52 protein-coding genes, 2 tRNA genes and 1 other RNA gene (1 of these 55 running past the window's edge) are annotated in these 57347 nt (G+C 64.2%); 15 read left to right on the top strand and 40 right to left on the bottom strand.

Annotated elements, in window-relative coordinates; genetic code table 11:
- On the bottom strand, positions 1-768 hold the 5' portion of the coding sequence (pcaQ, locus tag QZ471_RS08890) for a pca operon transcription factor PcaQ (RefSeq protein WP_295462804.1). Its footprint begins 156 nt before the window's first position; the window shows 768 of its 924 coding nt (coding positions 1-768); its start codon is at positions 766-768; its stop codon lies beyond the left edge, outside the window.
- Between the two features lie 117 nt (positions 769-885).
- On the opposite strand from pcaQ, the gene QZ471_RS08885 reads away from it, so the two are divergent.
- From QZ471_RS08885 to QZ471_RS08865, 5 genes are all read left to right on the top strand, one after another.
- Positions 886-1578, top strand: coding sequence for a TetR family transcriptional regulator (locus tag QZ471_RS08885; protein ID WP_295462802.1), 693 nt, complete (start codon positions 886-888; stop codon positions 1576-1578).
- A 99-nt stretch (positions 1579-1677) separates the two neighbouring features.
- Complete coding sequence (ureE, locus tag QZ471_RS08880; RefSeq protein ID WP_295462798.1) at positions 1678-2178, top strand: urease accessory protein UreE; 501 nt, start codon at positions 1678-1680, stop codon at positions 2176-2178.
- Complete coding sequence (locus QZ471_RS08875; RefSeq protein WP_295462796.1) at positions 2175-2846, top strand: urease accessory UreF family protein; 672 nt, start codon at positions 2175-2177, stop codon at positions 2844-2846. The genes ureE and QZ471_RS08875 overlap by 4 nt, the downstream gene beginning before the upstream one ends.
- Positions 2847-2857: 11 nt before the next feature.
- The gene (ureG, locus tag QZ471_RS08870; protein ID WP_295462794.1) at positions 2858-3472 is read left to right on the top strand and encodes an urease accessory protein UreG; all 615 of its coding nucleotides are present in this window, start codon (positions 2858-2860) and stop codon (positions 3470-3472) included.
- A gap of 28 nt (positions 3473-3500) precedes the next feature.
- Entirely contained in the window at positions 3501-4073 is a 573-nt protein-coding gene (locus QZ471_RS08865; protein ID WP_295462792.1) for a HupE/UreJ family protein, read from the top strand.
- A gap of 4 nt (positions 4074-4077) precedes the next feature.
- Here the strand turns inward: QZ471_RS08865 and QZ471_RS08860 are convergent, their stop codons facing one another.
- Together QZ471_RS08860 and QZ471_RS08855 are read right to left on the bottom strand one after the other, a co-directional pair.
- Positions 4078-5334 carry a metallophosphoesterase gene (locus tag QZ471_RS08860; RefSeq protein ID WP_295462790.1) on the bottom strand — a complete coding sequence of 419 codons (1257 nt, stop codon included), beginning with the start codon at positions 5332-5334 and terminating at the stop codon, positions 4078-4080.
- 10 nt (positions 5335-5344) lie between these two features.
- Positions 5345-6973, bottom strand: coding sequence for a glycosyltransferase family 39 protein (locus tag QZ471_RS08855; RefSeq protein ID WP_295462788.1), 1629 nt, complete (start codon positions 6971-6973; stop codon positions 5345-5347).
- A 240-nt stretch (positions 6974-7213) separates the two neighbouring features.
- Between QZ471_RS08855 and QZ471_RS08850 the strand changes: the two genes are divergently transcribed.
- The 3 genes from QZ471_RS08850 to QZ471_RS08840 all read left to right on the top strand — a co-directional run bounded on the left by QZ471_RS08850 (position 7214) and on the right by QZ471_RS08840 (position 9078).
- Positions 7214-7756, top strand: coding sequence for a DUF3455 domain-containing protein (locus QZ471_RS08850; protein WP_288476480.1), 543 nt, complete (start codon positions 7214-7216; stop codon positions 7754-7756).
- 84 nt (positions 7757-7840) lie between these two features.
- On the top strand, positions 7841-8371 hold the full coding sequence (locus QZ471_RS08845; RefSeq protein WP_288476464.1) for a sigma-70 family RNA polymerase sigma factor: 531 nt from the start codon (positions 7841-7843) through the stop codon (positions 8369-8371).
- On the top strand, positions 8368-9078 hold the full coding sequence (locus QZ471_RS08840) for an anti-sigma factor (RefSeq protein WP_295462785.1): 711 nt from the start codon (positions 8368-8370) through the stop codon (positions 9076-9078). Before QZ471_RS08845 ends, QZ471_RS08840 begins: the two co-directional genes overlap by 4 nt.
- A gap of 9 nt (positions 9079-9087) precedes the next feature.
- On the opposite strand, the gene QZ471_RS08835 is transcribed toward QZ471_RS08840, so the two are convergent.
- From QZ471_RS08835 to QZ471_RS08795, 9 genes are all read right to left on the bottom strand, one after another.
- Positions 9088-9846, bottom strand: coding sequence for an SDR family oxidoreductase (locus tag QZ471_RS08835; protein ID WP_295462783.1), 759 nt, complete (start codon positions 9844-9846; stop codon positions 9088-9090).
- Between the two features lie 250 nt (positions 9847-10096).
- Positions 10097-11818, bottom strand: a complete 1722-nt coding sequence (locus QZ471_RS08830; RefSeq protein ID WP_295462781.1) for an aconitase family protein — start codon at positions 11816-11818, stop codon at positions 10097-10099.
- A gap of 2 nt (positions 11819-11820) precedes the next feature.
- On the bottom strand, positions 11821-12537 hold the full coding sequence (locus QZ471_RS08825) for an ABC transporter ATP-binding protein (RefSeq protein ID WP_295462779.1): 717 nt from the start codon (positions 12535-12537) through the stop codon (positions 11821-11823).
- The gene (locus tag QZ471_RS08820) at positions 12534-13409 is read right to left on the bottom strand and encodes an ATP-binding cassette domain-containing protein (protein ID WP_295462777.1); all 876 of its coding nucleotides are present in this window, start codon (positions 13407-13409) and stop codon (positions 12534-12536) included. Before QZ471_RS08820 ends, QZ471_RS08825 begins: the two co-directional genes overlap by 4 nt.
- Positions 13406-14686 carry a high-affinity branched-chain amino acid ABC transporter permease LivM gene (livM, locus tag QZ471_RS08815; protein ID WP_027599108.1) on the bottom strand — a complete coding sequence of 427 codons (1281 nt, stop codon included), beginning with the start codon at positions 14684-14686 and terminating at the stop codon, positions 13406-13408. Before livM ends, QZ471_RS08820 begins: the two co-directional genes overlap by 4 nt.
- Positions 14687-14689: 3 nt before the next feature.
- Positions 14690-15604: a branched-chain amino acid ABC transporter permease LivH gene (locus QZ471_RS08810; RefSeq protein WP_295462774.1), complete on the bottom strand. Its 915-nt coding sequence runs from the start codon at positions 15602-15604 to the stop codon at positions 14690-14692.
- A 96-nt stretch (positions 15605-15700) separates the two neighbouring features.
- On the bottom strand, positions 15701-16822 hold the full coding sequence (locus QZ471_RS08805; protein WP_295462772.1) for a branched-chain amino acid ABC transporter substrate-binding protein: 1122 nt from the start codon (positions 16820-16822) through the stop codon (positions 15701-15703).
- 487 nt (positions 16823-17309) lie between these two features.
- Positions 17310-18587, bottom strand: coding sequence for an FAD-binding oxidoreductase (locus QZ471_RS08800; RefSeq protein WP_295462770.1), 1278 nt, complete (start codon positions 18585-18587; stop codon positions 17310-17312).
- A gap of 25 nt (positions 18588-18612) precedes the next feature.
- A complete protein-coding gene (locus tag QZ471_RS08795; RefSeq protein WP_295462769.1) occupies positions 18613-20103 on the bottom strand; it encodes an aldehyde dehydrogenase family protein in 1491 nt (496 codons plus the stop codon).
- Positions 20104-20220: 117 nt separating this feature from the next.
- On the opposite strand from QZ471_RS08795, the gene QZ471_RS08790 reads away from it, so the two are divergent.
- Positions 20221-21105, top strand: coding sequence for a LysR substrate-binding domain-containing protein (locus tag QZ471_RS08790; protein WP_295462767.1), 885 nt, complete (start codon positions 20221-20223; stop codon positions 21103-21105).
- A 132-nt stretch (positions 21106-21237) separates the two neighbouring features.
- Here the strand turns inward: QZ471_RS08790 and pnp are convergent, their stop codons facing one another.
- The 14 genes from pnp to ftsH form a co-directional block, all read right to left on the bottom strand.
- The gene (gene pnp, locus QZ471_RS08785; protein WP_295462765.1) at positions 21238-23340 is read right to left on the bottom strand and encodes a polyribonucleotide nucleotidyltransferase; all 2103 of its coding nucleotides are present in this window, start codon (positions 23338-23340) and stop codon (positions 21238-21240) included.
- Positions 23341-23515: 175 nt separating this feature from the next.
- Complete coding sequence (gene rpsO, locus QZ471_RS08780) at positions 23516-23785, bottom strand: 30S ribosomal protein S15 (protein WP_058764308.1); 270 nt, start codon at positions 23783-23785, stop codon at positions 23516-23518.
- A gap of 93 nt (positions 23786-23878) precedes the next feature.
- On the bottom strand, positions 23879-24793 hold the full coding sequence (gene truB / locus QZ471_RS08775) for a tRNA pseudouridine(55) synthase TruB (protein WP_295462762.1): 915 nt from the start codon (positions 24791-24793) through the stop codon (positions 23879-23881).
- Positions 24794-24795: 2 nt separating this feature from the next.
- On the bottom strand, positions 24796-25179 hold the full coding sequence (gene rbfA / locus QZ471_RS08770; protein ID WP_059231841.1) for a 30S ribosome-binding factor RbfA: 384 nt from the start codon (positions 25177-25179) through the stop codon (positions 24796-24798).
- 132 nt (positions 25180-25311) lie between these two features.
- Positions 25312-27876: a translation initiation factor IF-2 gene (infB, locus tag QZ471_RS08765; protein ID WP_295462758.1), complete on the bottom strand. Its 2565-nt coding sequence runs from the start codon at positions 27874-27876 to the stop codon at positions 25312-25314.
- A 26-nt stretch (positions 27877-27902) separates the two neighbouring features.
- Complete coding sequence (nusA, locus tag QZ471_RS08760; RefSeq protein ID WP_295462756.1) at positions 27903-29375, bottom strand: transcription termination factor NusA; 1473 nt, start codon at positions 29373-29375, stop codon at positions 27903-27905.
- Between the two features lie 49 nt (positions 29376-29424).
- On the bottom strand, positions 29425-29883 hold the full coding sequence (rimP, locus tag QZ471_RS08755) for a ribosome maturation factor RimP (RefSeq protein ID WP_295462754.1): 459 nt from the start codon (positions 29881-29883) through the stop codon (positions 29425-29427).
- Positions 29884-30010: 127 nt separating this feature from the next.
- A tRNA-Met gene (locus tag QZ471_RS08750) sits at positions 30011-30087 on the bottom strand.
- 85 nt (positions 30088-30172) lie between these two features.
- Positions 30173-30258: transfer RNA gene (locus QZ471_RS08745), tRNA-Leu, on the bottom strand.
- Positions 30259-30274: 16 nt separating this feature from the next.
- Positions 30275-30655 carry a preprotein translocase subunit SecG gene (gene secG / locus QZ471_RS08740; protein ID WP_295462752.1) on the bottom strand — a complete coding sequence of 127 codons (381 nt, stop codon included), beginning with the start codon at positions 30653-30655 and terminating at the stop codon, positions 30275-30277.
- A complete protein-coding gene (tpiA, locus tag QZ471_RS08735; RefSeq protein WP_295462750.1) occupies positions 30655-31413 on the bottom strand; it encodes a triose-phosphate isomerase in 759 nt (252 codons plus the stop codon). Before tpiA ends, secG begins: the two co-directional genes overlap by 1 nt.
- Positions 31414-31479: 66 nt before the next feature.
- A complete protein-coding gene (gene glmM / locus QZ471_RS08730; RefSeq protein WP_295462748.1) occupies positions 31480-32817 on the bottom strand; it encodes a phosphoglucosamine mutase in 1338 nt (445 codons plus the stop codon).
- Positions 32817-33680 carry a dihydropteroate synthase gene (gene folP, locus QZ471_RS08725; RefSeq protein ID WP_295462746.1) on the bottom strand — a complete coding sequence of 288 codons (864 nt, stop codon included), beginning with the start codon at positions 33678-33680 and terminating at the stop codon, positions 32817-32819. Before folP ends, glmM begins: the two co-directional genes overlap by 1 nt.
- 7 nt (positions 33681-33687) lie before the next feature.
- Positions 33688-35607, bottom strand: a complete 1920-nt coding sequence (gene ftsH / locus QZ471_RS08720) for an ATP-dependent zinc metalloprotease FtsH (RefSeq protein WP_295462744.1) — start codon at positions 35605-35607, stop codon at positions 33688-33690.
- 525 nt (positions 35608-36132) lie between these two features.
- Here ftsH and yhbY point away from each other — a divergent pair.
- On the top strand, positions 36133-36444 hold the full coding sequence (yhbY, locus tag QZ471_RS08715) for a ribosome assembly RNA-binding protein YhbY (protein ID WP_145012208.1): 312 nt from the start codon (positions 36133-36135) through the stop codon (positions 36442-36444).
- Here yhbY and QZ471_RS08710 read toward each other — a convergent pair.
- From QZ471_RS08710 to grpE, 9 genes are all read right to left on the bottom strand, one after another.
- On the bottom strand, positions 36432-36884 hold the full coding sequence (locus QZ471_RS08710; RefSeq protein WP_295462742.1) for a hypothetical protein: 453 nt from the start codon (positions 36882-36884) through the stop codon (positions 36432-36434). The genes yhbY and QZ471_RS08710 overlap by 13 nt on opposite strands.
- A complete protein-coding gene (gene greA, locus QZ471_RS08705) occupies positions 36862-37338 on the bottom strand; it encodes a transcription elongation factor GreA (RefSeq protein ID WP_295462739.1) in 477 nt (158 codons plus the stop codon). The genes QZ471_RS08710 and greA overlap by 23 nt, the downstream gene beginning before the upstream one ends.
- Entirely contained in the window at positions 37335-40556 is a 3222-nt protein-coding gene (gene carB, locus QZ471_RS08700; protein ID WP_295462737.1) for a carbamoyl-phosphate synthase large subunit, read from the bottom strand. Before carB ends, greA begins: the two co-directional genes overlap by 4 nt.
- A gap of 21 nt (positions 40557-40577) precedes the next feature.
- Complete coding sequence (gene leuE / locus QZ471_RS08695) at positions 40578-41231, bottom strand: leucine efflux protein LeuE (protein WP_295462827.1); 654 nt, start codon at positions 41229-41231, stop codon at positions 40578-40580.
- A 24-nt stretch (positions 41232-41255) separates the two neighbouring features.
- On the bottom strand, positions 41256-42392 hold the full coding sequence (carA, locus tag QZ471_RS08690; RefSeq protein WP_295462735.1) for a glutamine-hydrolyzing carbamoyl-phosphate synthase small subunit: 1137 nt from the start codon (positions 42390-42392) through the stop codon (positions 41256-41258).
- 176 nt (positions 42393-42568) lie between these two features.
- On the bottom strand, positions 42569-43375 hold the full coding sequence (dapB, locus tag QZ471_RS08685; protein WP_295462733.1) for a 4-hydroxy-tetrahydrodipicolinate reductase: 807 nt from the start codon (positions 43373-43375) through the stop codon (positions 42569-42571).
- Between the two features lie 54 nt (positions 43376-43429).
- On the bottom strand, positions 43430-44563 hold the full coding sequence (dnaJ, locus tag QZ471_RS08680; protein ID WP_295462731.1) for a molecular chaperone DnaJ: 1134 nt from the start codon (positions 44561-44563) through the stop codon (positions 43430-43432).
- A gap of 112 nt (positions 44564-44675) precedes the next feature.
- Positions 44676-46604 carry a molecular chaperone DnaK gene (gene dnaK / locus QZ471_RS08675; protein ID WP_295462729.1) on the bottom strand — a complete coding sequence of 643 codons (1929 nt, stop codon included), beginning with the start codon at positions 46602-46604 and terminating at the stop codon, positions 44676-44678.
- A gap of 93 nt (positions 46605-46697) precedes the next feature.
- Entirely contained in the window at positions 46698-47324 is a 627-nt protein-coding gene (gene grpE / locus QZ471_RS08670; protein ID WP_295462825.1) for a nucleotide exchange factor GrpE, read from the bottom strand.
- A gap of 105 nt (positions 47325-47429) precedes the next feature.
- Between grpE and recN the strand changes: the two genes are divergently transcribed.
- The gene (gene recN, locus QZ471_RS08665; RefSeq protein WP_295462727.1) at positions 47430-49097 is read left to right on the top strand and encodes a DNA repair protein RecN; all 1668 of its coding nucleotides are present in this window, start codon (positions 47430-47432) and stop codon (positions 49095-49097) included.
- 63 nt (positions 49098-49160) lie between these two features.
- Here recN and fur read toward each other — a convergent pair whose 3' ends face one another.
- Positions 49161-49565: a ferric iron uptake transcriptional regulator gene (fur, locus tag QZ471_RS08660; RefSeq protein WP_058764356.1), complete on the bottom strand. Its 405-nt coding sequence runs from the start codon at positions 49563-49565 to the stop codon at positions 49161-49163.
- 94 nt (positions 49566-49659) lie between these two features.
- Here fur and bamE point away from each other — a divergent pair, with 94 nt between their 5' ends.
- The gene (gene bamE, locus QZ471_RS08655) at positions 49660-50199 is read left to right on the top strand and encodes an outer membrane protein assembly factor BamE (RefSeq protein WP_295462722.1); all 540 of its coding nucleotides are present in this window, start codon (positions 49660-49662) and stop codon (positions 50197-50199) included.
- 8 nt (positions 50200-50207) lie between these two features.
- On the opposite strand, the gene QZ471_RS08650 is transcribed toward bamE, so the two are convergent.
- Together QZ471_RS08650 and QZ471_RS08645 are read right to left on the bottom strand one after the other, a co-directional pair.
- A complete protein-coding gene (locus QZ471_RS08650; protein WP_295462720.1) occupies positions 50208-50513 on the bottom strand; it encodes an RnfH family protein in 306 nt (101 codons plus the stop codon).
- Positions 50506-50940 (bottom strand): type II toxin-antitoxin system RatA family toxin, encoded by a 435-nt coding sequence (locus tag QZ471_RS08645; RefSeq protein WP_295462718.1) that lies wholly within the window; start codon positions 50938-50940, stop codon positions 50506-50508. Before QZ471_RS08645 ends, QZ471_RS08650 begins: the two co-directional genes overlap by 8 nt.
- 172 nt (positions 50941-51112) lie before the next feature.
- On the opposite strand from QZ471_RS08645, the gene smpB reads away from it, so the two are divergent.
- Positions 51113-51589: an SsrA-binding protein SmpB gene (gene smpB / locus QZ471_RS08640; RefSeq protein WP_007162671.1), complete on the top strand. Its 477-nt coding sequence runs from the start codon at positions 51113-51115 to the stop codon at positions 51587-51589.
- 81 nt (positions 51590-51670) lie between these two features.
- Positions 51671-52023, top strand: a transfer-messenger RNA (tmRNA) gene (gene ssrA, locus QZ471_RS08635).
- Positions 52024-52068: 45 nt separating this feature from the next.
- On the opposite strand, the gene ssb is transcribed toward ssrA, so the two are convergent.
- Positions 52069-52617: a single-stranded DNA-binding protein gene (ssb, locus tag QZ471_RS08630; RefSeq protein WP_295462713.1), complete on the bottom strand. Its 549-nt coding sequence runs from the start codon at positions 52615-52617 to the stop codon at positions 52069-52071.
- Between the two features lie 26 nt (positions 52618-52643).
- Entirely contained in the window at positions 52644-54032 is a 1389-nt protein-coding gene (locus QZ471_RS08625) for an MFS transporter (RefSeq protein ID WP_295462711.1), read from the bottom strand.
- Between the two features lie 269 nt (positions 54033-54301).
- Between QZ471_RS08625 and uvrA the strand changes: the two genes are divergently transcribed.
- Positions 54302-57136: an excinuclease ABC subunit UvrA gene (uvrA, locus tag QZ471_RS08620; protein ID WP_295462709.1), complete on the top strand. Its 2835-nt coding sequence runs from the start codon at positions 54302-54304 to the stop codon at positions 57134-57136.
- The last annotated feature ends 211 nt before the right edge of the window (positions 57137-57347 follow it).

The raw sequence follows: 57347 nt of genomic DNA, 5'->3' as shown, positions 1-57347 counted from the left end.
CAGGTCCCGGCGTACCGCATCCAGCGGCGCGATCCACAGGGCGTCGCTCTGGCGGACGTACTGACGACTCAGAGTCGGTGACAGGGTCTCCAGCCGCTGGGCACTGAGGGGAATGCCGCACTGCACGAACAGGCTCTCGGCATGGCGGCGGATGGTGGTACCGGGCAATGGCAGCACCAGTGGATAGCGCGCCAGGGTCGCCAGATCGGCCGGCAGGGCCTGGCTGAGCGGGTGCCCCGGGCGGACCACCAGGGTCAGGGCCTCGGTATAGAGATGCTCGAAGTCGAGCCCGTGGATGTCGGGGCTGTCGGTCATGCGGCCGACCACCAGATCCAGGTCGCCGACGCGCAACTGCCCGAGCAGATAGGCGCTGGGACCGGTGGCGACGTTGACGATCAGTTGTCGGTGCCGCTCGTGCAGGCGCGCCAAGACCTCGGGCAGGACCTGGCTTTCCACCGTCGACAGGACCCCAACCCGCACCAGGCCGCCCGCCTCGCCGCCCCGTACCAGTTGCATGCCCTCGCGCAGGGCCTGGACGCAGGGCCCGGCATGGCGCAGGAACAGCAGGCCCGCCTCGGTCGGCGTCACCTCACCCTTGCCGCGTTCGAACAGCCGCACCTCGAGGATCTCTTCGAGTTCGCGGATGGTCTTGGAGATAGCCGGCTGGGACACGGCGATGGCATCGGCCGCCTTGGCGAAGCTGCGCTGCTGGGCGATCTCCAGGAAACACAGCAGGTGGCGAAACTTGATGCGGTTGTCGAGATTCATGGCGCTCTACAGGCTGGACCTGGGAGCAAAGACTACCACCGGGCGGCCGCGGAAAACCCTTGCAGTCAGTCGCGGCTGCCTTTGCTACAGTGCCGCCTTGCCTCCTGGAATCTTTCCATGTCGATTCGTGCCCAGCAGAAGCTGCAAACCCGCCAGGCGCTGCTGGAATCGGCGCGCCTGCTGATGAACAGCGGTCGCGGCTTCGGTAGTCTCAGCCTGCGCGAGGTGAGTCGCCAGGCGGGGATCGTCCCGGCGGGTTTCTATCGCCATTTCGCCGACATGGAGACCTTCGGCCTGGCGCTGGTGGCGGAGGTGGGCGACACCTTCCGCGACGCCCTGCGCCAGGTCAGACACCACGAGTTGCAGCAGCGCGGCATGATCGAAGCCTCGGTGGAGATCTTCCTCGATGCCGTGCACGACAACCGCGATCAATTCCTCTTCCTCGCCCGCGAGCAATACGGCGGCTCCCTGGCCGTGCGCCAGGCCATCGCCGAGCTGCGCCAGCGCATCACCCAGGATCTGGCGCGGGACCTGCTCGCCCTGGGTCGCCTGCCGCATCTGGTGCCCGCGCAGATCGATGTCCTGGCCGACCTGGTGGTGAAGACGGTGTTCGCCACCCTGCCCGAGCTGATCGATTCGCCACCGGAACTGACACCACCCCACCTATGGCCCGCGGCGAAGATGGTGCAGCAGCTCAAGCTCATCCTGATCGGCAGCAAGCACTGGCGGCGCGCAGAGGACAAGAGCGCACCAAAAGAAAGCATAGATCGCCTCGCGAATGCGATGATGCACCAAATAAATGCAACCTGATCATCCGGTCAGCTTTCCTTACCCCTGGCAGCAGGCGAGTCCCGCCATTTGGCAGGCCCCTTGCTGTAGTGCACGACTATAACTGCCAAGAGTTTCGTCATGCTGGTCATCCATAACCGTTGCGCGGCCCGGGACACCTGGGACGCCGAACTCCATCTCACCTTCGATGCCCGCAGCAAGAGTCGCCTCAGAGCGACGAGCAGCGCGGGTGAAGACGTCGGCCTGTTCCTCGAGCGCGGTCAGCCACCGCTGGCCGACGGTGACTTCCTCGAAGCCCGCGATGGTCGCATCGTGCGCGTCGTCGCCCGGCCGGAAAAGCTGCTGCACGTGACCTGCGTCAGCGCCTTCGAGCTGACCCGCGCCGCCTACCACCTGGGCAATCGCCACGTGGCCCTGCAGATCGGCGATGGCTGGCTGCGACTGCTGGACGACTATGTACTCAAGGCCATGCTGGAACAGCTGGGTGCCCAGGTCAGCGAGATCGAGGCCGGCTTCCAGCCCGAGCACGGCGCCTACGGTGGCGGTCACCACCACTCGCATCACGGCGAGGAAGGCTTCAACTACGCACCCAAGCTGCACCAGTTCGGCGTCCGGACGTGAAGGCTCCCTTCGCCCTGTTGCGCCTGGCCAGCCCCCAGTTGCCCATCGGCGGCTACAGCTATTCCCAGGGCCTGGAACTGGCCATCGACAGCGGCCTGATCCGCACCGCGGCGGACGCCGAGGCCTGGCTGCGCGATAGTCTGGAACTCAACCTGGCGCGCTTCGAGGCGCCGCTGCTGCTGGCCCATTGCGCGGCCGCGGCGGCGGGCGACTGGCTGCGGCTGGCCGAGTTGGCCGAGCGCCACCGCGCCAGTCGCGAGACCGCCGAATTTCAGCTGGAAAGTCGCCAGACCGGCTATTCCTTGGCGCAGCTGTTACTCGGCCTGCCGGAACTGGATGACGACAGTCGCCGGCTGTTGGCCGAGCTGGCGCCGACCTTCGCCCTGGGTTGGGCCCTAGCGGCCCGTGCCTGGGCGATAGCCCCGCGTGCCGCGCTGGATGCCTGGCTGTGGACCTGGCTGGAGAACCAGTTGGCGGTGCTGATGAAAACCCTGCCGCTGGGCCAGCAAGCGGCCCAGCGCCTCACCTCCACCCTGCTGCCGACCCTGGCCGCCGCCGCCGAGCAGGCCGCTGACCTGCCGGAAGCGGCCTGGGGCGGTGCCCCCTTCGGCCTTGCCCTCACCAGCATGGCCCATGAGCGGCAGTACAGCCGCCTGTTCCGTTCCTAGGAGATCTCCAGATGACTACCCAACCCCTGCGCGTCGGTATCGGCGGTCCGGTCGGCTCCGGCAAGACCGCCCTCACCCTGGCCCTCTGCCGTGCCCTGCGCGAGCGCTACAACCTGGCGGTGGTGACCAACGACATCTATACCCGCGAAGACGCTGACTTCCTGGTGCGCAACGAGGCCCTGGCGCCCGAGCGCATCCTCGGCGTGGAGACCGGTGGCTGCCCGCACACCGCCATCCGCGAAGACGCCTCCATCAACCTGGAGGCGGTGGATCAGCTCAATCGCCGCTTCCCCGGCCTGGACCTGATCCTGGTGGAATCCGGTGGTGACAACCTCTCCGCCACCTTTAGCCCGGAGCTGTCCGACCTGACCCTCTACGTCATCGACGTCTCGGCCGGCGACAAGCTGCCGCGCAAGGGCGGTCCGGGTATCTGCAAATCGGATCTGCTGGTGATCAACAAGGTCGACCTGGCCGACATGGTCGGCGCCTCCCTGGAGGTGATGGATCGCGACACCCGCAAGATGCGCGGCGACAAGCCCTTCGTCTTCAGCAACCAGAAGACCGGCATGGGCCTGGAGGAGATCATCGCCTTCATCGAACAGCAGGGTCTGCTGACCGCCGCCTGACCCCAGGATCTCACCCCAAGGAGCTCTCATGAAACACGCCAAGATCCTCGCCACCGCCGCCCTGCTGCTCGCCCCGGCCCTGGCCTTCGCCCACCCCGGTCATGCCGAGAACGGCCTGGCCGCCGGGGTGCTGCATCCGCTGACCGGTCTCGACCATCTGCTGGCCATGCTCGCCGTGGGCCTCTGGGCCGCCCAGCAGCAGGGCAAGGCGCGCCTGGCACTGCCCTGCACCTTCGTCGGCACCATGCTGATCGGTGGCCTGCTGGGCTTCACCGGCATGGAGATGCCCTTCCTGGAGACCGGCATCGCCGCCTCGGTGCTGGCCCTAGGGCTGCTGGTGGCCCTGGCTGCCCGTCCGCCGGTGGCCGCTGCCGTCGGCCTGACCGCCGCCTTCGCGCTGTTCCACGGCGTGGCCCATGGCCTGGAATTGCCGGAGATGGGCAACCCCTGGGCCTATGCCGCCGGTTTCGTCGCCGCCACCGCCGCCCTGCACGGCCTGGGCTATGCCGTGGTGCGCTTCCTGCCCCAGGCAGCCGCGCCACTGGTACGCCTGGCTGGTGTGGCTACCGCGGTCGCCGGGGGTTGGTTGCTCGCCGCCTGAACTCTCAGGCGATCCCCAGTTGCTGGCGCAACCGCGCCAGCACACCCTCTTCCGCCACCGCCGGCAACTGCGCGGTATAGCCGCCAAAGCCGGCGAAGCGCGTGGCGAAGTCCACATCCAGGACGAATCTGTTATCGAACTGCGAAGAGGCCAACGGGGCCAGTACCTCGGCGGAATAGGTGTCGCGCGGATCGCTGCCCAGGCGTACCGGTAGGTCGCCACTCTGCTGGCGATAGGCGACCCAGGGCGAATAGGTGAAGGCTTCCAGCCGCCCCCGCGCCAAGTCCAGCTCCAGCAGGCGCAGCAGGCCGTTACCGCCGGCGTACTCGGTCTGGTAGTTGATTAGCAGGAGATCCACCGGATGGCCGAAGTCGTTGGCCAGTCGCAGGTGACCGCTGCCATGGTTGTGTCCATTGAGGGTGAGGAATATCTGGTCGTTACGCCGGATCAGGCGATTCCACAGCCGCACACCCGTATCGTTGCGTCGGTTCGAGAGCACGGCCTGGCCGTTCACCAGGTCGACGATGTTGTGCGAGGCCAGGATGGTGGGTAGGTGCGGATAGCGATCCAGCACCGACTGGGCCCAGGCCAGCGACTGTTCCGACGGGAACCAGTCCAGGGTCAGCAGCAGGAAGCCCTGGCCGAGCGCCACGAAACGATGGGCTTCGTTGAGACCGGTGGCATCGCGCTCGAGGAAGGTGCTCTGCCGCGCCGCCCGTTCCGGACTGAAGTACTGGGTGAACAACTCGCTGCCATCACGCAGGCGATCCTCGGTGTAGAGCGCGATGACATCGTGATCGCCGGTCATGACGCTGTAGGGCAGACCGGCTCGCTCCAGGCGCGCCATGGCCTGGCTCGCCAGGCGCCATTCGCCGTGTTGCTCGGCATCCTCGACCAGATCGCCCAGGTGCACCACGAAGGGCATGTTCAGCGCCCTGGCGTTGTTCGCCAACCAGTGGGTCTGGGCGTGAAAAGCCAGGGCGGGGGGATAGCCGAGTCCCGGATAACGCTCCACCCGCTTGCCGGTGCGCGTCATCTCGAAGTTGTTCTCGCTGTAGTACTGGGTATCGGGCAGTACCCCGAGGACAAAGCTGCTGGCCGAGGCCAGGGGCGTCACCGGGGTGAACTTGCGCTCTTCGAACCAGAGTGACTTGCGCTCCGCCAGGCCGTAGCCCTGGGTCGGCTTGCAGGCAGCCAGCAGCGGCAGGCCAGCCAGGGCCAGGCACAGCCGGCGACGATGGAAATCGGGCGAATCGGTCATGGCGCGGGCCTCAGGGCAGGTAGTAGGCCTGCCAGCGATTGTCGTTGAAGCGGCCATCCAGCACCGGCTGGCGGCCGGCCAGCGGGGTATTGGCCAGGGCCGCCTGGCTGTCGGCGTCGAGCAACACGTAGGCGGGCCGGGTGACCTGCGCCAGTTGCCCGGGCTGGCCGACGTCGATGAACACCGGCATGGGCACGTCGTAGTCGAGATTCATCAGGTAGCGGAAGGCCTTGGTGTCCTGGCCCAGGCCAAAGAACACCAGTTGGCCCGGCTCGCCCTGACGCAGGCTCTCCAGACGGGTGACGAAGGCGCGGGTGTCGTAGCGCAGCGCCTGCATCGGGTCCAGTGCCAACACCACCAGCAGCCACTGCGCCAGGGCGGCGGCGGCCAGCGGCATGCCCAGCTGGAAGGCGCCACGCTCACGCCAGGCCGCCAGCAGGGCGAACAGTGCGAGGATGGCGAAGCCTCCCAGCAGCAGACGCAGGTCCAGCGATGGCCACCAGCCGGCGGCCTGGAGCTTGGGTTGCTGCAGCTTGACCAGCACCCCGAGCACTACCGGAAACAGCACCAGCAAGGGCAGGAACAGCCGCCGCACCCAGACCAGCAACCCCTGGCCTCGCCACAGCACCCAGGCGCCGAGAGCGGCGCAGGCCGGGATCGCCGGCAGGATGTAATAGGGTTTCTTGAAGGTGGGGATCGACAACGCCACCACGATGAGCACGGCGAAGCCGGCCAGTTGCACCAGCAAGCGGCTCTCCACCTGCTCCTGGCGCAGGTGCCAGTGACGCCTCAGCGTCGGCAGGGCGAACAATGCCAGGGGAAAGGCCGGGGCGTAGCGATAGAGACCCAGTTGCAGGAAGTACCACCAGGGATAGCCCGCGCCGTCGGTGTCGTCCAGCCGACCGGACACCTGCATGCGGATCACGTCCTCGACGAAGGGCATGCCACCGGTGTGCCAGGCCAGGCCGAACAGCAGGGCGCAGCACAACGCCAGCAACAGCGCGCCGACCAGGCCATAGCCGAAGCTGCGCCGCCAGTCGCCCTGTAGCAGCCAGTAGACGCAGACCACACCGCAGGGCTCGATCAGGCCCAGCGGTCCGCGTACGGCGAAGCCTGCCGCCATGCAGAGGAACACCAAGGCGCGCCGCCGGGGCAAGCCGCGCTGGTCGGCGCTCCACAGTAGGTAGAAGCAAGCCAGCGCCGCCAGGGTGACGAACTGATCGAGGCAGATGGAGCGGGCCTTGGCGAGAAAGCCGTTGGTGAGCAGCAGCAGCAGCACCGCCAATAGCGCCCAACGCCGCGAGTGCGGAGCGAGCAGGCGATAGAGCAGCGCGACGATACCGGCCGAGGCCAGCGCCGTGGGGATCACCGTGGCGAGCCGGTTGACCTCGCCGAACAGGTGGGCGAAGACGTTGATGAACAGCGTGGAGGTGGCGGGGTAGTCCGGATAGGGCTGCCCATAGCTGGTCGGGAAGGCACTGACCCCATGACGGAACATCTCCTGGGCGAACAGCGCGAAACGCCCATCGAAGCCGATGAAGGGCTGCTCCCAGAGACCCAAGGTGAACAGGGGCACCGCCAGCAGGAGCAGCGCCAGACTTTCGAGGCGCAGGCGCGCCGGGCTCGGGATGGACGACACGCGGCAAGACTCCGGCAGGCTGGGGGGACGGGCTTGGACCCGGCGCCACTATCGCCGAACAACCTTAGGGATCGCTGAAACCAGCCTGACAGCGGGCTGACAGGAGCCGCATGACAGAGCGGTTCAGCAGCAGGGCGGTCGCGACTATGCCGATCAATTGAAAATATTTGATGACAGCTGCATCCAAAGCGCCGGCTACCGGGTATAGCCCCTACAGTCCAGCCGACTGTGCCCCTCTCAATCCGGAGCAAGCGCATGAACAATATCTCTAGCCGTTGCAGCATCCTGGCCCTGACCGCCCTGCTGAGCACCCCGCTGCTGGCCCAAGCCGAGTTGCCCGAGGCCGTTCGCGTCCCCGCCGGCAACAGTCTGATGCTGGAAACCGTGGGCAAGGGCACCATCGTCTACGAGTGCCGCGACAAGAAGGACATGCCCGGCCAGACCGAGTGGGTCTTCGTCGGCCCCAAGGCCGACTTGCATGATCGCCAGGGCAAGCCGGTCGGTCGCTACTATGGTCCGCCCGCCACCTGGGAGGCCGCCGATGGTTCCAAGGTGGTCGGCAAGCAACTGGCCATCGCCCCCGCTGGCGCGGGCAACCTCCCCTATCAACTGGTGGAAGCCGCCCCCGCCGAAGGCAAGGGCGCCTTCCAGGGCACGACCTATATCCAGCGCACCGCGCTCAAGGGTGGCGTCGCGCCGGCCAAGGCCTGCACTGCGGCTAACCGGGGCGAACAGCAGACCGTCGGCTATCAGGCCGACTATCTGTTCTGGAAGAAGGGCTGAGGTCCAAGGGGACAGCTACGACCGGATCGGCTAGGCTCGACTGATCCGGTCGCCACCCTGGCGTCCCCAGCCTGGCGCGATTTCGTGACCGATCCCCTTTACGATCCCGCTGCACTGCTCGCCGCCTGCGCCCGGGGTGAGCGTGCCGCTCTACAGCGGCTCTATCAGAATGAGGCGCCGCTGTTGCTGGGCATCGTCCTCCGCCTGGTACGGGATCGCGGGCTGGCCGAGGACATCCTCCACGATGCCTTTCTGCGCATCTGGCGCGGCGCCGCCGGTTTCGCCCCGGAGCGCGGCTCGGCGCGCGGCTGGATGTGTAGCGTAGCGCGCAACCTGGCGCTCAACGCCCTGCGTGATCGCCAGCGCCTGGTGCCCCTGGCGGAGGAATGGGAACCGCTGCTGGCCGAGCACGCTGATCCGGCACGGCAGGCCGCGGGTAGTCGTTTGGAAGGCTGTCTGCAGAATCTGGAGGCGCCGCGTCGAGAGGCCATCCTGGCCGCCTATCTGGACGGTTGCTCCCATGGCGAGATCGCCCAGCGCCTGCAGGCGCCGCTGGGCACGGTGAAGAGCTGGATCACTCGCGGCCTCAAGGCGCTGAGGGAGTGCATGACATGAACAGCGACGCTACCCTGCCCCCGGACGAAGACCGTGAGCGTCTGGCTGGCGAGTACGTGCTCGGCACCCTGGACGCCGAGGAGCGCCGTCAGGTCGAAGGCGCACTGGCGACGGACGCCCGGCTGGCCGCCGCGGTGGCGCGCTGGGAGGCTCGCCTGCAGCCGCTGGCCGAGCGGGTGCAGCCTGTCGAACCCGGAGCGAATCTGTGGCCCCGCATCGAGCGCAGTCTGGGTGAAGCCGACGCCAAGGTCACAACCCGGCGTGAGTCGCTATGGCAACGACTGGCGCTCTGGCAGGGCCTGAGTGCGGCAGGACTGGCCGCCAGCCTGGTGCTCGCGGTGCTGTTGCTGATGCGTCCGGTACCCACGCCAAGCTACCTGGTTGTCTTGGCCGCGCCGAGCGACCGGACGCCCGGCTGGGTGATCCAGACCGCCAGTGCCCATGACCTGCAGCTGATTCCCCTCGGGCGCGACGCCGTGCCGAGCGGCAAGACGCTGCAGTTCTGGACCAAGGCCGATGACTGGCAGGGTCCGGTATCCCTGGGTCTGGTCCAGCCGGGGCGCACCCTGCAGGTGCCGCTGGACCAACTGCCGCCGCTGGAAGCCAATCAGCTGTTCGAACTCACCCTGGAAGACCAGGGCGGCTCGCCCACCGGCCGACCCACCGGGCCGATCCAGTTCATCGGCCGGGCGGTCAAGGTGCTCTGACGAGCGCCCTCAGCTGTTGCGATGAATGTTGAAGTTGCTGAATGCCTGGCAGGTCGCCATCAGCTGGATGCGGTTGATGTTGACGTGCTTGGGCTGATTCAGCGCCCAGTGGATGGAATCGGCGATGTCGTCCGGGGTCAGGGGTTCGGTGCCGGCATAGACGGCATCGGCCTTGGCCTTGTCGCCGCCGAAGCGCACCACCGAGAACTCGCTTTCCGAAAGGCCCGGCTCGATGTTGGTCACCCGCACCCCGGTACCCAGCAGGTCGGATCTCAGGCTCAGGCTGAACTGCTTGAGGAAGGCCTTGGTGGCGCCATAGACGTGGCTGCCCGGATAGGGATAGTCGCCCGCCACCGAGCCCAGGTTGACGATGCCGGCACCGGCGCCGTGGGCGATCAGTCGTGGCAGGAGCAGTCGGGTGCAATAGAGCATGCCCTTGATATTGGTATCGACCATGGTGTCCCAGTCGTCCAGGTCACAGCTCTGCGCCGGCGTGTTGCCCAGCGCCAGGCCGGCGTTGTTGACCAGCGCGCGCAGCTGGGCGAATTCGGCCGGCAGGCCGGCGACCGCGGCTTCCACGGCGGCGCGATCCTGGACGTCCAGCACCAGCGGCAGCACCTTGGCCTGGCCGGACAGTTCCTCGGCCAGGGCGTGCAGGCGATCCTCGCGACGGCCGGTAATGACGATCGACCAACCGTCCTTGGCGAAGCGGCGAGCGGTGGCGGCGCCGAAGCCCGAGGTGGCGCCGGTGATGAAGATCGAAGACATGAAAGATTCCTTCTGCGAGGGGGTTTGGCCGAGGCCCACGATAGCTCAGGGGCATTCGTCAGGCGAATACCCAGATCGCCGGGAATCCAGCGGATCAGTTATAACGCCTTGGTATTGAAAGGCTTTTCATTCACTGGCGATTTTTTGAGCAGTTCTCGCCAGGCCAGGTGTCCTGGGCTTCACGGCCGGCTATGCCGAGCTTATCCACAGGACGATCCACGGAATTCCTGTACAGAACTCGGACCGAAAACTAAGTGGATAAATCCGTTGGCGTGAGCCAGTCGGGCGGTCCGGCCGGCGCCAGTCCGGTACAGGCCGCTTCGACACAGGCGGCCAGTCCAGCGAAGCGCAGCTCGCGACCGGTAAGGCCAGGTCCGTAGTGGGCGAACTTGCCGGAGTTGGTCAGCAGGGTACGGGCCTGGGGCGGCACCAGGGGTTCACCAAGCATGCACCAGCAGGTGTCGCCGACCAGTTGGGCGCCGAAGGCTTCCAGCTCGGCCAGGCTGCCAGACCGTTCGGCCGCTGCGCGCACGTCCCGCCCCAAGGTGATCACCAGCGCCACCTCGGGATGCCTGCGCCGCCCCCGGCAGAGCTCGGCCAGGCGCCGGCATTCCTCGGCGGAGAAATGCGGATTGCCCAGGGCGACCAGCTGTACCTCACGGTCGGCGGCGCTATCCAGCTCGGCCCAGGCCTGGCGCAGGTCGGCCAGGTCTATCTCCTCGATATCCAGCTCGGGCGCGGCAACCGAGGCAAGCGTAGGCGCCTCGGGCGTCACCCCGACCAGATGGAACAGCGGTGCCGCCGAGGTGGTGGCGAAGGCGGCGCCAAAGGCCTTGAGATCGTCGCGACTGGGCTGGCTGTTTTCCAACCCCAGCACCGCAGGGATCCGCGTGGGCGAGCGCAGGCCGATCCAGTAACCGAGCAACGGATAGAAGGCATCGTCATGCCCTTCGGGCACCCTGACCCGGAAGACCTTGTTCGCGCGGCGACCGCTGTCCAGATGGCAGCCGGCCAGGGGCGCGCGACCGGTCAGGGCAGTGCAGATGTCGAGGAAGTCGGCGTATTTCTGGGTGCGCGCGCCCAGCACGCTGTTGGCGAAGACCACGGCATTGGATTCGGCCCACACCACCTGCTCGCCCAGGATCGGGGCGCTGTCCAGCAGATAGGGGGCGCAGGTAAAGGTGGGGTGACAGCCGAGGGCCACATAGGCATCGGCCAGGGCACTGGCCGGCTCGCCGAGCGCCGGCGCCACGCCCTGCTCACGCCAGCGGCGTTGATCCACCGATACCGCGTTGAGACTGGTAGGCACCTGTACCCGACCACCCCACTCCACCAGGCGCTGGGCAAAGGCCAGGCTAGCCGGGCCGGTGTAGATGCAGCCGTCGATATGGGCCTGGGTGATATTGAGCAATTCGCGGGCGCCCTGCAGACGCGCCATGCGCACCAGGATCTTCATGGCCGCCTGGACCGCCTGGCCCTGGGCACCGGCCAGCTTGGCCTGGTCGGTCGCGCTTAGCCGCAACTCGGCAGAGGCCTCGTCAGGGGTACTGGAAAAGAGGTCTCCAGGCGCACCGACCCAGCCGTCATGTACCGCGATTTCCTCCTGCTCGGCCAGGGCCGCGAAAGCCTCGGCACCAAGACTGACCACCGGCAGGGAGCAGCCGAAGAGCTCTTCCGCGACGATGGCACCCAAGCTGAGGATCTCGTCCGGCTCGGCCAGTATCAGCGCGGCCGGTCCGCGTCCCGCCAGCAGCAGTTCCAAGAGCACGGCACTGCCGGTGCAGGAGCCGCGTCCGCTGGGAATGGCCAGGATGCGCCCAGCCAGTTCCAGGCCGTGCAGGGGATGGTGGCGGTCGATCACCCGGCCACTGGCCGGATCGACGCCACCCCAGAAACTCAAACCCAAGGACGCCCAGGCCAGGCGCCCCTGAGCATGGCCCGCGACCAGACAGCGACCGCGGACCGCGTCCATCACTAGTGGCCGCCCAGGTAGGCTTCGCGTACCTGGGGATTGGCCAAGAGCTCCTGGCCGCTGCCGGTCATGCGGATCTCGCCGGTGACCATCACATAGGCACGGTCCGACAGGCGCAGCGCATGGTTGGCGTTTTGCTCCACCAGGAAGATGGTCATGCCGCTCTGGGCCAGCTCGCGCAGGATCTGGAAGATCTGCTTCACCACGATGGGCGCCAGACCCAGGCTGGGCTCGTCCAGCAACAGCAGTTTGGGCCGACTCATCAGCGCTCGGGCGATCGCCAGCATCTGCTGCTCACCACCGGACATGGTCATGGCGCGCTGGTTGCGGCGCTCCTTGAGGCGCGGGAAGAGATCGAACATGCGCTGCATGTCTTCGTCCACCCAGCGGGTACCGATAGGGATGGTACCCATCAGCAGGTTTTCCTCGACCGTCATGTCGGGGAACACGTGGCGCCCCTCCGGCGACTGGGCGATGCCGTTGGAGGCCACGTAGTGGGCGTTCTTGCGAGTGATGTCCTCGCCGCGGTAGAGGATCTGCCCGTTGCGCGCCTGGGGCTGGCTGAAGATGGACATCAACAGGGTGGACTTGCCGGCGCCATTGGAGCCGATCAGGCTCACCGTCTCTCCTTCGTTGATGGTCAGGGAGACGCTCTTCAGCGCCTGGATCGGCCCATAGAAGACGTCGACGTTGCGGAATTCCAGGATCGGCGTGGTCATGCCACCTCCTCTTCTTCGGCGCCGAGGTAGGCGGCGATGACCTTGGGATCGTTGCGGATGTCGCCCGGCAGGCCGCGGGCGATGACCTGGCCGTGGTCCAGCACCACGATGTGGTCGGAGATGTTCATCACCATGCCCATGTCGTGCTCGATCAACACCACAGTGATGCGGTGCTGGTCACGCAGCAGGCGGATCATCCCGGCCAGCGCCTCGGTCTCGGCTGGGTTGAGGCCGGCGGCGGGTTCGTCCAGGCAGACGATCTCCGGACGGGTGCACATGGCGCGGGCGATTTCCAGGCGGCGCTGCTGGCCGTAGGAAAGCTCGCCGGCCAGACGGTTGGCGTGGTCCACCAGATCCACCACTTCGAGCCAGTAGAAGGCCGTGTCCAGCGCCTTTTCCTCGGCGCGGCGATAGCCGGGGGTGTTGAGGATGCCGGTGATCAGGTTGCGATTGCACTGCATGTGCTGCGCCACCAGCAGGTTCTCCACCACCGACATCTCCTTGAACAGGCGGATGTTCTGGAAGGTGCGGGCGAGACCGGCGCGATTCACCAGGTGGGTGCCGCCGAACATCTTGTACCAGAGCCGGCTGCCGAACTGCACCGGATTGACGAAGTCGGTGGCCTGGAAGCGCTCGCCCATGATCTTGCCGACGCGGGTCGAGCGGCCATCGGCGGTATCCAGGCGGATCTCGCCATCGGTGGCCTTGTAGAAGCCGGTCAGGCAGTTGAACACCGTGGTCTTGCCGGCGCCGTTGGGGCCGATCAGCGCGGTGATGGAGTGCCGCTTGATATCGAAGGACACGTCCGACAGCGCCTTGATGCCACCGAATCTCATGCCCAGACCGCTGACGGTCAGAATGTTGTCGCTCACGGCGCCACTCCCTTGCGAATCGCGAAGCCACTGCGGGCGATACGGATCAGCCCACGCGGCCGCCACATCATCATCACCACCATCAGCACGCCGAATACCAGCATGCGGATGTCGCCGAATTCGCGCAGCAGCTCGAACAGCAGGGTCATGACGAAGGCCGAGACCACCACCCCGACGGTGGAGCCCAGGCCGCCCAATACCACGATGGCCAGCACCAGCACCGATTCGAAGAAGTTGAACGAAGCCGGGTTGATGAAGCCCTGGTAGGTGGCGAAGAACACCCCGGCCAGGCCGGCGGTGGAGGCGCCGATCATGAAGGCGGAGAGTTTCACCAGCACGTGGTTCAGCCCCATGGCGCGACAGGCGATCTCGTCTTCACGCAGGGCTTCCCAGGCGCGGCCGACCGGCATGCGGGTCAGGCGGTGCTTGATGTAGAGCACCAGCAGCACCACCAGGAACAGCACGGTGTAGATGAAGATCATGGTGGCGTTGGGGTTGTAGCTGATGCCCAGCAACTCATGGATGGGCACCCCGCCCTCCTTCGCCCGGCGCCCGAATTCGATACCGAAGAAGGTCGGCGAAGGCGCGGCGATCCCATTGGGCCCCTTGGTCACTTCCAGCCAGTTGTTGAGTACCAGGCGGATGATCTCGCCGAAACCGAGGGTGACGATGGCCAGGTAGTCTCCGTGCATGCGCAAGACCGGGAAGCCCAGTATCGCCCCCGCCACCGCCGCCATGACCGCAGCCAGTGGCAGCATGGTCCAGAAGCCCAGTCCCAGGTACTGGTAACCCAGCGCCAGGCCGTAGGCGCCGATGGCATAGAAGCCGACGTAGCCGAGGTCGAGCAGTCCGGCCAGGCCCACCACGATGTTCAGGCCCAGGCCCAGCAGCACGTAGATCAGGCAGAGGATGATTACCGTCAGCCAGTACTTGGTGGCCAGGAAGGGAAAGGCGATGGCCACCAGGATGACGATGGGCAGGATGAATCTCAGGTTGGACTTGTGCCCCGGCGGCAGCACGTGGACGCCGCCGTCGTTGCGCTTGAAGGACTCGATCCAGTCGCGCCCCTTGGCGGTCTGGCCGAACAGGCTGAGCAGGAAGCGGCCAGCCATGACCACCGCCACCATGATGCCGACGCGCCCGGGTTCGAGGTTGTAGCCGTAGCCGTCGAGCACGATGCCGACGATGGGGCCGAAGAGGATCAGCGAGACCAGGCCCACCATGAGGGTGTCACGCAGCACGACCTTGAGGTCGAAGGAGGAAGACGTCTGACTCATGGATTACACCTTCGTGACCTGGGGTTTGCCGAGCAGCCCCTGGGGCCGGAAGATCAGGATCGCCACCAGCAGCGAGAAGCTGAAGACGTCCTTGTAGTCCGAGTTCACCAGGCTGGCGAACTGGGCTTCGGAGATGCCAAGGATGATGCCGCCGAGCATGGCGCCGGGCAGCGAGCCGATGCCGCCGAGTACCGCCGCGGTGAAGGCCTTGATGCCGATGATGAAGCCGGCATAGAAGTCGAAGGTGCCGTAGTTGAGGGTGATGAGCACCCCGGCCAGCGCCGCCATGGCCGCGCCGATGATGAAGACGTAGGAAATCACCCGGTCGGTGTTGATGCCCAGGATCTGCGCCATCTTGCGATCCTGCTGGGTGGCCCGGCACATGCGGCCGAGGGTGGTCTTCTGAATCACGTAGGTGAGCAGGCCCATACCGATGATGGAGGCCAGAATGATGAAGATCTTGGTGTAGGTGATGATCACGAAGCCATCACCGATGTGCAGGCGCAGCGCACCGTCGAGCAGCGTCGGCACCCCCTGCTGGCGCGCGCCCTGGGCGAGCTGTACATAGTTCTGCAGGATCAGCGACATGCCGATGGCCGAGATCAGCGGGGCCAGGCGCGTGGAGTTGCGCAGCGGCTTGTAGGCGATCCGTTCGATGGCCCAGCCGTACACGGAGGTGACCACCACGGTGAAGATCAGGGTGCCGAAGATCAGCACGGGGAAGGAATGCAGGCCGAAGACACTCAGCACGGCGATGCCGATGGCGGCGAGATAGGCCGACACCATGTACACGTCGCCGTGGGCGAAGTTGATCATGCCGATGATGCCATAGACCATGGTGTAACCAATGGCGATGAGTCCGTAGACCGAGCCCAGGGTCAGGCCGTTGACCAGTTGTTGCAGGAAAATACCGTCCACGTTTGCAGTCTCGCGCTGGATGGATGACGAGGGCCGCCACCCGCCGCCTCGTCCTGGGGCGGAGACGAGACGGCGGCTGGCGGATTCACGCGAGGATCAGGGCAGTTGGTGGTACTTGCCCTTGTCGTCCCATTCGTACATCACGTAGTCGGAGACCTTGAGGTCACCCTTGCTGTCCCAGCTCTTCTCACCCAGCACGGTGTTGACGCTGTGGGACTTCAGCCATTCGGCGGCCTTGGCGCCGTCGGTGCCCTTGATGCCGTTGAAGGCGGCGGCGACGGCCTGCAGCGAGGCGTAGGAGTAGAGGGTGTAGCCCTCAGGCTCGTAGCCAGCTTTACGCAGGGTTTCCACCACGGTCTTGCCGGCCGGGTTCTGCAGCGGGTCGGCGCCGAAGGTCATCAGCACGCCCTTGGTGTACTGGGCGCCACCGGCGGTGGTGACCAGGTCGGCGGAGACGATGCCGTCGCCGGAGACGAACTTGGCGGTCACGCCCTGCTCGCGCATCTGGCGGACCAGCGGACCGGCTTCGGGGTGCAGGCCGCCGAAGTAGACCACGTCGGCGCCGGAGGCACGGATCTTGGTGACCAGGGAGTTAAAGTCCTTCTCGCCGCGGGTCAGGCCCTCGTAGAGCACCTCTTTCACGCCGCGCTTGTTGAGCTGCGCCTTGGTGGCGTCGGCCAGGCCCTGACCGTAGGTGTCCTTGTCGTGGATGATGGCAACCTTCTTGGCCTTGAGCACGTCGACGATGTAGTCGCCGGCGACGATGCCCTGCTGGTCGTCACGACCGCACATGCGGAACACGCCCGCCAGGCCACGCTCGGTGATCTTGGGGTTGGTGGAGGCCGGGGTGATGGAGATGATGCCGGCTTCGTCGTAGATCTCCGAGGCGGGCATGGTGTTGGAGGAGCAGAAGTGGCCGATCACGGCCTTGACCTTCTCGGAGTCCACCAGGCGGTTGGCCACGGCCACGGCCTGCTTGGGCTCACAGGCGTCATCGCCCTGCACCAGCTTGATCTTCTCGCCGTTGATGCCGCCGGCGGCGTTGATGTCTTCCGCGGCCTGGGAAGCACCCTTCCAGAACTGCTCGCCGTAGGCGGCGCTGGCCCCGGTGAAGGGACCGGCGACCCCGATCACGATATCGGCGTGCGCCAGGGACGAGAGAGTGAACGCAGAACCGATAGCGAGAGCCAGAATGCCTTTTCTGTAAATCTTCGACATGGGAGGTTTGCTCCAGAGGGTGGTTGGCTTCTCGGCAAGAGCAAAGCCTGTGCCAGCACCCATCTGTGTGCACCGTGCAAAGGCGATTTGCCATCGCCGCAGAGAGCCAAAGGCCCCGCCGCCTATGGCAAAGGCCGCAGTCAGTGCACCTTGGAAGCCCTTGAGACTTTGGTCGTAGGCCGCTGATAAGTCAGAGTAAAGCGCCCTACCGGTGACAAACCCCGTGGAAAAGCCGTGGCGTTTGTTACCTGATCGCAACCCGGTTGCACCTGTTTCGCACCAAAACGTAACACCCTGTGCTCGCCGTGCCACCAAAGTAACCATCGAACACGGGGCGCGACCGAGCCCTGCGCCGGACCTTTGGGTGCTTCCCTGTCCGCGGGAAAGATGCGCCAAGCAAAACGGCCGATTTGCGCAAGGCGGAATGCGCAAATCGGCCGCTCCAGAAAGCTCTGTCGGCAGGCACCGCGCGGGATGGCCGCCCCGGCTAGAGCACCACCCGCAGGCACTGCCCGGCGTGATAGAGGGTAAAGCCCGCTTCGTACATCAGGCTGCGCCACTGCCCGACCGGATTGCTATCCAGGCTGGCCAGCGGCATGGGCAGGTCGTTGCGATCGCCGCTGCACAGATAACGGGCGAAAGCCTGCCCCACGACCGTGCCGGTAGTCACCCCACGACCGTTGTAACCGGTCACCGCGAGCAATCCCGGCGCCGGTTCGAACAGACGCATCAGATGATCCGGGGTGAAGGCGATCCGACCGGTCCAGGTGCATTCCCAGTCCACCCGCCCGAGCGAGGGGAAATAGTGACGCTGGATGCGATCCGCCCAGGCCCGGATGAAGCTGGCCGGGCGCCCGGACATGTTGCCGAGGCTGCCCAGCAGCAGGCGCCCCTCGGCATCGCGACGGATGCTGCTCAGTACCGTGCGGGTATCCCAGGAGCCGCGTCCCTGGGGCAGGATGAAATCCGCCTCCGGTCCCAACGGCTGCGAGGCCACCTGATAGTAGTAGCCCGCGAAGAACTGCTTGCGCAGGGTGGTCCACTCGCCTTCCGTGTAGGCGTTGGAGGCGATCACCACCTGGTCGGCGCTGACCCGACCCTGCTCGGTCTCCACCTGCCAGCGCTCGCCGACTCGCTGCAACTGCCGCACCGTGGTCTGCTCGAACAGCTTCCCGCCTTCCTGACGCAGTGCCTTGGCAAGTCCCTGGGCATAGCCCATGGGTACCAGGGTACCCGCCCGATGATCGAGCAGAGCGCCGCTGATGTCGCGGGTACCGCACGCCGTATAGCAGGCCTCGCCTTCCAGCAACTCGACCCGGGCGCCGCGTCGTTGCCATTGCTCGGCACGGCGCCCCAGATCGGCCAGGCCCTTGGCACTGTGCGCCATGTGCAGAGTGCCGGCCCGGCGCGGCTGGCAGTCGATGTCATAGCGCTCGACAAGGGCGAACACCTGGCTCGGCGCATCGCCCATCACCGCCAGCAGGCGCTCGCCCACCTCCTGGCCGAGCGTAGCCACCGCTTCGTCCGGCGGAATCCACATGCCGGCATTGACCAGGCCGACATTGCGCCCGGAGCCGCCATGACCGACGCCATGGGCCTCCAGCACCGCCACCCGGCGCCCGGCCTGCGCCAGGTGCAGGCCGGTGGACAGACCGGTGAAGCCAGCACCGATGACGCACACCTCGACGTCGATATCACCCCGCAACGGCGCTCCCGGCATTGCCGGATACAGCCGCTCCCACAGGCATTCCTCACGCAACTGCATTCCCGTGCGCTCCTGGCTGGGCGACTCAGTCGAACACGATGCCCTGGGCCAGCGGCAGCTCGCGCGAATAGTTGACGGTGTTGGTCTGGCGGCGCATGTAGGCCTTCCAGGCATCCGAACCGGACTCGCGACCACCGCCGGTTTCCTTCTCGCCACCGAAGGCGCCACCGATCTCGGCGCCGCTCGGGCCGATGTTGACGTTGGCGATGCCGCAGTCACTGCCGGTCGCCGAGATGAAGGCTTCGGCCTCGCGCACGTCGGTGGTGAAGATGCAGGACGACAGCCCCTGGGGCACGGCGTTGTTCAGCGCCACCGCTTCGTCGAAGTCGTCATAGGTCAGCACATAGAGAATGGGCGCGAAGGTCTCGTGGCGCACCGCCTCGCTTTGCTCCGGCATCTCGACGATGGCCGGCGCCACGTAGTAGGCGTTGGGATACTGGTCAGCCAGCTGACGTTCGCCGCCGAAGACCACCCCACCCTCGCCCCGGGCCTGCTCCAGCGCCCCCTGCATGGCCTGGAAGCTGGCGGCATCGATCAACGGGCCGATCAGGTTGCCCTGCAACGGATGGCCGATGCGGACTTTGGCATAGGCGGTCTTCAGTCGCTCGACGATCTCGTCCTTCACCGAACGATGGGCGATCAGCCGGCGCAGGGTGGTGCAACGCTGGCCAGCGGTACCGACGGCGCTAAACAGGATGGCGCGCACGGCCATGTCCAGATCGGCGCTCGGCGCGAGGATCATGGCATTGTTGCCACCCAGCTCGAGGATGCTGCGTCCGAAGCGCGCCGCAACCCGAGGTCCAACCTCGCGACCCATGCGGGTGCTACCCGTGGCACTCACCAGTGCTACCCGCGGATCATCGACCAGGGCTTCGCCTGCAGCGCGATCACCAATGACTACCTGGCTCAGGTCCGCCGGGGCCTCGCCGAAGCGGGCCAGGGCCTTCTCGAACAGCGCCTGGCAGGCCAACGCGGTCAGCGGAGTCTTCTCCGATGGCTTCCAGATCACCGGATTGCCGCAGACCAGCGCCAGGGCGGCGTTCCAGGACCAGACCGCTACCGGGAAGTTGAAGGCGCTGATGATGCCGACCACGCCCAGCGGTTGCCAGGTCTCACGCATATGGTGGCCAGGGCGCTCGGACGCAATAGTCAGACCATAAAGCTGGCGCGACAGGCCCACGGCGAAGTCGCAGATATCGATCATCTCCTGAACTTCGCCCAGGCCTTCCTGGGTGATCTTGCCGGCTTCCCAGGACACCAACTCGCCGAGATCGGCCTTGTGCGCCCGCAGTTCCTCGCCCAGCAGCCGCACCAGCTCGCCGCGCCGCGGCGCCGGTACCGCACGCCAGGCCTGGAAGGCACGCTCGGCACGGGAGATCTTCTGCTCCACCTCGGCGGCGCTTTCCAGGGCGACGCTGCCCAACTGGCTGCCGTCGATGGGGGAATGCACCAGATGGTCGCCTTGGGTGTAGTGCTGGGCAGGAACGCCGAGGCGTTCCAACAGGGCCTTGCTCATGCTGAGGTCTCCGCGAGGATCAAAGGAATCGACCTTGAGTATGGTCAGCGCGACGGTCCCGGACAACCGACCTTTGCTCGGCATATCATTCCCTTTTTTCATGTCACGAGTCCGGCCATGCAGCGTCGTCACCTGCCCTCCATCACCGCCATGCAGTGCTTCGAAGCCGTCGCCCGCCACCTGAGCTTCACCCGCGCGGCGGACGAGCTGGCCCTGACCCAGAGCGCCGTCAGCAAGCAGGTCGCCCAGCTCGAGGAACTCCTACAGCACAGCCTGTTCCGCCGCGTCCGGCGCCGTTTGCAGCTGACCCCCGCTGGCGCGCTGTACCTGGCCGAAGTGGACAAGATACTCAACCAGCTGGAGATGTCGGCGCGCTACCTGAGATCCTATGGCGGTGAGACCGAAGTGCTGCGCGTGGCCACGCCCCCGACCTTCGGCGAACGCTGGCTGGTGCCGCGGTTGAAGGGCTGGCGCCTGCGCCATCCCAGTATCCACCTGGACGTCTCCAGCGCCCTGGAGCCGGTGGACTTCCGCGACCCGCGCCATGACGTGGCGCTGTTCTATGGCCACGGCAGTTGGCCCGGCGCCGAGTGCGAACTGCTGCTGCACGAGCACATGGTCGCGGTCTGTGCGCCGGATCTGCTCCCTGCCGAGGGCATCGCCGGTCCGGAAGCGCTGGTGGACTTCGTCCTGCTGCAGAACACCACCCGCCCGGAATCCTGGCACGACTGGTACACCAGCCTGGGGCGCGAGGAGGTGCACAGCCACCACGGCCCGCGCTTCGACACCTTCACACTCTGCGCCCGCGCCGCCCGGGAAGGGTGCGGCGTAGCCCTGCTACCGGAATTCCTGGTCGCCGAAGAACTGGCCTCCGGCCACCTGGTGCTCGCCTGGCCGCATCGCCTGGCCAGTCCCCATGCCTATTGGCTGGCCTATCCGGAACAGATGGCGGAGGTGCCCAAGGTGCGCAGCTTCATCGAGTGGATTCGCGAGAAGGCGTGATGCAGACCAATCGCGGCCATGGGCCGCTCCTACAAAGCATTACTTTCTGTAGGAGCGGCCCATGGCCGCGATCTCTACCTACCAAAAACAAAAAACCCGGCCTAGGCCGGGTTTTTCTTACTCAAGGTCGGCTCAGACGCCGGAGGCTTCCGCCGCGGCTACGTCCTTGATCGACAGCTTGATGCGGCCACGGTTGTCCACGTCCAGCACCAGCACCTTCACTTCCTGGCCTTCCTTGAGGACATCGGTGACCTTCTCGATGCGCTGATCGCTCAGCTGCGAGATGTGCACCAGACCGTCCTTGCCGGGCAGGATGTTGACGAAGGCGCCGAAGTCGACGATGCGCTCCACCTTGCCGACGTAGATCTTGCCGATCTCGGCCTCGGCGGTGATGCCCAGGACGCGCTGTTTGGCCGCTTCAGCCGCTTCACGGGTCTCGCCGTAGATCTTGATGGTGCCGTCGTCCTCGATGTCGATCGAAGCCTTGGTCTCTTCGCAGATAGCGCGGATGGTGGCGCCACCCTTGCCGATCACGTCGCGGATCTTGTCCTGGTCGATCTTCATCGCCAGCATGGTCGGGGCATTTTCCGACAGCTCGGCGCGGGACTCGGAGATCACCTGGTTCATCTGGCCGAGGATGTTCAGACGCGCTTCCAGCGCCTGTTCCAGGGCGATCTCCATGATCTCTTCGGTGATGCCGTTGATCTTGATATCCATCTGCAGAGCAGTAACGCCCTTGGCAGTACCGGCCACCTTGAAGTCCATGTCGCCCAGGTGGTCTTCATCACCCAGGATGTCGGTCAGGACGGCGAATTTCTCACCTTCCTTCACCAGACCCATGGCGATACCGGCAACCGGCGCCTTGACCGGCACACCGGCGTCCATCAGCGCCAGGGAGGCACCGCAGACTGAGGCCATGGAGCTGGAGCCGTTGGATTCGGTGATCTCGGAGACCACGCGGATGCTGTAGGGGAAGGCTTCTTGGGTCGGCAGCATGGCCTGGATGCCACGACGGGCCAGACGGCCGTGACCGATCTCGCGACGACCCGGGCTGCCCATGCGGCCGCACTCGCCGACCGAGAAGGGCGGGAAGTTGTAGTGCAGCATGAAGCTGTCACGACGCTCGCCTTCCAGGGTGTCCAGCAGTTGGGCGTCACGGGCGGTGCCCAGGGTCGCGGTGACCAGGGCCTGGGTTTCGCCACGGGTGAACAGTGCCGAACCGTGGGTCTTCTTCAGGGTGCCGACTTCGATCTGCAGCGGGCGAACGGTGCGGGTATCGCGACCGTCGATACGCGGCTTGCCGTCGACGATGTTCTGGCGCACGGTGCGGTATTCCAACAGACCGAAAGTCTCCTTGACCTCGGCTTCGCTGTACTGGCCGTTCTCGCCGGCCAGCTTGGCGACGGCCTGGTCGCGCAGGGCACCCAGGGCCGCATAGCGATCCTGCTTGACGGTGATGGTGTAGGCGCGGGACACGGCCTCGCCGACCTCGGCCTTGACGGCTTCGATCAGAGCGGTGTTCTCGGCAGGGGCCTGCCAGTTCCAGCTCGGCTTGCCGGCTTCGGCAGCGAACTGGCTGATGGCTTCGATGGCCACCTGGAATTCTTCGTGGGCGAACAGCACGCCACCCAGCATCTGGTCTTCGGTCAGCTCGTCGGCCTCGGATTCCACCATCAGCACGGCGTCACGGGTACCGGCCACGACCATGTCCAGGCTGGAGCTCTGCAGTTGCTCGTAGCTGGGGTTCAGCAGGTAGCCCAGTTCGCTGTGGTAGCCCACGCGCGCAGCACCGATGGGGCCGGCGAAGGGAATGCCGGAGATGGCCAGGGCGGCTGAGGTACCGATCATGGCGGCGATGTCCGGATCGGACTTCTTGTTGGTGCTGACCACGGTGCAGACCACCTGGACTTCGTTCAGGAAGCCCTCGGGGAACAGCGGACGGATCGGGCGATCGATCAGGCGCGAGGTCAGGGTTTCCTTCTCGGAAGGACGGCCTTCACGCTTGAAGTAGCCACCGGGGATGCGGCCAGCGGCGTAGGTCTTCTCCTGGTAGTGCACGGACAGCGGGAAGAAGTCCTTGCCAGCGGCGGGCTGCTTGGCACCGACCACGGTGACCAGCACGCTGACGTCATCGGTGGAGACCAGTACCGCACCGGAAGCCTGGCGCGCGATGCGGCCGGTTTCCAGGGTGAAGGTCTGCTCACCGAACTTGAATTGCTTGATTACTGGATTCACAGTCTTTCCTTCTCTTTATTGCCTTGGGGGAAACGGTGGCGACCGGGGGGATTCGGACCCTCGCTGATCTCCGAGGTGACGCAGGCCGATTTCGTCGGCCTCTCAAGCAAAAAAGCCGGAGGCCGGCGCGAGCCGACCTCCAGCTTCAGACTGCTTGCAGCAGGTCTGCATCGTCTTAACGACGCAGGCCCAGGCGAGCGATCAGTGCGCTGTAACGAGTGGTGTCCTTGGACTTCAGGTAGTCCAGCAGCTTACGACGCTGGTTGACCATGCGGATCAGACCACGACGGCTGTGGTGATCTTTGCCGTTGGCCTTGAAGTGACCTTGCAGCTTGTCGATGTTGGCGGACAGCAGGGCAACCTGCACTTCCGGCGAGCCGGTGTCGCCTTCGGCGCGCTTGAACTCGTTTACGATCTGGGCTTTGTCTTCAACGCTCAGTGCCATGATAGGGCTCCTCTGAGGAACAGGCCGGGACAGGTCCCGTGCTTAAGGAAAGAGGTGTGACCGTGCCTGCTGACAGCCACCCTCGGTATCGGTCTAGGACCGAATCAGTCTACGAGGAGCAACCTGCCCCTCGTCATCAATCTCGCCGATGCCGATGAAACGACCCTGGTCGTCCTGCACCCGCATCAAGCCGAATTTCGGCGCATTGGCCGCCCGAACGGGCTGACCGTGCAACCAGTAGTAGGCGCTGTGCTGCGTCAGCTGCACCAGCGGCCAGTGCTCCAGGCCACTGTCGACCGGCAGCAGGAAGCGATCCAAGGCCTCGGAACCGCCTTCGGCGTGCGCCGCCTCCAGCTCGTCCAGGCTGATCGCTTGCGTCAGGCCAAAGGGACCGGCCTGGGTACGCCGCAGCTCCGCCACATGGGCACCACAGCCGAGACGGGCGCCGAGGTCTTCGACCAGGGTACGCACATAGGTCCCCTTGCTGCAGGCCACTTCCAACGTCGCACGATCTTCCCGCAACGCCAAAAGTTCCAGCCGGGCAATAGTAACAGAACGCGGCTCGCGCTCCACTACTTCGCCGGCACGAGCCAGTTTGTAGAGCGGCTGACCGTCGCGCTTGAGCGCCGAGTACATCGGCGGAATCTGCTCTATCTCGCCGCGAAAAGCCGGCAAGGCCGCCAAAATGGCTGCCTCGTCGATAGCAACCGCCCGTCGCTCCAGTACTTCCCCCTCGGCATCGCCGGTGGTGGTGGTGACACCGAGCTGCGCTACGGTGTGGTAGCCCTTGTCGGCATCCAGCAGGTACTGGGAAAACTTGGTCGCCTCGCCGAAGCACAGCGGCAGCACGCCGGTGGCCAGCGGATCGAGGCTGCCGGTATGTCCGGCCTTCTCGGCGTTGAGCAACCAACGGACCTTCTGCAGCGCGGCATTGGAGGAAAAGCCGCGGGGCTTGTCCAGTACCAGTACGCCATGTACCTGCCGGCGAATACGTTTGACCTGGGCCACCCTCACTCCTCCCCGTCGTGGCGACGGTCTTCGGCGACCGCCCGCTCGATCAGGGCCGACAGCTGGGCGCCGCGACGGATGCTCTCGTCGTACTGGAAGCTCAGCTGGGGGATGGTCCGCAGCTTCATCACCCGGCCCAACTGCTGGCGCAGGAAACCGGCGGCATCCTTGAGGATGCCGATATTCTGCTTGATCGCCTCGGCGTCATCGTCCTTGCCCAGGACCGTGATGTGCACCTTGGCATGGGACAGGTCGCGAGCGACGTCCACACCGGTGATGGTCACCATGCCCAGTCGCGGATCCTTGATCTCGCGCTGGATCAGCAGTGCCAGCTCACGCTGCATCTGATCGCCGATGCGCTGGGTACGGCTGAATTCTTTGGCCATGTCGAAACTCTCGTACGAAAGGCCGCAGACGCTCGGCCTGCCAGCCATGAATCTTGGAAACGCGAACGGCAAGTCCGGACCTGGCAAGCCTCTGCCAGGTCCGCGACCTGCCGTCCTGGGGCGGAGTCGCCGTTACAGCGAACGGGCGACTTGGACCTTCTCGAATACCTCGATCTTGTCCCCGACGCGCACGTCGTTGTAGCTCTTCACGCCGATACCGCACTCCATGCCGGCACGTACTTCGGCGACGTCATCCTTGAAGCGACGCAGGGATTCCAGCTCGCCTTCGAAGATGACCACATCCTCGCGCAGTACGCGGATCGGACGGTTGCGGTGCACCATGCCCTCGGTGACCATGCAGCCAGCGACGGCGCCGAACTTCGGCGAACGGAAGACATCGCGCACTTCGGCGATACCCAGGATGTTCTCCCGGACGTCGCTGCCCAGCATACCGGTCAGCGCCTTCTTCACGTCTTCGATGATGTCGTAGATGACGTTGTAGTAGCGCATGTCGAGGCCTTCCTGCTCGACGATCTTCCGCGCCCCGGCATCGGCCCGGACGTTGAAGCCGAACAGCACGGCATTGGAGGCCAGCGCCAGGTTGGCATCGCTCTCGGTGATACCACCGACGCCACCGCCGACCACCCGCACCTGGACCTCGTCGTTGCCCAGGCCAGACAGCGAGCCCTGCAGCGCCTCGAGCGAACCGCGCACATCGGCCTTGAGCACGATGTTGAGGGTCTTCTTCTCGTCCTGGCCCATGTTCTCGAAGATGTTTTCGAGCTTGCCAGCGTGGGCACGAGCCAGCTTGACCTCGCGGAACTTGCCCTGACGGAACAGCGCCACTTCGCGAGCTTTCTTCTCGTCGGTCAGCACGGTGAGTTCGTCACCGGCATCCGGAGTGCCGTCCAGGCCGAGGATCTCGACCGGGATGGACGGACCGGCTTCCTTGATCGGCTTGCCGTTCTCGTCGAGCATGGCGCGTACGCGGCCATAGTTGACGCCGACCAGGGCCATATCACCCTGACGCAGGGTGCCGTTCTGTACTAGGACGGTGGCGACCGGACCACGGCCCTTGTCCAGGCGGGATTCGATGACCACACCGCGACCGGGCGCTTCCGGGGTGGCGGTCAGTTCGAGCACCTCGGCTTGCAGCAGGATGGCTTCGAGCAGTTCGTCCACACCGGTACCGGCCTTGGCCGAGACGTGCACGAACTGGGTGTCGCCGCCCCATTCTTCCGGGATGACCTGACGGCCAGCCAGATCGTGCTTGACGCGATCCGGATCGGCGTCGGGCTTGTCGACTTTGTTGACCGCCACGACGATGGGCACACCCGCCGCCTTGGCGTGCTGGATGGCTTCTTCGGTCTGGGGCATCACGCCGTCGTCGGCCGCTACCACCAGGATGACGATGTCGGTGGCCTGGGCACCACGGGCACGCATGGCGGTGAACGCCGCGTGACCGGGGGTATCCAGGAAGGTGACCATGCCACGCTCGGTTTCCACGTGGTAGGCACCGATGTGCTGGGTGATGCCGCCGGCTTCGCCCGAGGCGACCTTGGCGCGACGGATGTAGTCCAGCAGCGAGGTCTTGCCGTGGTCGACGTGACCCATGACGGTCACCACCGGCGCACGGTGGGTCGCCTTGCCACCCTCGAACTTCAAGGATTCGGCCAGTTGGTCTTCCAGGGCGTTCTCGTTGACCAGCTTGACCTTGTGGCCCAGCTCTTCGGCCACCAGCTGCGCCGTTTCACGGTCGAGCACCTGGTTGATGGTGGCAGGAGACCCCATCTTGAACATGAACTTGATGACTTCGGCGGCCTTCACCGACATCTGCTGAGCGAGCTCAGCGACGGTGATGGTCTCGCCTAGATTGACTTCGCGCACTACAGGTCCTGTCGGGCTCTGGAACCCGTGTTGATTTCGCTTCTTGAGTCGCGACTTGCCACCGCGACCGCCGCGCCGGCCAAAGCCCTCTTCCTCGTCGTCGCCACTGCGTACGGTACGGGGAGCGGCGACCTTGTCCTTGATCGACGGGCGATGCTGGGCGTTCTTGCGCTCACGACGCTCGTCTTCATCGCGCTTGCTGCTCGGCGCAGGATGCACGGGACGACGCGGCTCTTCGCGCTTACGCTCGCCGGCGGGATCCGCTTTCGGTGCCTCGGCAATGGGCTCGGCAGCGACAGGCTGCTCGGCTACCGGAGCAGGCGCTGCGGCCGGTGCAGCCGGGGCTGGAGCTTCGGCGGCGACCGCCGGCGGCTCGGCTTGGGCCTGGGCCGCAGCCTCGGCCTGCTGCTGCGCAGCCGCTTCGGCAACGCGCTGGGCTTCTTCCTCGGCACGTGCCTGGGCAGCCGCTTCTTCGGCAGCGTGCTGGGCTTCCTGCTCGCGGCGCTGCTCGGCTTCGAGCTCGGCGGGGCTGCGCTTGACGAAGGTTTTCTTCTTGCGCACCTCGACACTTACCGTCTTGCTGCCGGCCACTTTCAGCGTGGTCTGGGTCTTGCGCTGCAGGGTGATCTTGCTCGGTTCATCGAGCTTGGCCGTCCCCTTAAGGTGGGTCAGCAGCGCCTGCTTCTCCGCATCGCTCACCAGCTGCTCCGCACTGTTATGCGTCAGGCCTGCCTCGCGCATCTGCTGCAGCAGACGTTCCACCGGCGTATTGACCGTCTGGGCCAGTTCTTTCACCGTGACTTGCGTCATGCACTTCTCTCCTCAGACTGCGCCGCTTACTCGAACCAATGGGCACGGGCAGCCATGATCAGCTTGCCGGCACGCTCTTCGGTCATGCCGTTGATGTCGAGCAGGTCGTCGATCGACTGCTCGGCGAGCTCTTCGCGATTCACCACACCACGCTGGGCCAGCGCGCTGGCGAGCTGGGGGTCCATGCCGTCGAGGGTCAGCAGATCTTCGCTGGGGCTCTTCTGTTCTTCCGTCGCGATGGCTCGGGTCAGCAAACGATCCTTGGCCCGGGTCCGCAGCTCGTTGACGATGTCTTCGTCGAAGCCATCGATGTTGAGCATCTCTTCCATAGGCACGTAGGCGACTTCCTCGAGGGAGGTGAAACCTTCCTCCACCAGCACCTGCGCCAGTTCCTCGTCGACGTCCAGCTCATCGATGAAACGCTGGATGATGTCGCCGGTCTCGGCCTGCTGCTTGGCATTGATGTCCGCCTCGGTCATCACGTTGAGCGTCCAGCCGGTCAGCTGACTGGCCAGGCGCACGTTCTGACCGCCACGGCCGATCGCCTGAGCCAGATTGTCCTCGGCCACGGCGATATCCATGGTGCGGCTGTCTTCGTCGACGATGATCGACGCGACCTCGGCCGGAGCCATGGCATTGATGACGAACTGCGCGGGGTTGTCGTCCCAAAGAACGATGTCGACCCGCTCGCCACCCAACTCACCGGATACTGCCTGGACGCGCGAACCGCGCATGCCGATGCAGGCGCCCTGGGGGTCGATCCGCTTGTCCTTGGAGCGTACGGCGATCTTGGCGCGCGAACCCGGGTCCCGGGCCGCGGCCATGACGTCGATCAGTTGCTCCGAGATTTCCGGCACCTCGATGCGGAACAGCTCGATCAGCATCTGCGGATCGGTACGCGACAGCATCAGCTGCGGACCACGGTTCTCGGTGCGAATCTCCTTGAGCAGCGCACGCAGACGCACGCCCATGCGGAAGGTTTCACGCGGAATGATGTGCTCGCGCGGCAGCAGCGCCTCGGCATTGTTGCCCAGGTCGACGATCACGCTGTCACGGGTGACCTTCTTCACGGTACCCGAGATGATCTCGCCGACCTTCTCGCGATAGGCGTCCACCACCTGGGCCCGCTCGGCCTCGCGCACCTTCTGCACGATCACCTGCTTGGCGGTCTGGGCGGCGATGCGACCGAATTCGATGGATTCGATCTTCTCTTCGATCACGTCACCGGCCTTGGCGCCCGGGTGTTCTTCCTGCGCGTCTTCCACCGTCAGGTGCGAATCGGGCAGTTGATAGTCCTGGTCCTCCACCACAGTCCAGCGGCGGAAGGTTTCGTAGCTGCCGTTGTGTCTGTTGATCGACACCCGCAGATCCACATCTTCTTCGTAGCGTTTCTTGGTCGCCGTGGCGAGTGCCAATTCCAGTGCCTCGAAGATGACGCCGGGTGGAACACCCTTCTCGTTCGAAACAGATTCCACTACCAGCAGAACTTCTTTGCTCATCTTACGCCTCGTATTCGCAATCCTTGGGATCCGCGGTCTCGCGCTCAAATCACTCGAAACGGGGAACGACGTTGGCCTTGTCGATCATCTCGATGGGCAGCAGGTACTCATGCTCGTCCACCTGCACCACGACGTCCTGGTCTTCCACACCGCGCAGCAAACCCTGGAAATTACGTCGCCCCTCGAAGGGCGACCGAAGTTTGACCTTCACCTGTTCACCGACATGGGCAGCGAATTGCTCCAGGGTGAACAGGGGTCTATCCATACCGGGGGAAGACACCTCGAGGGTGTATTCATTGGTGATGGGGTCTTCCACATCGAGTACGCCGCTGACTTGGCGACTGACCTTCTCGCAATCCTCGACGAGGATGCCGTTGGGATGATCGATGTAGACGCGCAATAGCGAATGCCGGCCTTGGGAAATGTACTCGACACCCCAGCAGACGTAGCCAAGCGCCTCGACGACGGGGGCCAGCAAGGCCTGCAACTGTTCTAGCTTGCTCGACACCTGATTGCCTCGCGTTTTTTGAGAATAAAAAATGGGCATTACGCCCATCCCTAAGAGGTCTGCACAAGAAAGCGCGACCCGAACTGTCCAGCCAACAAAAAGCCCCTATAAAGGGGCTTTAAAAAACTGGTTGCGGGGGCTGGATTTGAACCAACGACCTTCGGGTTATGAGCCCGACGAGCTACCAGACTGCTCCACCCCGCGTCAAAGCTGGAGCGAGAGTATATTCAACTGAACTCTAGGAGTCAACCAACTCTCTCGCCGCGTCCTGCTGGACGTCTTTGCTATTTGGTGCCGAAGATGGGACTCGAACCCATACAGCCTGTGGCCACTACCCCCTCAAGATAGCGTGTCTACCAATTCCACCACTTCGGCATGAAACCTGTGAAACTTACTTGGACTCCTGGGGCACGTCCCCGGAAGTACTACCCTGCGAAGCCTTCGGCTGCGTCAAGGGCACATCGTTACCATCCTGCTTCGGCTGAGGAGCCTGCTGGACCGGCTGAGTGGGCAAACCCACTTCACGCAGACCCAGCGCACGATCTTTGGCGTAGTAGCCCAGACCCAGGCTAGTCGCGAAAAAAACCGCGGCTAGTATAGCAGTAAAACGACTCAGAAAGGTAGCAGAACCTTGACTACCGAACACGGTACCCGAAGCACCCGCACCAAAGGACGCACCCGCTTCAGCGCCCTTGCCCTGCTGCATCAGCACCAGCACGATCAGGCCCAGCGCCATCAGCAGGTGGATCACTACAACTGCAGTTTCCAACATTATCCACGTCCCGCAGCGCGGCAAATCGCACTGAACTCTTCAGCATTCAGGGAGGCACCACCCACCAGCCCCCCATCGATATCCGGCATGCCGAACAATTCGGCAGCATTGGCGGCCTTGACGCTGCCGCCATACAACAACTGAAGTCCGTCAGCGACCCCAGCATCGGCTTCGCGCACCAGGGCGCGAATCGCCGCATGAACTTCTTGCGCCTGCTCAGGCGTGGCCGTGAGCCCCGTACCTATCGCCCAAACCGGCTCATAGGCCACGACGGCGCTGGCGAAGGCTGCCACTCCGACGGCATCGATGACCGCCTTCAGCTGGCCACCCACCACCTCCAGAGTGCGCCCGGCTTCCCGCTCTTCACGAGTTTCGCCGACGCAGAGCACGGGAAGCATCCCGCCCTCCTGGATGGCCGCGAATTTCTTCGCCACCATCTCGTCATCTTCGCCCAGCAGAGCACGCCGTTCGGAGTGCCCCACCAGCACGTAACGGCAACCGAACTCCGCCAACTGGGTAGAGGAAACCTCACCCGTCAGGGCCTTCTCGCCCGCAATGGAAGCACAGGTCTGAGCCCCCACCGCCAGCGACGTCGCCGCCAACTCTTCGACCACCTTTGGCAGATGCACCAATGTCGGGATCACCACGACATCGACACCCGCAACGCCATCCAACCCTTTCAAGCCTGCGACCAATGCCGAAACGCTCTGCAGCGAGCCGTGCATTTTCCAGTTACCGGCAACCAGGGGACGACGCATGCGTTTTGCCTCAGGGAGCGAAGTGGGCGCAGATGTTACTCAATCGAAAACAGGCATGCAAGCAAATCAAGCACATACCTCGGTTATCAGTTGTGCCAGGGCCTCGGCATGGGCACGCACCTCGCGCTCGTTCTCGCCCTCGACCATGACACGCAGCAACGGCTCGGTACCGGACTTGCGCAACAGGACCCGCCCCTTGCCGGCCATCTTCTCGGTCACCTCGGCACTGGCCTGCTTGACCCGCGGATTCTCCAGCGGGTCCTGGCCACCGCCGAAGCGCACGTTGATCAGCACCTGTGGGCACTTGCGCAGGGCCATGCGTGCCTGTGCCAGGGTCTGGCCGGCATTGCGTAGGGCGATCAGCACCTGCAGGGCCGCGATGGTGGCATCACCGGTGGTGGTGTACTGGCAGCACACCACGTGCCCGGAGTTTTCACCGCCCAGCACCCAGTTGCGCTCCAGCAGCTCGGCCATGACATAGCGATCCCCGACCTTGGCGCGCACGAAGGGGATATCCAGTTCGGCCAGGCCCAGCTCGAGCCCCAGGTTGCTCATCAGAGTACCCACCACCCCGCCTTCGAGACGGCCACGGCGCTTGAGGTCACGGGCGATCAGGTAGAGCAGCTCGTCGCCGTCCACTGCGGCGCCCGTATGGTCCACCATCAGCACCCGGTCGCCATCGCCGTCGAAGGCGATACCGATGTCGGCATGCTGATCGAGCACCGCCTGCTGTAGCCCTTCAAGATGGGTAGAGCCGCAATCCTTGTTGATATTGAGTCCGTCCGGCTGGACACCCAGCACACTGACGTCCGCACCCAGCTCACGAAAGACGCTGGGGGCGATCTTGTAGGTGGCGCCATTGGCGCAATCCAGCACGATCTTCATGCCGGCGAAGCTGGTCCCGGTGGGCACGCTGCTCTTGCAGAACTCGATGTAGCGACCCGCGGCGTCGTTGATGCGCGACACCTTGCCGATACGGGCCGAGTCGACCACAGTCATCGGCGTATCAAGCAGTTCCTCGATCATGGTCTCGAGTTCATCGGGCAGCTTGGTGCCGGCGCCGGAAAAGAACTTGATGCCATTGTCGTAGTAGGGGTTGTGCGAAGCACTGATGACGATGCCAGCGCTGGCCTGGAAGGTCCGCGTCAGGTAGGCGATACCCGGCGTCGGCATCGGGCCGAGCAGCATGACGTCAGCGCCCGCAGCGGACAGCCCGGCTTCCAGAGCCGATTCGAACATGTAGCCCGAAATGCGCGTGTCCTTGCCCACCAGCACCCGGCAGCCGCCGCGACTGCGAAAGGCGATGCCCGCCGCCCAGCCCAGCTTGAGCATGAAGTCCGGGGTAATGGGATACTGCCCGACCTTGCCGCGAATGCCATCGGTTCCGAAATACTTTCTTGCCATCAGTTCTGTTCCTGCCTGAAGCCTTCGACCGCGGCGATCATCTTCACCACGTCCACCGTTTCCGCCACATCATGGACCCTGAGGATCTGGGCACCCTTGGCCAGCGCCAGGGCCGCCAGAGCCAGTCCGCCTGCCAGGCGCTCGGCGACCGGGCGACCGGTGACAGCACCGATCATGCTCTTGCGCGACACCCCCACCAGCAAGGGTAGCCCAAAGCCGAGCAACTCGGACTGTCGCTGAAACAGCTCGAGGTTGTGCGCCAGGGTCTTGGCGAAGCCATAGCCGGGATCCAGCACCAGGCGTTCGCGGGCGATACCTGCCGCTTCGCAGCGAGCGATCTGCTCGGCGAGGAAAGCGCCGACCTCGCCCGCCACATCGTCATAGGCTGGGGCCTGCTGCATGGTGCTCGGCTCACCGCGCATATGCATCAGGCAGACCGCCAGATCGGTCGCAACTGCCGCCTCGAGGGCGCCTGGCCGACGCAGTGAGCGGACGTCGTTGATCAGGCCGGCACCCGCCAGAGCCCCTTCGCGCATGACCGCGGGCGTGGAGGTATCCATGGAGATGACCACATCCAACTCTCGGGTGATCGCCTCGATCACCGGTATGACGCGATCGAGTTCTTCCGCCTCGGATACCGACGGCGCTCCAGGCCGCGTGGACTCCCCGCCGACGTCGATGATAGCCGCACCTGCCGCCACCATCCCCTCGGCATGGCGCAGAGCGCTTTCGACCGCCGTGTAACGACCGCCGTCGGAGAAGGAGTCGGGGGTGACATTGAGGATACCCATCACCTTGGGCACGTCAAAAACAAGAACCCGATTGCCGCAAGGCAATCGGGTCGAAGGGAACGGATTGAACATGGGTGTTTCAGTGTTCTCCGGCAGGACCGCCGATGGGTGTTTCGGGACGATCGCTACCACTCTGGGGGGAGGCAGGTGCATCCCCGGTCGGGCCGCCACGGTCGTGCCAGTCACGCGGCTCACGCGGGACCTTGCCGGCCATGATGTCGTCGATCTGATCGGAATCGATGGTTTCGTACTTCATCAGCGCATCGGCCATGAGTTCGAGCTTGTCGCGATTCTCGTCCAGCAGGCGCTTGGCGGTGTTGTAGCAGTCATCGATGATCCGGCGAATTTCCAGGTCGATCAGCTTGGCAGTCTCGCCGGACATGTTGCCGTTGCCGCCGCCACCGGAGCGACCCAGGTAGCCTTCGTTCTCTTCCTCGCCGTACAGCAGCGGACCGAGTTTTTCCGACAGGCCCCACTTGGTCACCATGTTCCGCGCCAGGGAAGTGGCTCTCATGATGTCGTTGGAAGCACCGGTAGTCACGCCCTCGAAGCCCAGAGTCATCTCTTCAGCAATCCGGCCACCGAACAGCGAACAGATCTGGCTCTCCAGCGCCCGCTTGGACAGGCTGTAGCGATCTTCCTCGGGCAGGAACATGGTCACACCCAGGGCGCGGCCACGGGGAATGATGGAAACCTTGTAGACCGGATCGTGCTCGGGCACCAGACGACCGACGATGGCATGGCCGGCTTCGTGGTAGGCGGTATTACGCTTTTCCTTCTCCGACATGACCATGGTCTTGCGCTCGGCGCCCATCATGATCTTGTCCTTGGCCAGCTCGAACTCGCGCATGTCGACGATGCGCTTGTTGGCGCGCGCGGCGAACAGCGAGGCCTCGTTGACCAGGTTGGCCAGATCGGCACCGGAGAAACCAGGGGTACCACGGGCGATGACACCAGCATCGACGCGCTCGCCAACCGGCACCTTGCGCATGTGCACCTTGAGGATCTGCTCGCGGCCACGGATATCCGGCAGACCGACCACGACCTGCCGGTCGAAACGACCGGGGCGCAGCAAGGCAGGGTCGAGCACGTCAGGACGGTTGGTGGCGGCGATGACGATGATGCCGTCGTTCATCTCGAAGCCATCCATCTCGACCAGCAGCTGGTTCAGGGTCTGCTCGCGCTCGTCGTGACCACCACCCATGCCATTGCCACGATGACGACCGACTGCATCGATCTCGTCGATGAAGATGATGCAGGGCGCATGTTTTTTGGCCTGGTCGAACATGTCACGAACCCGGCTGGCGCCGACGCCGACGAACATCTCGACGAAGTCCGAACCGGAAATGGTGAAGAAAGGCACCTTGGCCTCACCGGCCACGGCCTTGGCTAGCAGCGTCTTACCGGTACCGGGCGAGCCAACCATCAGGACACCACGAGGGATTCGACCGCCCAGGCGCTGGAACTTGCCCGGATCGCGGAGGAATTCAACCAGCTCGGTGACTTCTTCCTTGGCTTCGTCGCAACCAGCGACGTCGGCAAAGGTGGTCTTGACCTGGTCTTCCGACAGCAGTCGAGCCTTGCTCTTGCCAAAGCTCATAGGGCCGCCGCGACCGCCGGCGCCTCCCTGCATCTGGCGCATGAAGAACATGAAGACGGCGATGATCACCAGGATCGGGAAGCTGGCCACTAGCAGCTGAGTCCAGATGCTCTGCTGCTCGGGTTGCTTGCCGGTGATGGTGACGCTGTTATTGACCAGGTCGCCGATCAGGCCATTGTCCTGAATCGCCGGACGAATGGTCTTGAAGGGATCGCCATCCCGGTGCTTGCCGGTGATGACATAGCCATCCACGGTCACGCTCTCGATCTGCCCGTCCTTCACCTGCTGGATGAAGTCGGAATAGTTGAGCGTCTGGGGTTCGTTGGGGCTGGAGAAGTTGTTCATCACGGTGACGAGCACCGCGGCGATGATCAGCCACAGGATCAGATTCTTTGCCATGTCGTTCAATTGACTACCCTCTGCGCCGGTTTCGTGGGTAAACCGTTCGAAGCGAAACCGGCAGTGACCGGTAAGTTACTACACAAAGCCTGGCCCACGGCAGACATCGTCTGTAACGCTATATGAGTCTTCTGCCTTTGACTCTAGGGCAAGGCAGACGTTGCGGCCATCAATTCTCTCAATTGCCCCTAAAACCGCGACCCAATAGATATTGCTGGCGCGATCTAGTCCCGCGACGCAGACGGCTGCCAGAGCCCTGCTCGAAGGCGTCACGCCACCTTCGTCCCGCAGCCCCTGGATCGATCCATCGCACTCAGCTCGCTCATATGGGGGCCCAATGAAAAATAACAAGCCTTCCGACGCTCGCGACGAGCCCTTCCTTGCGCACCGGCTTGACCGGAGACTTGCCGAGGTGTTCCTTGAGCCCACAGGCAGCCGCCTTCCGAGCGCGGCTAAGTTTTCGCGTATCGCTGGGCGGCACGTGACAGCTGGGATAGACTGTCCGGCTTTTATCCGGGGTGAATTATGGCGCTCAACAACGAGCTTAAAAAGCGGTTCAAGGCGATCGGTCATCAACTCAAGCCGGTGGTCACCATCAGCGAGAACGGCCTGAGTGAAGGCGTGCTGGGTGAGCTCGACCGCGCGCTGAACGATCACGAACTGATCAAGATCAAGCTGGCCGTCACGGAGCGGGAAGACCGCCGGGCGCTGATCGAGGAGCTGTGCGCTTCGAGCAAGGCCGAACTGGTGCAGGTCATCGGCAAGATGGCGCTGATCTACCGCAAGGCCCGCGAGCAGAATCGCAATCTGTCCAACGTGGTGCGCTATACCGCCTGATTGCCTGACACACGCCCGGGAACGGGTTGCAGCACCAGGATCAGTCCGCAGAGCAGCAATACCACGTAGCCAGCCAGGGCGGTCGGCCCGCTCCATAGGCGCGCGAGTTCGTTCTGCAACAGCACGGCCGCCGCACTCCCCAGCAGCAGTTGACCGCGCAGGTCACGCCACAGGGCGCGAACGCCGGCCCACCAGACCAGCACCACGATCTGCGTGAAGACGCCGCCAGCCGCGGCGCTGAGCATCATGCGCAGCAGCTCCTCGCGACCGGACTGGATCAGCAGCGGCGCCCAGCCTGCCTGGGCGAGCGCCACGGGGATGCACAGGTGCAGGGCGACCAGCGGACCGACCCAGAATACCTGGGCCAGCTGCCAGGCTGCCGCGAGCAGCCTGGCGAGCCAGCCTCCGGCGCGACGATCAGACGTGACGGACGGCGACAATTTCGTATTCGACATCGCCACCCGGGGTCTTCACCAGCACCACGTCCCCTTCTTCCTTGCCGATCAGGGCGCGGGCGATGGGCGAACCCACCGACAGCTTGCCCTGCTTGATGTCCGCCTCGTCGTCACCGACGATCTGGTAGGTCACGGTCTCGTCGGTCTCGGTGTTGGCGATCTCCACGGTGGTGCCGAAGATCACCTTGCCGGTGTGCGGCAGGGCGGTCACGTCGATCACCTGAGCATTCTGCAGGCGTCCTTCGATATCGCGGATGCGCGCCTCGACCATGCCCTGCTGTTCGCGGGCGGCATGGTACTCGGCGTTCTCCTTGAGGTCACCCAGTTCACGCGCTTCGGCGATGGCCTGGGTGATCTGCGGACGCAGCTCGGTCTTGAGGTGCTTGAGCTCCTCTTCCAGGGCGCGGGCACCCTGGACGGTCATGGGGTACTTGGTCATGCCTTAACTCCTGCATGCAGATCTTGCAGCCGGCGCACGGTCTTTTCGGCGCCGAATTTCAAAGCTTCGCAAATGGCCTGGCCGCCGGCAATGGTGGTGGTGCAGCAGAGTTTGTGCTGCAGGGCATTGCGACGGATCGAATAGGAATCGGCGATGGACTGCCGGCCTTCGGTGGTGTTGATGATCAGGGTGACTTCGTCATTCTTGATCATGTCGACCACATGGGGGCGGCCCTCGGTCACCTTGTTCACACGACGCACCGGCAGACCGGCGGCCTCGATCACCCGTGCGGTACCAGCGGTGGCGACGACCTCGAAGCCGAGGCCGACCAGATCGCGAGCGACCTGTACGGCTTCGGGCTTGTCGTCGTCACGCACGCTGATGAAGGCGCAACCGGAGTTCGGCAGGATCTCGTTGGCACCCAGCTGGGCCTTGGCGAAGGCTTCGCCGAAGCTATCGCCGACGCCCATCACCTCGCCAGTGGACTTCATCTCCGGGCCGAGGATGGGGTCTACGCCGGGGAACTTGTTGAAGGGGAAGACCGCTTCCTTGACGCTGAAGAACGGCGGGATGATTTCCTCGGTGAAGCCCACTTCGGCCAGGGTCTTGCCGGCCATGACGCGAGCGGCCACCTTGGCCAGGGACTCGCCGATGCACTTGGAAACGAAGGGCACGGTCCGAGAGGCGCGCGGGTTGACCTCGATGACGTAGATGTCCTCGCCCTGCACGGCCATCTGCACGTTCATCAGACCGATCACGCCGAGTTCCAGGGCCATCTTCTTGACCTGCTCGCGGATCTCGTCCTGGATGTGCTTGGGCAGCGAATAGGGCGGCAGCGAGCAGGCGGAGTCACCGGAGTGCACGCCGGCCTGTTCGATGTGCTGCATGATGGCGCCGATCACCACGGTCTGGCCGTCGCACACCGCATCCACGTCCACCTCGATGGCGCAGTTGAGGAAGTGGTCGAGCAGCACCGGGCTGTCGTTGGAGACCTTCACGGCTTCACGCATGTAGCGCTTGAGTTCTTCTTCCTGGTAGACGATTTCCATCGCCCGGCCGCCCAGCACGTAGGACGGACGCACCACCATCGGATAGCCGATGTTCTTGGACAGGGCCAGGGCCTCGTCTTCGCTGCGCGCGGTGGCGTTGGCAGGCTGACGCAGATTCAGACGCTGCACCATCTGCTGGAAGCGCTCGCGGTCTTCGGCGCGGTCGATGGCATCGGGGCTGGTGCCGATGATGGGCACGCCAGCCTCTTCCAGGGCGCGGCAGAGCTTGAGTGGGGTCTGGCCGCCGTACTGGACGATGACGCCCTTGGGCTGCTCGACGCGGACGATCTCCAGCACATCCTCCAGGGTCACCGGCTCGAAGAACAGGCGGTCGGAGGTGTCGTAATCGGTGGAGACGGTTTCCGGGTTGCAGTTGACCATGATGGTCTCGTAGCCATCTTCACGCATGGCCAGGGCCGCGTGCACACAGCAGTAGTCGAACTCGATGCCCTGGCCGATACGGTTGGGACCGCCGCCGAGGATCATGATCTTGTCGCGACCACTGGGCTTGGCCTCGCACTCTTCCTCGTAGGTGGAGTAGAGGTAGGCGGTATCGGTGGCGAATTCGGCGGCGCAGGTGTCCACCCGCTTGTACACCGGCAGCACCTTGAGCTTGTGGCGATGGGCGCGCAGGTTCTTCTCGGTGACACCGAGCAGCTTGGCCAGGCGCGCATCGGAGAAGCCCTTGCGCTTGAGCTTGCGCATCAGGTCGTAGTCGAGGTCGGCCAGACCCAGGGTCTTGATGCGCTCCTCGTCCTTGATCAGGTCTTCGATCTGCACCAGGAACCAGGGATCGATGCGGGTCAGTTCGAAGACCTTGTCCAGGCTGTAGCCCTGGCGGAAGGCGTCGCCGATGTACCAGATGCGATCGGCGCCCGGCACGGTCAGCTCGCGCTTGAGGGTGCCATCGGCTTCCGGATCGGCCGGATCCAGCTTTGGATCGAAGCCGACCACCCCGACTTCCAGGCCGCGCAGGGCTTTCTGCAGGGATTCCTGGAAGGTACGGCCGATGGACATGACCTCGCCCACGGATTTCATCTGGGTGGTCAGGCGGGCATCGGCCTTGGGGAATTTCTCGAAGGCGAAGCGCGGAATCTTGGTGACCACGTAGTCGATGGCCGGCTCGAAGGACGCCGGGGTGCGGCCACCGGTGATGTCGTTCTGCAGCTCGTCCAGGGTGTAGCCGACCGCCAGCTTGGCGGCGATCTTGGCGATGGGGAAGCCGGTGGCCTTGGAGGCCAGGGCCGAGGACCGCGAGACCCGCGGGTTCATCTCGATCACCACCATGCGGCCGGTGTTCGGGCAGATGCCGAACTGGACGTTGGAGCCGCCGGTCTCGACGCCGATCTCGCGCAGCACCGCCAGGGAGGCGTTGCGCATGATCTGGTATTCCTTGTCGGTCAGCGTCTGGGCCGGGGCCACGGTGATGGAGTCACCGGTGTGCACGCCCATGGGATCGAAGTTCTCGATGGAGCAGACGATGATGCAGTTGTCCTTCTTGTCGCGGACCACCTCCATCTCGTATTCCTTCCAGCCGATCAGGGATTCGTCGATCAGCAGCTCGTTGGTCGGCGACAGGTCCAGACCGCGGGTGCAGATCTCTTCGAATTCTTCGCGGTTGTAGGCGATGCCGCCACCGGTACCACCCATGGTGAAGGATGGACGGATGATGCAGGGGAAGCCGACCTTCTCCAGCACGCCGTAGGCTTCTTCCATGCTGTGGGCGATGCCCGAGACCGGGCAGGCCAGGCCGATGTCCTTCATGGCCTTGTCGAAGCGCGAGCGATCCTCGGCCTTGTCGATGGTATCGGCATTGGCACCGATCATCTCGACGCCGAACTTCTCCAGCACGCCATGCCGCTCCAGATCCAGGGCACAGTTCAGCGCGGTCTGGCCGCCCATGGTTGGCAGCAGGGCGTCGGGGCGCTCCTTCTCGATGATCTTGGCCACGGTGGCCCACTTGATCGGCTCGATGTAGGTGGCGTCGGCCATGGCCGGGTCGGTCATGATGGTGGCCGGGTTGGAGTTCACCAGGATGACGCGGAAGCCTTCCTCGCGCAGGGCCTTGCAGGCCTGGGCGCCGGAATAGTCGAACTCGCAGGCCTGGCCGATGACGATGGGGCCGGCCCCGAGGATCAGGATGCTCTTGATGTCTGTACGCTTAGGCATGGGCTTCTCGAATGCAGGTAATCAGGTCAGGGTCGCGGTGGCCAACTTCACACCGAACCCCACGAACAGGGCGCCGACGCCACCGGTGGCGCCCGCGCTGAGGCGACGCCGCTGACGGAACCAGGCCGCCAGGCGCACACCACAGAAAATCAGGAACGACAGGTAGCAGAAGCTGATCGCTTCCAGTACCGCGCCCAACACCAGGAAGGACAGCGCCGGATGGGCATAACCGGGGTCCACGAACTGGATGAAGAAGGAGACGAAGAACAGGATCGCCTTCGGGTTCGACAGGCTCAGCAGCAGCGCCTTGCGGAACGGCTGCTGGACGTCTTCGCGCAGGGTCGCCTCGGCCTGGCCCTGGGCCGGGCTGCGCCAGGACTTGAGTCCGCCACGCAGCATGCCCCAGCCGAGGTAGAACAGGTAGGCCGCGCCCAGGTACTTGAGGATCTGGAAAAACAGCGGCTCGGCCTTGAGTAGCGAGGCGACGCCCAGGGCGGAGAGCAGCATCAGCACGGCATCGCCAAGGAACACGGCGGAGGCCGCCTGGTAGCCGCTGCGAATGCCGCGCTGGGCGCTGGTGGCGAGCACGAAGAAGGAATTGGGGCCGGGCAACAGGATGACGAACAGGGTCCCGACCACGTAGGTCCAGAAGTCGATGACACCCAGATTCGCCAGCATGAGCCTTACCCTCCTCCCGTCTTAGCGGCGCGCCGCCATGGCCTGGATAAATTTGTCGAACAGCGGTGCCACGTCGTGCGGACCGGGGCTCGCCTCGGGGTGCCCCTGGAAGCTGAAGGCGACCTTGTCGGTGCGTTCGATGCCCTGCAGGGTGCCGTCGAACAGTGACTTGTGGGTGGCACGCACATTGGCCGGCAGGCTGGCCTCGTCCACGGCGAAGCCGTGGTTCTGGCTGGTGATCATCACCACGCCACTGTCGAGATCCTGCACCGGATGGTTGGCGCCGTGGTGACCGTTGGGCATCTTCACCGTCTTGGCGCCGGAAGCCAGGGCCAGCAGCTGATGGCCCAGGCAGATGCCGAATACCGGGATCTCGGTTTCCAGCACATCCTGGATCGCCTTGATAGCGTAGTCGCAGGGCTCGGGATCGCCCGGGCCGTTGGCCAGGAAGATACCGTCGGGTTGCAGCGCCAGGGCTTCGCTGGCCGGGGTCTGGGCCGGCAGCACGGTGATGCGGCAGCCACGAGCCACCAGCATGCGCAGAATGTTCAGCTTGACGCCGTAGTCGAAGGCGACCACGTGATAGGGCAGTTGCTCGGCCGGAATCTCGGCGTGGCTGTCGGTCTCCAGCGACCAGACGCTGGAGCGCCACTCGTAGCGCTGCTTGACGCTGACTTCCTTGGCCAGGTCCATGCCCTTGAGGCCGGGGAAGGCGCGGGCCAGTTCCAGGGCGCGCTCTTCGGTGGCATCTGCGCCAGTAAGGATGCAGCCGTCCTGAGCGCCCTTCTCACGGAGGATACGGGTCAGGCGACGGGTGTCGATACCGGCGATGGCGATGGTGCCGTTTTCCTGGAGGTATTCCGGCAGCGACTGCTTGTTGCGCCAGTTGCTGGCCAGCAGCGGCAGATCGCGGATGATCAGCCCGGCGGCCCAAACCTGGGCGGCCTCGCCGTCCTGCGGCGTGGTGCCGGTGTTGCCGATGTGCGGATAGGTCAGGGTGACGATCTGCTTCGCATAGGAAGGATCGGTCAGGATTTCCTGGTAGCCGGTCATGGCGGTGTTGAACACCACTTCGCCGACCGTGTGGCCGTCGGCACCGATGGATTCACCGCGAAAGATGCTGCCATCGGCAAGTGCGAGTATGGCTGGCTTAGTCAAGAAGACCTCCGAAAATCAAGCCTTGGCGGGCAAACGCAGGGTGCAAAAAAACGGGATGACATCTCGAAGAGTCATCCCGTTTTAATGTTGTGATTTCATTCTGCGCTAGCTTTTAGTGGATACACTAAAGCTGCATTGTACACGAATTGAGCGCTGCTGGCACCCTCACGTGCGCATCAGCGCAACTCCAGTACGTCCTGCATGTCATATAGCGCCGGCTGTTTGTCCTTGAGCCACAGCGCCGCGCGGACCGCGCCCTTGGCGAAGGTCATGCGACTGGAGGCCTTGTGGGTAATCTCCACCCGCTCGCCTTCGCTGGCGAACAGCACGGTGTGATCGCCCACCACATCGCCGGCTCGCACGGTGGCGAAGCCGATGGTCTGGCGATCACGGGCGCCGGTCTGGCCTTCGCGACCATAGACGGCAACTTCTTCTAGATCCCGGCCCAGCGCCTGGGCGACGACCTCACCCATGCGCAAGGCGGTGCCGGAAGGCGCATCGACCTTGTGCCGGTGATGCGCCTCGATGATCTCGATGTCGACCTCGTCGCCCAGTACCCGGGCGGCGGTATCCAGCAGCTTGAGACAGAGATTGACGCCGACACTGAAGTTGGCGGCGAAGACGATGGGGATTTCCTTGCTCGCCTCCAGCAGGGTCAGCTTTTGCTCGGCAGTGAAGCCAGTGGTACCGATCACCATGGCCTTGCCGGCCTTGCGGCACAGCGCCAGGTTCTGCAGGGTGACACTGGGATGGGTGAAGTCGATCAGGACGTCGAAGTCATCCAATACCCGGCTCAACTCGCCCGACAGCATCACCCCATTGCGGCCGATACCAGCGAGCTCGCCCGCGTCGGCGCCGACCAGGCTGCTCTCCGGACGATCGACCGCGGCGGTCAGACCGGCAGCACCCTGGGTCTGCTGGACCGCCTCGATCAGGGTCTTGCCCATGCGCCCCGCGGCGCCCATTACAGCTATACGTCGCATCATCAGCTCCAGGCTGCTGGCCGGGCGCCGCCTCGCGACGGCGCCCCTGCCGATTTAGAGGTCGTCGAAGAAGCGCTTCATGCCATCGAACCAGCCACTGGCCCGGGGCGAGTGGGAGCTGTCGCTCTGCAGGGTGTTGCGGAATTCCTCGAGCAGCTCGCGCTGGCGCCGGCTCAGGTTGACCGGAGTCTCCACCACCACCTTGCACATCAGGTCGCCGGCGCCACCGCCACGCACGGGCGTCACGCCCTTGCCACGCAGGCGGAACATCTTGCCGGTCTGGGTACCCTCGGGGATCTTCAGCTTGACGCGGCCATCCAGGGTCGGCACTTCCAGCTCGCCACCCAGGGCGGCGTCGGTGAAGTTGATCGGCACCTCGCAGTAGAGGTGCTTGCCGTCACGCTGGAAGATCGAGTGCTCGCGCACGTTGACCACCACATAGAGGTCGCCGCTCGGACCACCCAGGGTGCCGGCCTCGCCCTCGCCGCTCAGGCGGATACGATCGCCGGTATCGACGCCTGCAGGCACCTTGACCGACAGGGTCTTCTGCTCTTCCACGCGCCCCTGGCCATGGCAGGCCGTGCAGGGCTCGGGGATGATCTTGCCACTGCCGTGGCAGCGCGGGCAGGTCTGCTGAACCGAGAAGAAGCCCTGCTGCATGCGCACCTGGCCGATGCCGCCACAGGTAGGACAGGTGGATGCCGAGGTACCCGGCTTGGCACCGTTGCCATCACAGACCTTGCACTCGACCAGGGTCGGCACGCGGATGGTGACCGTGGTGCCACGTACCGCCTCTTCCAGGTCCAGGTCCAGGGTGTAGCGCAGGTCGGCGCCACGCTGCGGACCGCCGCGGCCACCCGCGCCACCACGGCCGCCGAAGAAGTCGCTGAAGACGTCGCCGAAGATGTCGGAGAAGCTCGCGCCACCGGCCGCACCACCAAAACCACCGCCGCCCATGCTCGGGTCGACGCCAGCATGGCCGTACTGGTCGTAGGCCGAGCGCTTGCCCGCATCGGACAGCACTTCGTAGGCCTCGGCGGCCTCCTTGAATTTTTCTTCGGAAGCGGTATCACCGGGATTACGGTCCGGGTGGTACTTCATCGCCAGGCGCCGGTAGGCCTTCTTCAGCTCGGCTTCGCTGGCGCCGCGCTCGACCCCGAGCACCTCATAGTAATCACGTTTGGCCATAGACTTTCTGCACCTTAAATTTTCTCACCCTCCAGACACGCCAACGCGGGAGCAGGCTCCCGCGTGGCGGATCCGACGGGCCGAAGCCCGTCAGGTGCGGTAAGCACGGGGCTTACTTGTTGTCCTTCACTTCCTCGAACTCGGCATCGACCACGTCGTCGCCGGGCTTCTTGGCCTCACCGTCCGCCTTGGCCGAGGCGCCTTCGGCACCAGCACCAGCGCCCTGCTCGGAATAGAGCTTCTGGGCCAGCGGCGCGGAAGCCTGGGACAGCGCGTTCATCTTGGCTTCGATGGCGTCCTTGTCGTCGCCACGGACGGCGGTCTCCAGTTCGCCAATGGCTTTCTCGATGGCGGTCTTCTCTTCGGCCGTGGCCTTGTCGCCCGCCTCGGTCAGCATCTTGCGGGTGCCGTGCACCAGGGCATCACCCTGGTTGCGGGCCGCGGCCAGCTCTTCGAACTTGCGATCCTCGTCGGCATTGGCCTCGGCGTCACGCACCATCTGCTGAATCTCCTCCTCGGACAGACCGGAGGACGCCTTGATGACGATGGACTGCTGCTTGCCGGTGGCCTTGTCCTTGGCGGACACGTTGAGGATACCGTTGGCGTCGATGTCGAAGGTCACCTCGATCTGCGGTACGCCACGCGGCGCTGGCGGGATCTCGGCCAGGTCGAACTTGCCCAGCGACTTGTTCTGCGCGGCCTGCTTGCGCTCGCCCTGCAGCACGTGGATGGTCACGGCGCCCTGGTTGTCGTCGGCAGTGGAGAACACCTGCGACTTCTTGGTCGGGATGGTGGTGTTCTTCTCGATCAGCGCGGTCATCACGCCACCCATGGTCTCGATGCCCAGGGTCAGCGGGGTGACGTCCAGCAGCAGGACGTCCTTGACGTCACCGGCCAGCACGGCGCCCTGGATGGCGGCACCGATGGCCACGGCTTCGTCCGGGTTGACGTCCTTGCGCGCTTCCTTGCCGAAGAAATCGGCCACGCGCTTCTGCACCAGCGGCATGCGGGTCTGACCACCCACCAGGATGACTTCGTGGATGTCGGAGACGTCCAGACCGGAGTCCTTCAGCGCAATACGGCACGGCTCGATGGTGCGCTCGACCAGCTCTTCCACCAGGGACTCCAGCTTGGCGCGGGAAACCTTGACGTTCAGGTGCTTCGGACCACTGGCATCGGCGGTGATGTAGGGCAGGTTGACGTCGGTCTGGGTAGCCGAGGACAACTCGATCTTGGCCTTTTCCGCAGCTTCCTTCAGGCGCTGCATGGCCAGCGGGTCACCCTTGAGGTTCATGCCGCTTTCTTTCTTGAATTCGTCGACGAGGTAGTCGATCAGGCGGATGTCGAAGTCTTCGCCACCCAGGAAGGTGTCGCCGTTGGTGGCCAGCACCTCGAACTGATGCTCACCGTCGACCTCGGCGATCTCGATGACCGAGACGTCGAAGGTACCGCCACCCAGGTCATAGACGATCACGGTGTGGTCGCCCTTGGCCTTGTCCAGACCATAGGCCAGGGCCGCGGCGGTGGGCTCGTTGATGATGCGCTTGACGTCCAGACCGGCGATGCGGCCGGCGTCCTTGGTGGCCTGACGCTGGCTGTCGTTGAAGTAGGCCGGCACGGTGATGACCGCTTCGGTCACCGGCTCGCCCAGGTAGTCCTCGGCGGTCTTTTTCATCTTCTTCAAGACTTCAGCAGAAACCTGCGGCGGTGCCATCTTCTGGCCCTTGGCCTCGACCCAGGCGTCACCATTGTCCGCCTTGACGATCTTGTAGGGGACCATCTGGATGTCTTTCTGCACGACGTTTTCTTCGTAACGCCGGCCGATCAGTCGCTTGACCGCATAGAGGGTGTTCTGCGGGTTGGTCACCGCCTGGCGCTTGGCCGGTTGGCCGACCAGGGTCTCGCCATCATTGGTGTAGGCGATGATGGACGGCGTGGTACGGGTGCCTTCGGCGTTTTCCAGTACCTTGACGTTGCCGTTTTCGAGGATCGCGACGCAGGAGTTGGTCGTCCCCAGGTCGATACCGATAATCTTGCCCATGTAATCTTCTCCAGAAATCTCAGATTCCGCGCGGCCCACTCAGGGGGCCTTTGATGTTCGCTTGCCTACCAGATGGGGCCGAGCGAAAGAATTTCAAGCCTTTTCGTCGATGCTCGGCTGCTGTGCCGCGGGCGCCTTGCTCACGACCACCATCGCCGGCCGCAGCAGGCGACCATTGAGCAGATAGCCTTTCTGAAACACCTTGAGCACGCTGCCCGGCTCGGCGGTGGCGCTCTCCTCCATGGCCATGGCCTGGTGGTGTTCGGGATTGAAGGGGGCGCCATGGGGGTCGACGGCCTCGACCTGATAACGCTTGAGGGTGTCCTGCAGCATCTTCAAGGTCAGCTCCATGCCTTCGCGCATGGGCTTGAGCGTCTCATCCGCAGCATTGGACAGCTCCAGGCCGCGCTCCAGGCTGTCCAGCACCGGCAGCAGATCGCCCGCGAACTTTTCCAGGGCGAACTTGTGCGCCTTCTCGACATCCTGCTCGGCGCGACGACGCACGTTCTGCAATTCGGCGACGCTGCGCAGCGATTGATCCTGGGCGGCAGCGAGCTGCTCTTCGAGCGTAGCGACCCGTGCGGCGATATCCTCGTGCTGGACATCGCCTTGGGCTGCGGCCTCATGCTCGGGAGTCGGGGAGTTCTGTTCGTCGGCCATGGAGTCCTCCTGTGATAATGCCGGTGGGCGCGCCCGCTGGTGGACGACGCCTTGATCGATGGCGCCTATATGGGGCCATCGGTCGGCGCTTCAAGAGCTGTATGGATTGCCAGTATCCGAAAGGCACTGTATAAACAACCAGAAACCGCTTTCGGAGATCGTCGCATGCTGGTGCACCTGTCCGTCCGCAACTACGCCATCGTTGAACACCTTGACCTCGACCTAGAGCGCGGCATGACCGTGATCACCGGCGAAACCGGCGCCGGCAAATCCATCATGCTCGACGCACTCGGCCTCACCCTGGGCGACCGCGCCGACAGCGATGCGGTCAGACCAGGCGCCGACAAGGCCGATGTCCTGGCCAGCTTCGACATCTCCGACATCCCAGAAGCCCGCCAGTGGCTGGCAGAGCGCGACCTGGAACAGGATGGTCCCTGCCTGCTGCGCCGCGTCATTACCCGCGAGGGCCGCTCGCGCGGCTACATCAATGGCTCGCCCTGCCCGCTGGCCGATCTCAAGACCCTGGGTGGCCTGCTGATCGACATCCACAGTCAGCACGAACATCAGTCGCTGCTCGGCCTCGACACCCATCGCCGGCTGCTGGACGAATACGCTGGTGCCGGAGAACTGGTCCGCCAGGTCCAGCTTGCCGCCCAGCGTTGGCGGCAGGTGCGCCAGACCCTGGAACGCCTGACCCGCAACGGCGACGAACAACGCGCCCGCCACCAGCTGCTTAGCTATCAGCTCGAAGAACTCGACAATCTCGCTCTGGCCGAAGGCGAACTCCAGGCGCTGGAGCAGGAGCAGAGCGACCTGGCGAGTGCCGAGCACATCCTGCTGGCCTGCCGCCAGGCCATGGACCTTTGTACCGAGAACGAACAGGGCAATGCGCTCTCCGCGCTCAATGCCAGCGTGGCGCGCCTGACCGCGTTCGACCGCCCGCCGGCGCAGATCGAGGAGGCCAGCAACCTGCTCGCCTCCGCCCAGATCCAGATCGAAGAGGCGATGAACGAACTCAATCGTTTCGTCGATCATTTCGAGGCCGACCCGGAGCGCCAGCAGGCGGTGCAGGAACGCCTCGATAGCGTCTACAGCCTTGCCCGCAAGCATCGCGTACAACCTGAAGCGCTGCTGGAGCTGCACGAACAGCTGCGTAACGAGCTGCAATCCCTGGATGCCGACGACGTCGCCTTGGAACGCCTGCAGGAAGAACTGGCCGCCTTCGAGCGCCACTATCAAGAGAAGGCTGGCGAACTCAGTCGTCTGCGCGAGCAACGGGCACCGGAACTCGCCGCCGCGGTCGAGACCGAGATGCAGCGCCTGGGCATGCCGGGTGGTCGCTTCAGCATCACCCTCACGCCAGGCAACAGCGGCGAGCCCCAGCCACTAGGCAACGAAGGCATAGAGTTCCGCGTCAGTGCCAACCCGGGCCAACCCCTGCGCCCGCTGGCCAAGGTCGCTTCCGGCGGTGAGCTGTCACGCATCAGCCTGGCCATCCAGGTCATCACCGCCCAGACCTCACGCACCCCGACCCTGGTGTTCGACGAGGTGGACGTCGGTATCGGCGGCCCCACTGCCGAGGTGGTCGGCCAGTTGCTGCGGCAACTGGGCGAGCGCGGCCAGGTATTGACCGTCACCCACCTGCCCCAGGTTGCCGCCCAGGGGCACCAGCATCTCTTCGTGCATAAGGAACGCGGTACCGACGAGACCCGTACCGCGGTCGCCAAGCTGGATCGCGCACGCCGCGTGGAAGAGGTGGCGCGCATGCTGGGCGGTGTCGACCTTACCCGCGAATCCCTCGCCCATGCGCGCAAGCTGGTAGTCAGCCGCTAGCCATGGGCAACGACCGGACATGAAAAAGGCGACCCGCGGGTCGCCTTTTTCGTGAGCGGCTCATCACTTGCGCTGGCGGATGTACAGCACCAGGTTGTGATCGACCAACTCGAAACCGTGCTCTTCCACGATCTCGCGTTGACGCTTCTCGATGGACGCGTCAGTGAACTCGATGACCTCACCGGTATCCACATCCACCATATGATCGTGGTGGCCAGTGTCGGCCAGCTCGAACACGGCATGGCCGCCATCGAAGTTGTGGCGCACCACCAGACCAGCGGCCTCGAACTGGGTGAGGACCCGGTAGACCGTTGCCAGACCCACGTCCTCGCCAGCTTCCATCAGCGCCTTGTAAACGTCTTCGGCGCTCATGTGGCGCTGCTCTGCAGTGTCCAGCATCTGCAATATCTTGACGCGCGGCAGGGTCACTTTCAGACCCGCTTTGCGGAGTTCGTTGTTCTCTACCATGCTCTTTCTCGGTGCCGAGTGCTTTCGCAGCTCTCGGGAATACGGGTATGATCGGTGCCTCGTTGCCCAGCAAGATAGTGGAAGTCTCCCACCGATGCAAAACCTCAAGCAAACGCTGACCGGGCTCTCTCTGCTGAGCCTAGCCATGCTCGCCGGCTGCTCTCTGCCGGGGGTTTACAAGATCGACATCCAGCAGGGCAACGTCGTCACCCAGGACATGATAGACCAGTTGCGCCCTGGAATGACCCGACAGCAAGTCCGGTTTATCATGGGCACGCCGCTGATCCAGGACACCTTCCATCCCAATCGCTGGGATTACCTCTACAGCCTGCAGGCCGCCGGCGGTCAGCGGAAGCAGGAGCGGGTCAGCCTGGTGTTCAATGGCAACAATCAGCTCAGCGGACTGTCTGGCGATTTCATGCCTGGCACCAGTCGTGAACAGCAGATCATGGGTACCGATAGCGGCACCAGCGTGGACTCCGCCGCACCTGCCCAGCCCACCACGACGCCAGCGGTAACTCCAGAGACGCCAGCAATTCCCGGCTCCACCGAAGACACCATCCAGAAAGAGATAGACAGCGCCCGTCCGGCTGCCGTGCCGACCCCCGAGCGCATCCGTACCGACGACCAATAAGCAGTCGGTCAGCGGCTGGCTTTGAGCCTGGCCTGTTCGGCGCGCCGCTTGCGACTCTCCTTGGGGTCAGCGAGCAGCGGCCGATAGATCTCCACTCGATCCCCCGCCCTCAGCACGCGCTCGGACGGCCGAGCCAGCAGCTTGCCGAAGATGCCGACCTTAACGTGCTCTCGTTGCAAGGGCGGCAATTGATCGAGTAGTCCTGATGCGAGTACCGCCTGCTCGGCGGTGACGCCCTCCTCCAGCTGCAGACTCAACAACCACTGCCGCTCCGGCAGGGCCAGAGCCACTTCGATGGCCAGGTACTCAGCCATAGAGGGCCCGCGCGCGCTGGCAGAAGGCGTCCACCATCGTATTGGCCGCCTGGTTGAACAGCGGGCCAAGGGTCGCCCGGACAATGGCACTGTCGTATTCGAAGGAGAGATCCAGCGAAATCTTGCAGGCCTTGTCACCCAGTGCCTTGAACGTCCAGACGCCATGCAACTGCTTGAAGGGCCCCTTCTCCAGATCCATGGTGATGGATTCGTCGGGCACGAGAGTGTTACGCGTCGTGAATTGCTGACTGAGACCGCCCTTGGCCACGGTGAGGCCGGCGCGCATCTGACCTTCGTCCTGCTCCAGTATCTGCGCGGACGAGCACCACGGCAGGAATTCCGGATAACGGGCCACATCGTTGACCAGCGCATAGAGCGCCGAAGCGGGATAGGGCAGCAACGCCGAACGTTGGATGTGCGTGCTCATCGGAACCTCGTAGAATAGCGAATTCGGTGTCGGGCCTTGAATTTGAGGGCGGCGCACGCAATTTACTCCCGCATCAGCCTGCCGCGGCCCAGAACCGCGGTATTGTCCGTGTTTGCTCATACCCGCTCAAGCGCGTGGCGACATTTCCCCCGACTCGCTGTACCCTGGAATCATGGCTAAGCAAAAGAAAGTTTCCCCCGGCAGCATTGCGCAGAACAAAAAGGCGCTCCACGAATACTTCGTCGATACCCGCTTCGAAGCGGGTGTTTCCCTGGCAGGCTGGGAGGTGAAGAGCCTGAGAGCCGGCAAGGCGCAGCTGACCGACAGCTACGTGCTGCTCAAGGACGGCGAAGCCTGGCTACTTGGCAGCCATATCACCCCGTTGCAAACCGCCAGTACCCACGTCATCGCCGATCCGACCCGTACCCGCAAGCTGCTGCTGAACAAGCGCGAGCTGGGCAAGCTGTTCGGCGCCGTGCAACAGAAAGGCTATGCCTGCGTCGCCTTGTCGCTCTACTGGAAGAAGCACCTGGTCAAGTGCGAGATCGCCCTGGCCAAGGGCAAGAAGGAATTCGACAAGCGCGCCACCGAGCGCGAGCGCGATTCCGACCGTGAGATCCAGCGCGCCATCCGCAAGGACGCCAAGTAGCCAAGCGGCCGAAAAACGTTTCGTCGACAATGACTTGCGTAGGACGGCCGGAGTTTCTATAGTGAACGACCAGCAAGTTTTGGGGGCGATTAGGATTCGACGCCGGTAACGAAACTTGAGGGGCATGCCGAGCTGGTAGCAGAACTCGTAAATTCGCTGCTGCAAACTTATAGTTGCCAACGACGACAACTACGCTCTAGCTGCTTAATGCGGCTAGCAGTCGCTAGGGGATGCCTGTAAACCCGAAACGACTGTCAGATAGAACAGGATCGCCGCCAAGTTCGCTGTAGACGTAACGGCTAAAACTTATACAGCTCGCCCAAAGCACCCTGCCCGTCGGGCCGCAATGGGTTAACTCAGTAGACAGGGCTAAGCATGTAGAACCGATAGCGGAGAGCTGGCGGACGGGGGTTCAAATCCCCCCGCCTCCACCAAAAAGAAAGGGCAGCCATTGGCTGCCCTTTTTCTTTGCCCGTCGTTTAGAACGGAATATCGTCGTCGAAGCTGTCGTAATCCTGCTGGGCAGGTTGCTGCTGCGGACGGGACTGCGGTTGCTGCTGCGGACGATTGTCGTACTGCTGACCGCCACCCTGGGGGGCAGCCTGCTGCGGACGCGGTGCACGTTGCTGCTGGGGCGCAGGTGCGCTCTGGTTGTACTCGTCGTTACCGCCGGCATTGCCACCACGACCACCCAGCAACTGCATGTTGCCGTTGATATCGACCACGATTTCCGTGGTGTAGCGATCCTGACCGTCCTGGCCCTGCCACTTGCGGGTGCGCAGCGAGCCCTCGACATAGACCTGGGAGCCCTTGCGGATGTACTCGCCAGCGATCTCGGCCAGGCGACCGAAGAACACCACGCGGTGCCATTCGGTACGGTCTTGCTGCTGGCCGGTCTGCTTGTCCTTCCAGCTCTCGCTGGTGGCCAGGGTGACGTTGGTCACCGCATTGCCGTTGGGCATGTAACGGGTTTCGGGATCAGCGCCGGCATTGCCGACGAGAATGACTTTATTGACGCCACGGGCCATATGAATCTCCTGATGAGGCTTGTCGATCAAGCGGCGACTGGCGTATGGCTTACCAGTCGCTCCAATTGCGCTCGATCGACGACTTTAGTGTCGATCTTGATGTAGACGGCTTGCTCTTCTGCCACCACCACCGCGTCGGTCACCCCGGCCAGGGCCAACAGGCGCCCGACCAATCCCTGGTCGTTGACTAGCTCAGGGGCGACGGACAAACGCAGGCTGGTGACATAGGGCGGTTCACGCATCGTACCAGCAATCACCGCCCAACCCAGGCAAAGCACAGCACAGCCCAGGAAGACAGTGGACAGGCCACCATGCTGGAACAGCCAGCCACCGAGGATACCGCCGAGCGCCGAGCCGAGAAACTGGCTGGTGGAATAGATCCCCATGGCCGTGCCCTTGCCTCCCGCCGGCGCCACCTTGCTCACCAGCGAAGGCAGCGAGGCCTCCAGCAGGTTGAAGGCGGTGAAGAACACCACGATGCCGATGACCAGGGCCACCAGGCTGTTGCTGAAGAAAAAGAAGTACAGCTCGCACAGCACCAACACACTGATGGCACCCACCAGCACGCGCTTCATGCGCCGCTTCTTTTCACCATAGATGATGAAAGGAACCATGGCGAAGAAGCCGACCACCAGTGCCGTCAGGTACACCCACCAGTGCTCCTCCTTCGGCAGACCGGCGTGTTCGGCGAGGGCCAGCGGCAGGACGACGAAGCTGGCCATCAGCACGGCATGGAGGGTGAGGATGCCGAAATCCAGGCGTAGCAGGTCGCGGTTGCGCAGGGTGGTACCCAACGCCTGGCGGGCCAGATTGGATTCACGGTGAGCGAAAGGCGAAGCGTTCCGCGGGACCACCAACAGCACGATGAGCAGCCCGACCAACGCCAGTCCACAAGTCGCCCAGAACAGCCCCGACAGACCATAGGCACGCGTCAGCAGCGGTCCGGCGACCATCGCCACGGCGAAGGATACCCCGATGCTCATGCCGATGGTGGCCATGGCCTTGGTGCGGTGCTGCTCCCGGGTCAGATCCGACAGCAACGCCATGATGGCGGCCGAAATGGCACCACCACCCTGAACGATGCGACCGGCAATCACGCCCCAGATAGAGTGGGCATTGGCGGCAATGGCGGCACCCAGGGCGAACACCAGCAGTCCACCGATGATGATGGGGCGCCGGCCAATACGATCCGATAAGGTCCCCAGGGGAATTTGCAGGACCGCTTGGGTCAAACCATAGGCACCTATGGCAAGGCCGATGAGCGCCGGAGTGGCATCCGCCAATTCCTGACCATAGGTCGCCAGGACCGGGAGCACCATGAACATACCGAGCATACGAAAGGCGAAGACCAGAGCCAGCCCCAGGGCGGCACGGCGTTCGACGCCGCTCATGGCTTCGCTGCGCTTGTCGAGCATTGATAACCCTCTCGTCGGCGACAGACTTTTAGGTCGCCACACAGCTTTAAAACAGTCGTGACAATGACCATTTAGGGAGGAAGCGGTGAAGATAGCCGAGCGCTCGTCCGAACGTTCCCGACCGCCAGCATCACGAACGCCCGATCACCGCTGTCGGGCCATTAATTTTACCAGTCTTGACCCCTCTCTCACAGGCGCGGCAGATAGCCGCAGCCCGGGACGAGATCTCTTTTCTATTGACGCGCCGCCAATACGAGGCAGAAGTTTACGTGGATAAGATCCTCATCCGTGGGGCCCGCACCCATAACCTGAAGAACATCGACCTGACCCTTCCCCGGGACAAGCTCATCGTCATCACCGGCCTGTCCGGCTCCGGCAAATCCTCCCTGGCCTTCGATACCCTTTATGCCGAAGGCCAGCGTCGTTACGTGGAATCCCTGTCGGCCTACGCTCGTCAGTTCCTGTCGATGATGGAAAAACCGGATGTGGACACCATCGAAGGCCTGTCTCCGGCCATCTCCATCGAGCAGAAGTCCACCTCGCACAACCCACGCTCCACGGTTGGTACCATCACCGAGATCTACGACTACCTGCGGCTGCTCTATGCGCGTGTCGGCACGCCCCGCTGCCCCGAGCACGACGTCCCCCTCGAAGCCCAGACGGTCAGCCAGATGGTCGACCAGGTGCTAGCCATGCCGGAAGGCCAGCGCCTGATGCTGCTCGCCCCCATCGTGCGCGAGCGCAAGGGCGAGCATCTGTCGGTCTTCGACGAGCTAAGGGCGCAGGGCTTCGTGCGAGTCCGCGTCAACGGCCGCCTGCATGAAATGGACGAACTGCCCAAGCTCGACAAGCAGAAGAAGCACACCATCGAAGTGGTGGTGGATAGATTCAAGGTGCGGGAAGACCTCCAGCAGCGCCTGGCGGAATCCTTCGAGACGGCACTGAAGCTGGCTGACGACATCGCCATCATCGCACCCATGGAAGGCGAGAGCGGCGAAGAGATCGTTTTTTCCGCCCGCTTCGCGTGCCCGGTGTGCGGCTTCTCCATTGGCGAGCTCGAGCCCAAGCTATTTTCCTTCAACAACCCCGCGGGCGCCTGCCCCACCTGTGATGGCCTGGGCGTGAAGCAATTCTTCGATGCCCGACGCGTGGTCAACGAGGAGCTCAGCCTCAGCGAGGGCGCCATCCGTGGCTGGGACAGGCGCAACGTCTACTACTTCCAGATGCTGGGCTCGCTGGCGAGCCACTATGGCTTCAGCCTGGACGAGCCCTTCAAGAGCCTCGATGACAAGCACCGCAAAGCCGTGTTGAGTGGCTCGGGACGCGAGAGCGTCAACTTCCGCTACCTCAATGATCGGGGCGACATCGTCAAGCGGGCTCATCCCTTTGAGGGCATCCTGCCCAACCTTGAGCGCCGCTATCGCGAAACCGAATCCCAGAGCGTTCGCGAGGAACTGGCCAAATACCTCAGCACCCAGCATTGCCCTGATTGCAACGGCACCCGCCTGCGTCGTGAGGCGCGCCATGTATGGGTTGGTGACAAAACCCTGCCGGCGGTGACACGGCTTCCAGTAGGCGATGCGACCCAGTACTTCCAGGACCTGACCCTCAAGGGCCAGCGACAACAGATCGCCGACAAGATCCTCAAGGAGATCCGTGAACGCCTGCAGTTTCTGGTCAATGTCGGCCTGGACTACCTGACCCTGGACCGCAGCGCCGACACCCTTTCCGGCGGCGAGGCGCAGCGCATCCGCTTGGCCAGCCAAATCGGCGCGGGCCTGGTGGGTGTCATGTACATTCTCGACGAGCCTTCCATCGGCCTGCATCAGCGCGACAACGAGCGACTGCTGGGCACCCTTACTCACCTGCGTGACCTAGGCAATACCGTCATCGTCGTCGAGCACGACGAAGATGCCATCCGCCTGGCGGACTATGTCATCGACATCGGCCCTGGCGCGGGCGTACATGGCGGCCAGATCATCGCGGAAGGCACACCGGATCAGGTCATGAAGCATCCGGACTCGGTCACCGGACAGTACCTGTCGGGCCGCAAGAAGATCGTGGTACCCGCCAAGCGCACCGCGCGGGACAAGAAAAAGCTGCTCAAGCTGAAAGGTGCACGGGGCAACAACCTGCAGAACGTGAACCTGGAGATTCCGGTGGGCTTGCTGACCTGCGTGACCGGCGTGTCCGGCTCGGGCAAGTCGACGCTGATCAACAACACCCTCTTCCCGCTTACCGCCACGGCGCTCAATGGCGCGACGACTCTGGAAGTCGCCGCCCATGATAGCTTCGACGGCATGCAGCACCTGGACAAGGTCGTGGACATCGACCAGAGCCCCATAGGTCGCACACCGCGCTCCAATCCGGCGACCTACACTGGACTCTTCACCCCTATCCGCGAGCTGTTCTCCGGCGTCCCGGAATCTCGTTCCCGCGGCTACACGCCAGGACGCTTCTCCTTCAACGTCAAGGGCGGTCGTTGCGAGGCTTGTCAGGGCGACGGGGTGATCAAGGTGGAGATGCACTTCCTACCGGATGTCTACGTCGCCTGCGATGTGTGCAAGGGCAAGAGATACAACCGCGAGACCCTGGAGGTGAAGTACAAGGGCAAGACCATCACCGAGGTGCTGGACATGACCATCGAAGAGGCCCACGCCTTCTTCGAGTCCATCCCGGCATTGGCGCGCAAGCTGCAGACGTTGATGGATGTCGGTCTCTCCTACATCCGCCTGGGCCAGAGCGCGACGACGCTTTCGGGAGGTGAGGCCCAGCGCGTGAAACTGGCACGAGAGCTATCCAAGCGGGATACGGGCAAGACCCTCTACATCCTGGACGAACCCACTACGGGCCTGCACTTCGCCGACATCCAACAATTGCTGGATGTACTGCATCGACTGCGGGATCACGGCAATACCGTCGTGGTGATCGAGCACAACCTAGACGTCATCAAGACCGCCGATTGGCTAGTGGACCTGGGGCCAGAGGGCGGCTCCAAGGGCGGCCAGATCATCGCGACAGGTACGCCAGAGGAAGTTGCGGCGAATAAGAAGTCCTATACCGGCCACTTCCTCAAGCCTTTGCTGGAACGAGATCGGGAGTAACTCCTGATCTCCCTCCACAGAGAGCACAAAGCCCGGCACATGCCGGGCTTTTCTATGGGTGACGTACTGATTCAGGGTCATTGGTAGCGACCACTGCCCTATCGCGGCAATAGGCCGCTCCTACAGACGTTGTACCGTAGGAGCAGTGATAGCCCGGCGCAGCCGGGCTGCTTTTGCTCTTGCGCTCTTGCAGACTCTCAGTCGCACGTCA

Source organism: uncultured Pseudomonas sp. (assembly GCF_913774235.1).
Classification (GTDB): domain Bacteria; phylum Pseudomonadota; class Gammaproteobacteria; order Pseudomonadales; family Pseudomonadaceae; genus Chryseomonas.
Note: the sequence above shows the minus strand (reverse complement) of the source record. Positions and strands in the feature narration are given on the sequence as shown.

What these genes read in the sequence shown, in the direction of transcription:
- QZ471_RS08885 (WP_295462802.1), top strand. Translation starts at nt 886, where the DNA reads ATGTCGATTCGTGCCCAGCAGAAGCTGCAAACCCGCCAGGCGCTGCTG.
- ureE (WP_295462798.1), top strand. Translation starts at nt 1,678, where the DNA reads ATGCTGGTCATCCATAACCGTTGCGCGGCCCGGGACACCTGGGACGCC.
- ureG (WP_295462794.1), top strand. Translation starts at nt 2,858, where the DNA reads ATGACTACCCAACCCCTGCGCGTCGGTATCGGCGGTCCGGTCGGCTCC.
- QZ471_RS08865 (WP_295462792.1), top strand. Translation starts at nt 3,501, where the DNA reads ATGAAACACGCCAAGATCCTCGCCACCGCCGCCCTGCTGCTCGCCCCG.
- QZ471_RS08860 (WP_295462790.1), bottom strand. Translation starts at nt 5,334, where the DNA reads ATGACCGATTCGCCCGATTTCCATCGTCGCCGGCTGTGCCTGGCCCTG.
- QZ471_RS08840 (WP_295462785.1), top strand. Translation starts at nt 8,368, where the DNA reads ATGAACAGCGACGCTACCCTGCCCCCGGACGAAGACCGTGAGCGTCTG.
- QZ471_RS08835 (WP_295462783.1), bottom strand. Translation starts at nt 9,846, where the DNA reads ATGTCTTCGATCTTCATCACCGGCGCCACCTCGGGCTTCGGCGCCGCC.
- QZ471_RS08830 (WP_295462781.1), bottom strand. Translation starts at nt 11,818, where the DNA reads ATGGACGCGGTCCGCGGTCGCTGTCTGGTCGCGGGCCATGCTCAGGGG.
- QZ471_RS08825 (WP_295462779.1), bottom strand. Translation starts at nt 12,537, where the DNA reads ATGACCACGCCGATCCTGGAATTCCGCAACGTCGACGTCTTCTATGGG.
- livM (WP_027599108.1), bottom strand. Translation starts at nt 14,686, where the DNA reads ATGAGTCAGACGTCTTCCTCCTTCGACCTCAAGGTCGTGCTGCGTGAC.
- QZ471_RS08805 (WP_295462772.1), bottom strand. Translation starts at nt 16,822, where the DNA reads ATGTCGAAGATTTACAGAAAAGGCATTCTGGCTCTCGCTATCGGTTCT.
- QZ471_RS08800 (WP_295462770.1), bottom strand. Translation starts at nt 18,587, where the DNA reads ATGCAGTTGCGTGAGGAATGCCTGTGGGAGCGGCTGTATCCGGCAATG.
- QZ471_RS08795 (WP_295462769.1), bottom strand. Translation starts at nt 20,103, where the DNA reads ATGAGCAAGGCCCTGTTGGAACGCCTCGGCGTTCCTGCCCAGCACTAC.
- QZ471_RS08790 (WP_295462767.1), top strand. Translation starts at nt 20,221, where the DNA reads ATGCAGCGTCGTCACCTGCCCTCCATCACCGCCATGCAGTGCTTCGAA.
- rpsO (WP_058764308.1), bottom strand. Translation starts at nt 23,785, where the DNA reads ATGGCACTGAGCGTTGAAGACAAAGCCCAGATCGTAAACGAGTTCAAG.
- rbfA (WP_059231841.1), bottom strand. Translation starts at nt 25,179, where the DNA reads ATGGCCAAAGAATTCAGCCGTACCCAGCGCATCGGCGATCAGATGCAG.
- infB (WP_295462758.1), bottom strand. Translation starts at nt 27,876, where the DNA reads ATGACGCAAGTCACGGTGAAAGAACTGGCCCAGACGGTCAATACGCCG.
- nusA (WP_295462756.1), bottom strand. Translation starts at nt 29,375, where the DNA reads ATGAGCAAAGAAGTTCTGCTGGTAGTGGAATCTGTTTCGAACGAGAAG.
- secG (WP_295462752.1), bottom strand. Translation starts at nt 30,655, where the DNA reads ATGTTGGAAACTGCAGTTGTAGTGATCCACCTGCTGATGGCGCTGGGC.
- tpiA (WP_295462750.1), bottom strand. Translation starts at nt 31,413, where the DNA reads ATGCGTCGTCCCCTGGTTGCCGGTAACTGGAAAATGCACGGCTCGCTG.
- glmM (WP_295462748.1), bottom strand. Translation starts at nt 32,817, where the DNA reads ATGGCAAGAAAGTATTTCGGAACCGATGGCATTCGCGGCAAGGTCGGG.
- folP (WP_295462746.1), bottom strand. Translation starts at nt 33,680, where the DNA reads ATGTTCAATCCGTTCCCTTCGACCCGATTGCCTTGCGGCAATCGGGTT.
- ftsH (WP_295462744.1), bottom strand. Translation starts at nt 35,607, where the DNA reads ATGGCAAAGAATCTGATCCTGTGGCTGATCATCGCCGCGGTGCTCGTC.
- yhbY (WP_145012208.1), top strand. Translation starts at nt 36,133, where the DNA reads ATGGCGCTCAACAACGAGCTTAAAAAGCGGTTCAAGGCGATCGGTCAT.
- greA (WP_295462739.1), bottom strand. Translation starts at nt 37,338, where the DNA reads ATGACCAAGTACCCCATGACCGTCCAGGGTGCCCGCGCCCTGGAAGAG.
- carB (WP_295462737.1), bottom strand. Translation starts at nt 40,556, where the DNA reads ATGCCTAAGCGTACAGACATCAAGAGCATCCTGATCCTCGGGGCCGGC.
- dapB (WP_295462733.1), bottom strand. Translation starts at nt 43,375, where the DNA reads ATGCGACGTATAGCTGTAATGGGCGCCGCGGGGCGCATGGGCAAGACC.
- dnaJ (WP_295462731.1), bottom strand. Translation starts at nt 44,563, where the DNA reads ATGGCCAAACGTGATTACTATGAGGTGCTCGGGGTCGAGCGCGGCGCC.
- dnaK (WP_295462729.1), bottom strand. Translation starts at nt 46,604, where the DNA reads ATGGGCAAGATTATCGGTATCGACCTGGGGACGACCAACTCCTGCGTC.
- recN (WP_295462727.1), top strand. Translation starts at nt 47,430, where the DNA reads ATGCTGGTGCACCTGTCCGTCCGCAACTACGCCATCGTTGAACACCTT.
- fur (WP_058764356.1), bottom strand. Translation starts at nt 49,565, where the DNA reads ATGGTAGAGAACAACGAACTCCGCAAAGCGGGTCTGAAAGTGACCCTG.
- bamE (WP_295462722.1), top strand. Translation starts at nt 49,660, where the DNA reads ATGCAAAACCTCAAGCAAACGCTGACCGGGCTCTCTCTGCTGAGCCTA.
- QZ471_RS08650 (WP_295462720.1), bottom strand. Translation starts at nt 50,513, where the DNA reads ATGGCTGAGTACCTGGCCATCGAAGTGGCTCTGGCCCTGCCGGAGCGG.
- QZ471_RS08645 (WP_295462718.1), bottom strand. Translation starts at nt 50,940, where the DNA reads ATGAGCACGCACATCCAACGTTCGGCGTTGCTGCCCTATCCCGCTTCG.
- smpB (WP_007162671.1), top strand. Translation starts at nt 51,113, where the DNA reads ATGGCTAAGCAAAAGAAAGTTTCCCCCGGCAGCATTGCGCAGAACAAA.
- ssb (WP_295462713.1), bottom strand. Translation starts at nt 52,617, where the DNA reads ATGGCCCGTGGCGTCAATAAAGTCATTCTCGTCGGCAATGCCGGCGCT.
- QZ471_RS08625 (WP_295462711.1), bottom strand. Translation starts at nt 54,032, where the DNA reads ATGCTCGACAAGCGCAGCGAAGCCATGAGCGGCGTCGAACGCCGTGCC.